At 72.6% G+C, this 56,763-nt stretch carries 49 protein-coding genes (1 of these 49 cut by a window edge); 32 read left to right on the top strand and 17 right to left on the bottom strand.

Translation table 11 applies throughout. From position 1 onward, the window contains the following. From ABZT74_RS18785 to sucD, 4 genes are all read left to right on the top strand, one after another. On the top strand, positions 1 to 895 hold the 3' portion of the coding sequence (locus tag ABZT74_RS18785) for a VWA domain-containing protein (RefSeq protein WP_356436234.1). Its footprint begins 269 nt before the window's first position; the window shows 895 of its 1,164 coding nt (coding positions 270-1,164); the start codon falls outside the window, past its left edge; it ends in the stop codon at positions 893 to 895. Between the two features lie 445 nt (positions 896 to 1,340). Next, positions 1,341 to 2,390 carry a hypothetical protein gene (locus ABZT74_RS18780; protein WP_356436231.1) on the top strand — a complete coding sequence of 350 codons (1,050 nt, stop codon included), beginning with the start codon at positions 1,341 to 1,343 and terminating at the stop codon, positions 2,388 to 2,390. A 583-nt stretch (positions 2,391 to 2,973) separates the two neighbouring features. Then, a complete protein-coding gene (gene sucC / locus ABZT74_RS18775) occupies positions 2,974 to 4,152 on the top strand; it encodes an ADP-forming succinate--CoA ligase subunit beta (RefSeq protein ID WP_355876873.1) in 1,179 nt (392 codons plus the stop codon). A 21-nt stretch (positions 4,153 to 4,173) separates the two neighbouring features. Further along, positions 4,174 to 5,058, top strand: coding sequence for a succinate--CoA ligase subunit alpha (sucD, locus tag ABZT74_RS18770; RefSeq protein ID WP_355876870.1), 885 nt, complete (start codon positions 4,174 to 4,176; stop codon positions 5,056 to 5,058). Positions 5,059 to 5,149: 91 nt separating this feature from the next. On the opposite strand, the gene ABZT74_RS18765 is transcribed toward sucD, so the two are convergent. Beyond that, a complete protein-coding gene (locus ABZT74_RS18765) occupies positions 5,150 to 6,376 on the bottom strand; it encodes a helix-turn-helix domain-containing protein (RefSeq protein ID WP_356436228.1) in 1,227 nt (408 codons plus the stop codon). Positions 6,377 to 6,493: 117 nt separating this feature from the next. Between ABZT74_RS18765 and ABZT74_RS18760 the strand changes: the two genes are divergently transcribed. After that, entirely contained in the window at positions 6,494 to 8,428 is a 1,935-nt protein-coding gene (locus ABZT74_RS18760; RefSeq protein ID WP_356436225.1) for a DUF6350 family protein, read from the top strand. 206 nt (positions 8,429 to 8,634) lie between these two features. Here ABZT74_RS18760 and ABZT74_RS18755 read toward each other — a convergent pair whose 3' ends face one another. After that, positions 8,635 to 9,564 (bottom strand): hypothetical protein, encoded by a 930-nt coding sequence (locus ABZT74_RS18755; protein WP_356436222.1) that lies wholly within the window; start codon positions 9,562 to 9,564, stop codon positions 8,635 to 8,637. A gap of 374 nt (positions 9,565 to 9,938) precedes the next feature. Between ABZT74_RS18755 and purN the strand changes: the two genes are divergently transcribed. Both purN and purH read left to right on the top strand, forming a co-directional pair. After that, positions 9,939 to 10,559 carry a phosphoribosylglycinamide formyltransferase gene (gene purN, locus ABZT74_RS18750; RefSeq protein ID WP_355876858.1) on the top strand — a complete coding sequence of 207 codons (621 nt, stop codon included), beginning with the start codon at positions 9,939 to 9,941 and terminating at the stop codon, positions 10,557 to 10,559. Further along, entirely contained in the window at positions 10,556 to 12,145 is a 1,590-nt protein-coding gene (purH, locus tag ABZT74_RS18745; RefSeq protein ID WP_356171098.1) for a bifunctional phosphoribosylaminoimidazolecarboxamide formyltransferase/IMP cyclohydrolase, read from the top strand. The genes purN and purH overlap by 4 nt, the downstream gene beginning before the upstream one ends. Positions 12,146 to 12,276: 131 nt before the next feature. Here the strand turns inward: purH and ABZT74_RS18740 are convergent, their stop codons facing one another. Further along, positions 12,277 to 13,020, bottom strand: a complete 744-nt coding sequence (locus ABZT74_RS18740) for an RDD family protein (RefSeq protein ID WP_356171096.1) — start codon at positions 13,018 to 13,020, stop codon at positions 12,277 to 12,279. Positions 13,021 to 13,285: 265 nt separating this feature from the next. Here ABZT74_RS18740 and ABZT74_RS18735 point away from each other — a divergent pair, with 265 nt between their 5' ends. Beyond that, entirely contained in the window at positions 13,286 to 14,140 is an 855-nt protein-coding gene (locus tag ABZT74_RS18735; protein ID WP_168531814.1) for a bifunctional methylenetetrahydrofolate dehydrogenase/methenyltetrahydrofolate cyclohydrolase, read from the top strand. 322 nt (positions 14,141 to 14,462) lie between these two features. Continuing rightward, the gene (locus tag ABZT74_RS18730) at positions 14,463 to 14,927 is read left to right on the top strand and encodes a DUF3017 domain-containing protein (protein WP_356171270.1); all 465 of its coding nucleotides are present in this window, start codon (positions 14,463 to 14,465) and stop codon (positions 14,925 to 14,927) included. A gap of 97 nt (positions 14,928 to 15,024) precedes the next feature. On the opposite strand, the gene ABZT74_RS18725 is transcribed toward ABZT74_RS18730, so the two are convergent. Beyond that, a complete protein-coding gene (locus ABZT74_RS18725) occupies positions 15,025 to 15,447 on the bottom strand; it encodes a hypothetical protein (RefSeq protein WP_356171093.1) in 423 nt (140 codons plus the stop codon). Positions 15,448 to 15,652: 205 nt separating this feature from the next. On the opposite strand from ABZT74_RS18725, the gene ABZT74_RS18720 reads away from it, so the two are divergent. The 4 genes from ABZT74_RS18720 to ABZT74_RS18705 all read left to right on the top strand — a co-directional run bounded on the left by ABZT74_RS18720 (position 15,653) and on the right by ABZT74_RS18705 (position 20,921). Further along, positions 15,653 to 16,825 (top strand): sensor histidine kinase, encoded by a 1,173-nt coding sequence (locus ABZT74_RS18720; RefSeq protein ID WP_356171091.1) that lies wholly within the window; start codon positions 15,653 to 15,655, stop codon positions 16,823 to 16,825. Then, positions 16,822 to 17,490: a response regulator transcription factor gene (locus ABZT74_RS18715; RefSeq protein WP_355876842.1), complete on the top strand. Its 669-nt coding sequence runs from the start codon at positions 16,822 to 16,824 to the stop codon at positions 17,488 to 17,490. Before ABZT74_RS18720 ends, ABZT74_RS18715 begins: the two co-directional genes overlap by 4 nt. Before the next feature lie 704 nt (positions 17,491 to 18,194). Continuing rightward, positions 18,195 to 19,448: a DUF2690 domain-containing protein gene (locus ABZT74_RS18710; RefSeq protein WP_356436219.1), complete on the top strand. Its 1,254-nt coding sequence runs from the start codon at positions 18,195 to 18,197 to the stop codon at positions 19,446 to 19,448. Positions 19,449 to 19,931: 483 nt separating this feature from the next. Continuing rightward, positions 19,932 to 20,921: a malate dehydrogenase gene (locus ABZT74_RS18705; protein WP_164369350.1), complete on the top strand. Its 990-nt coding sequence runs from the start codon at positions 19,932 to 19,934 to the stop codon at positions 20,919 to 20,921. A 114-nt stretch (positions 20,922 to 21,035) separates the two neighbouring features. Here the strand turns inward: ABZT74_RS18705 and ABZT74_RS18700 are convergent, their stop codons facing one another. Then, positions 21,036 to 21,725, bottom strand: a complete 690-nt coding sequence (locus tag ABZT74_RS18700) for a siderophore-interacting protein (RefSeq protein WP_356436216.1) — start codon at positions 21,723 to 21,725, stop codon at positions 21,036 to 21,038. A gap of 379 nt (positions 21,726 to 22,104) precedes the next feature. Here ABZT74_RS18700 and ABZT74_RS18695 point away from each other — a divergent pair, with 379 nt between their 5' ends. From ABZT74_RS18695 to ABZT74_RS18670, 6 genes are all read left to right on the top strand, one after another. After that, positions 22,105 to 23,142, top strand: coding sequence for a hypothetical protein (locus ABZT74_RS18695; protein WP_356436213.1), 1,038 nt, complete (start codon positions 22,105 to 22,107; stop codon positions 23,140 to 23,142). A gap of 219 nt (positions 23,143 to 23,361) precedes the next feature. Next, a complete protein-coding gene (locus tag ABZT74_RS18690; RefSeq protein WP_356171080.1) occupies positions 23,362 to 24,876 on the top strand; it encodes an aldehyde dehydrogenase family protein in 1,515 nt (504 codons plus the stop codon). Positions 24,877 to 25,063: 187 nt separating this feature from the next. Then, the gene (locus tag ABZT74_RS18685) at positions 25,064 to 26,593 is read left to right on the top strand and encodes a GMC oxidoreductase (RefSeq protein WP_356436211.1); all 1,530 of its coding nucleotides are present in this window, start codon (positions 25,064 to 25,066) and stop codon (positions 26,591 to 26,593) included. Between the two features lie 89 nt (positions 26,594 to 26,682). Continuing rightward, entirely contained in the window at positions 26,683 to 27,792 is a 1,110-nt protein-coding gene (locus ABZT74_RS18680; RefSeq protein ID WP_355877099.1) for a glycine betaine/L-proline ABC transporter ATP-binding protein, read from the top strand. Continuing rightward, positions 27,792 to 29,732, top strand: a complete 1,941-nt coding sequence (locus ABZT74_RS18675) for an ABC transporter permease subunit (RefSeq protein ID WP_356436209.1) — start codon at positions 27,792 to 27,794, stop codon at positions 29,730 to 29,732. Before ABZT74_RS18680 ends, ABZT74_RS18675 begins: the two co-directional genes overlap by 1 nt. Position 29,733: 1 nt before the next feature. Next, positions 29,734 to 30,696 carry an ABC transporter substrate-binding protein gene (locus tag ABZT74_RS18670; RefSeq protein ID WP_355876824.1) on the top strand — a complete coding sequence of 321 codons (963 nt, stop codon included), beginning with the start codon at positions 29,734 to 29,736 and terminating at the stop codon, positions 30,694 to 30,696. A gap of 74 nt (positions 30,697 to 30,770) precedes the next feature. Here the strand turns inward: ABZT74_RS18670 and ABZT74_RS18665 are convergent, their stop codons facing one another. Continuing rightward, a complete protein-coding gene (locus ABZT74_RS18665; protein WP_356436361.1) occupies positions 30,771 to 31,484 on the bottom strand; it encodes an isocitrate lyase/phosphoenolpyruvate mutase family protein in 714 nt (237 codons plus the stop codon). Positions 31,485 to 31,533: 49 nt separating this feature from the next. Beyond that, the gene (locus ABZT74_RS18660) at positions 31,534 to 32,061 is read right to left on the bottom strand and encodes a carboxymuconolactone decarboxylase family protein (RefSeq protein ID WP_355876821.1); all 528 of its coding nucleotides are present in this window, start codon (positions 32,059 to 32,061) and stop codon (positions 31,534 to 31,536) included. 90 nt (positions 32,062 to 32,151) lie between these two features. On the opposite strand from ABZT74_RS18660, the gene ABZT74_RS18655 reads away from it, so the two are divergent. Then, complete coding sequence (locus tag ABZT74_RS18655) at positions 32,152 to 33,543, top strand: PLP-dependent aminotransferase family protein (protein ID WP_356436206.1); 1,392 nt, start codon at positions 32,152 to 32,154, stop codon at positions 33,541 to 33,543. Positions 33,544 to 34,096: 553 nt separating this feature from the next. Here ABZT74_RS18655 and ABZT74_RS18650 read toward each other — a convergent pair. After that, positions 34,097 to 34,975 carry a hypothetical protein gene (locus tag ABZT74_RS18650; protein ID WP_356436358.1) on the bottom strand — a complete coding sequence of 293 codons (879 nt, stop codon included), beginning with the start codon at positions 34,973 to 34,975 and terminating at the stop codon, positions 34,097 to 34,099. A gap of 127 nt (positions 34,976 to 35,102) precedes the next feature. Here ABZT74_RS18650 and ABZT74_RS18645 point away from each other — a divergent pair, with 127 nt between their 5' ends. Both ABZT74_RS18645 and ABZT74_RS18640 read left to right on the top strand, forming a co-directional pair. After that, the gene (locus ABZT74_RS18645; RefSeq protein ID WP_356171066.1) at positions 35,103 to 35,456 is read left to right on the top strand and encodes a hypothetical protein; all 354 of its coding nucleotides are present in this window, start codon (positions 35,103 to 35,105) and stop codon (positions 35,454 to 35,456) included. A 50-nt stretch (positions 35,457 to 35,506) separates the two neighbouring features. Beyond that, positions 35,507 to 36,691, top strand: coding sequence for a glutathionylspermidine synthase family protein (locus ABZT74_RS18640; protein WP_356436204.1), 1,185 nt, complete (start codon positions 35,507 to 35,509; stop codon positions 36,689 to 36,691). 76 nt (positions 36,692 to 36,767) lie between these two features. Here the strand turns inward: ABZT74_RS18640 and rocD are convergent, their stop codons facing one another. Then, positions 36,768 to 37,973, bottom strand: coding sequence for an ornithine--oxo-acid transaminase (rocD, locus tag ABZT74_RS18635; RefSeq protein WP_356436355.1), 1,206 nt, complete (start codon positions 37,971 to 37,973; stop codon positions 36,768 to 36,770). 341 nt (positions 37,974 to 38,314) lie between these two features. Between rocD and ABZT74_RS18630 the strand changes: the two genes are divergently transcribed. Beyond that, positions 38,315 to 39,760 (top strand): glycine hydroxymethyltransferase, encoded by a 1,446-nt coding sequence (locus ABZT74_RS18630; RefSeq protein ID WP_164369362.1) that lies wholly within the window; start codon positions 38,315 to 38,317, stop codon positions 39,758 to 39,760. Between the two features lie 21 nt (positions 39,761 to 39,781). Here the strand turns inward: ABZT74_RS18630 and ABZT74_RS18625 are convergent, their stop codons facing one another. The 3 genes from ABZT74_RS18625 to ABZT74_RS18615 form a co-directional block, all read right to left on the bottom strand. Continuing rightward, entirely contained in the window at positions 39,782 to 40,447 is a 666-nt protein-coding gene (locus tag ABZT74_RS18625; RefSeq protein ID WP_356436202.1) for a hypothetical protein, read from the bottom strand. 275 nt (positions 40,448 to 40,722) lie between these two features. Further along, entirely contained in the window at positions 40,723 to 41,640 is a 918-nt protein-coding gene (locus tag ABZT74_RS18620) for a hypothetical protein (RefSeq protein ID WP_356436200.1), read from the bottom strand. Beyond that, entirely contained in the window at positions 41,633 to 42,247 is a 615-nt protein-coding gene (locus ABZT74_RS18615) for an RNA polymerase sigma factor (RefSeq protein WP_355876802.1), read from the bottom strand. Before ABZT74_RS18615 ends, ABZT74_RS18620 begins: the two co-directional genes overlap by 8 nt. A 100-nt stretch (positions 42,248 to 42,347) precedes the next feature. Here ABZT74_RS18615 and trpS point away from each other — a divergent pair, with 100 nt between their 5' ends. Together trpS and ABZT74_RS18605 are read left to right on the top strand one after the other, a co-directional pair. Continuing rightward, complete coding sequence (trpS, locus tag ABZT74_RS18610) at positions 42,348 to 43,361, top strand: tryptophan--tRNA ligase (RefSeq protein WP_355876799.1); 1,014 nt, start codon at positions 42,348 to 42,350, stop codon at positions 43,359 to 43,361. A 215-nt stretch (positions 43,362 to 43,576) separates the two neighbouring features. Continuing rightward, positions 43,577 to 44,164, top strand: coding sequence for a 2'-5' RNA ligase family protein (locus ABZT74_RS18605; protein WP_355876796.1), 588 nt, complete (start codon positions 43,577 to 43,579; stop codon positions 44,162 to 44,164). A 65-nt stretch (positions 44,165 to 44,229) separates the two neighbouring features. Here the strand turns inward: ABZT74_RS18605 and ABZT74_RS18600 are convergent, their stop codons facing one another. The 3 genes from ABZT74_RS18600 to ABZT74_RS18590 all read right to left on the bottom strand — a co-directional run bounded on the left by ABZT74_RS18600 (position 44,230) and on the right by ABZT74_RS18590 (position 46,739). Continuing rightward, a complete protein-coding gene (locus tag ABZT74_RS18600; protein ID WP_356171052.1) occupies positions 44,230 to 44,985 on the bottom strand; it encodes a decaprenylphospho-beta-D-erythro-pentofuranosid-2-ulose 2-reductase in 756 nt (251 codons plus the stop codon). A 66-nt stretch (positions 44,986 to 45,051) separates the two neighbouring features. Continuing rightward, complete coding sequence (locus ABZT74_RS18595; protein ID WP_356436197.1) at positions 45,052 to 46,401, bottom strand: FAD-binding oxidoreductase; 1,350 nt, start codon at positions 46,399 to 46,401, stop codon at positions 45,052 to 45,054. Between the two features lie 125 nt (positions 46,402 to 46,526). Continuing rightward, positions 46,527 to 46,739: a hypothetical protein gene (locus ABZT74_RS18590; RefSeq protein ID WP_355876787.1), complete on the bottom strand. Its 213-nt coding sequence runs from the start codon at positions 46,737 to 46,739 to the stop codon at positions 46,527 to 46,529. Between the two features lie 6 nt (positions 46,740 to 46,745). On the opposite strand from ABZT74_RS18590, the gene ABZT74_RS18585 reads away from it, so the two are divergent. From ABZT74_RS18585 to ABZT74_RS18570, 4 genes are read left to right on the top strand one after another with little or no spacing between them, the layout of a single operon-like run. Then, entirely contained in the window at positions 46,746 to 47,297 is a 552-nt protein-coding gene (locus ABZT74_RS18585; protein ID WP_356436194.1) for a phosphatase PAP2 family protein, read from the top strand. Next, positions 47,290 to 48,234, top strand: a complete 945-nt coding sequence (locus tag ABZT74_RS18580; protein ID WP_356436191.1) for a decaprenyl-phosphate phosphoribosyltransferase — start codon at positions 47,290 to 47,292, stop codon at positions 48,232 to 48,234. Before ABZT74_RS18585 ends, ABZT74_RS18580 begins: the two co-directional genes overlap by 8 nt. Next, entirely contained in the window at positions 48,231 to 48,755 is a 525-nt protein-coding gene (locus ABZT74_RS18575; RefSeq protein ID WP_356436188.1) for a GtrA family protein, read from the top strand. The genes ABZT74_RS18580 and ABZT74_RS18575 overlap by 4 nt, the downstream gene beginning before the upstream one ends. After that, positions 48,743 to 49,801, top strand: coding sequence for a YihY/virulence factor BrkB family protein (locus tag ABZT74_RS18570; protein WP_356436185.1), 1,059 nt, complete (start codon positions 48,743 to 48,745; stop codon positions 49,799 to 49,801). Before ABZT74_RS18575 ends, ABZT74_RS18570 begins: the two co-directional genes overlap by 13 nt. Before the next feature lie 103 nt (positions 49,802 to 49,904). Here ABZT74_RS18570 and ABZT74_RS18565 read toward each other — a convergent pair whose 3' ends face one another. Then, positions 49,905 to 51,137 (bottom strand): D-alanyl-D-alanine carboxypeptidase, encoded by a 1,233-nt coding sequence (locus ABZT74_RS18565; protein ID WP_356436182.1) that lies wholly within the window; start codon positions 51,135 to 51,137, stop codon positions 49,905 to 49,907. 148 nt (positions 51,138 to 51,285) lie between these two features. Between ABZT74_RS18565 and ABZT74_RS18560 the strand changes: the two genes are divergently transcribed. The 3 genes from ABZT74_RS18560 (at position 51,286) to ABZT74_RS18550 (ending at position 54,636) form a co-directional block, all read left to right on the top strand. Further along, positions 51,286 to 51,528 carry a hypothetical protein gene (locus tag ABZT74_RS18560; RefSeq protein ID WP_355880546.1) on the top strand — a complete coding sequence of 81 codons (243 nt, stop codon included), beginning with the start codon at positions 51,286 to 51,288 and terminating at the stop codon, positions 51,526 to 51,528. A gap of 14 nt (positions 51,529 to 51,542) precedes the next feature. Next, positions 51,543 to 52,934, top strand: coding sequence for a metallophosphoesterase (locus tag ABZT74_RS18555; protein WP_356436179.1), 1,392 nt, complete (start codon positions 51,543 to 51,545; stop codon positions 52,932 to 52,934). A gap of 145 nt (positions 52,935 to 53,079) precedes the next feature. Continuing rightward, positions 53,080 to 54,636 carry an ABC transporter substrate-binding protein gene (locus tag ABZT74_RS18550; RefSeq protein WP_356171031.1) on the top strand — a complete coding sequence of 519 codons (1,557 nt, stop codon included), beginning with the start codon at positions 53,080 to 53,082 and terminating at the stop codon, positions 54,634 to 54,636. A gap of 61 nt (positions 54,637 to 54,697) precedes the next feature. Here ABZT74_RS18550 and ABZT74_RS18545 read toward each other — a convergent pair whose 3' ends face one another. Next, positions 54,698 to 56,338 (bottom strand): sulfatase-like hydrolase/transferase, encoded by a 1,641-nt coding sequence (locus tag ABZT74_RS18545; RefSeq protein WP_356436351.1) that lies wholly within the window; start codon positions 56,336 to 56,338, stop codon positions 54,698 to 54,700. Between the last annotated feature and the right edge of the window lie 425 nt (positions 56,339 to 56,763).

The raw sequence follows: 56,763 nt of genomic DNA, 5'->3' as shown, positions 1-56,763 counted from the left end.
GCGGGACGCCATCGACCGGCTGGGGCTGTCCGCCCTGCTCCTGGAGCCCGAGATGCTGGAGGCGGTGGAGGTCGACGTGCACCTCGTGGGCACGCTCCTCTCACTGAACAAGGCCATGCCGGAGACGACCAAGGAGACCGCGCGGGCCGTCGTGCGCAAGGTCGTCGAGGACCTGGAGAAGCGGCTCGCGACCCGCACCCGGGCGACCCTGACCGGCGCCCTCGACCGCAGCGCCCGTATCAGCAGACCGCGCCACCACGACATCGACTGGAACCGCACGATCGCGGCGAACCTCAAGCACTACCTGCCCGAGTACCGCACGATCGTGCCCGAGCGGCTGATCGGTTACGGACGGGCCTCCCAGTCGGTGAAGAAGGAGGTCATCCTCTGCATCGACCAGTCGGGGTCGATGGCCGCGTCCGTCGTGTACGCCTCCGTGTTCGGCGCGGTGCTCGCCTCGATGCGGTCCATCGCCACCCGGCTGGTCGTCTTCGACACGGCGGTCGTCGACCTCACCGACCAGCTCGACGACCCGGTCGACGTCCTCTTCGGCACCCAGCTCGGCGGCGGCACCGACATCAACAGGGCGCTCGCGTACTGCCAGTCGCAGATCACCCGGCCCGCCGACACCGTCGTCGTCCTGATCAGCGACCTCTACGAAGGAGGCATCCGCAACGAGATGCTGAAGCGGGTGGCGGCGATGAAGGCGTCCGGGGTGCAGTTCGTGACGCTGCTCGCGCTGTCCGACGAAGGGGCGCCCGCCTACGACAGGGAGCACGCCGCCGCCCTCGCCGCGCTCGACGCCCCGGCGTTCGCCTGCACACCCGACCTGTTTCCCGAGGTCATGGCGGCGGCCATCGAGAAGCGGCCTCTTCCGATACCGGACACGAGGTGAGAAGGGCGTTAATCCGGACATGAATACCCATCGGTAACAGGGGGCTTGCGCGACCTCGGGCGTCCCATGGAGGATCGAAGCGGCCAAAGGGTGGTGTTCCGCCGCTCCTTGGCGGGCCGTGCCCGGCGTGGGCAATGCCAGGCCCTCGCGTTCGTTCGCGGCCCCTCGTATCCCTTCGCATGGGAGGACCCTCCCCGTCTTGACCCGGTCAGCGCCATCGTCGGGTGCTGTTCCGCGCCCGGCGCGCGGCGCGGCCGGTCGGCGTGCGCTCCAAGGGGTTCTGCTGGCCGGCGGGTTGTCCGCGCTCGGGTTCCTCCTCGGAGGACAGGCGCACGCCGCCGACGGGCCGGCGCACCCGATCCGGCTGACCCATCCGGCACCGGTCCGCGCCCTCACCGGGACGCGCACCTCGCATGCGACACCGGCCCCGGCCCCGACCGTCTCCGTGACCCGCACCGCGCCGGACCGTCTCCCGAACCCGGCCCACCGGACCGGGCAGGCCGCGAGCGTCCCCCGGCCCGCGACAGGTGCCGCCCCGCTCTCCCTCACCGACACCGCCCCGCTCTCTCTCACCGGCGTCGGCACCCACGTCGACGCCGACGACGAGCAGTTGACCGGCGCGACAGCGTCGCCGTCCGCCTCGCCCCGTACGCGCACAGGTAGGCAGGCCGACTCGGGTCGGGGCACGCCTCCCGGCAGCACGCACGCGGGCCGCGCCGTCGAGCCGCGGCCGGTGACCGAGGGTGCCGAGCGGGCGGTCCCCCGGGGTGTGGGGTCGGTCCGCGAACCGGCCTGGCCGGTACGGGCGGCCGTCGTGCGACCGGTCACCGAAGCCGTCGGGCGGCCCGCCGGTGCTCTCGCCGCTGTGCTGAATGGCGGACCGTCGACCCCGTCGGGCGCCTTTGCGTCCTTTGCGAGGCTGCCCGTGCTCTCCGCGCTCCCCGTTCTCCAGGACCTCCCGCCGACGCACCTTCCCGCCCTTCCGGCAGTTCCCGGGGCCGCCCTCCCGGCGGTTCCGGAGACTCCCGTACTCCCGACGCTCCCCGCGGTCGTCCCGCAGGATCCGCCGCAGGCCGGGACCCCGCGGGCCGGAGCCCCGCAGGTGGAGCGCGGCGCCCTGGACAGCCGGTCCGGCGGCCGGCCCGGCGTAGTGGCGGACGCCGCCTCCTCGACCGGTCCCGCCGTCGCGGCGACCCGGGAGCCGACGTATCTGCCGGGCCGGCTCGGTGCGCGGAACGGGGACGAGGGGGTTCGCCGTCGCCCGGACGGCGCAGGCGTCGGTCCGGTCTCCGGCCCGAAGGCGCCTCCCGGCGGAGCGAGCGGTGCGACGGGCAGCCAGTCCGCCCTCGACAACACGGCCCCCCGGCACGCGGAGGTCCCCGCCGTCACCCCGGGCCACCGGGCCCCCCAGCGCCTCGCGCGCGGCACCTCCACCGCGACCTCCGCGTCCGGCACCGGCGACCGGTACCGGGACATCCCCGTCTTCCCCGGCTAGCTCCGCACCCCGCAGCCGGGGACGCGCGGCCGGACAGCGTGCGCGGACACCCCGGCCCGCGGTTCCCCGGACGGCTCGTACGACCCGGAGGGCTCGTACAGCCCTTACGGCGTCCGGAGTATCGCGGCCGCGCGACATCCGTCCGGGCGTCGCACGCCTGTCGCACCGCACCGCGCCGCGCCGGCGGAACCGTCGGGCGACAGACCATCCGCTTCCGCGGGGCCATGCGCCGGAGGGCCGGAATCCACCGGATCCCTCGGGCCGTAACCCCGCGGAAGGGCCGGACGGTCCCCATTGGGGTGGGGGCCGTCCGCCCTGGGCCCTTCGGGGCCGTCAGAGGGGCCCCACCAGGCAAACCCCAGCTTGGTGGGGCCCCGTCCGGCCCGATCTGTGACAGGTATCACCGCTCAGGTGTGATCTGCGATTTAGGGACCCGCGTCCTGCGGCGATAACCTGCCGGACGGACATGCCGCGCGCTCGGACACCGTGTGCGCCACCCTTGTGACAGCGGACGTCACGTTGCCCTTCGCGGCACGCCCACGCAGACAACGAACCGCGAGATCACTGATAGGGACGGACGCGCGTGGACCTGTTCGAGTACCAGGCGAGGGACCTCTTCGCCAAGCACGGTGTACCGGTGCTGGCCGGTGAAGTCATCGACACGCCTGAGGCAGCCCGCGAGGCGACCGAGCGTCTTGGCGGCAAGTCCGTCATCAAGGCGCAGGTGAAGGTCGGTGGCCGTGGAAAGGCCGGCGGCGTCAAGCTCGCCGCCACCCCGGACGAGGCCGTCGCCCGCGCGACGGACATCCTCGGCATGGACATCAAGGGCCACACGGTCCACAAGGTGATGATCGCCGAGACCGCGCCCGAGATCGTCGAGGAGTACTACGTCTCGTACCTCCTCGACCGCACCAACCGCACCTTCCTCGCCATGGCGTCCGTTCAGGGCGGCGTGGAGATCGAGGTCGTCGCGGAGGAGAACCCCGAGGCCCTCGCGAAGGTCCCGGTCGACGCCAACGAAGGCGTTTCGATCGAGAAGGCCCGCGAGATCGTCGCCCAGGCGAAGTTCCCGGCCGAGGTGGCCGAGCAGGTCGCCGAGATCATGGTGACGCTGTGGGACACCTTCATCAAGGAGGACGCCCTCCTCGTCGAGGTCAACCCCCTCGCCAAGGTCGCCTCCGGCAAGGTCATCGCGCTCGACGGCAAGGTGTCCCTGGACGAGAACGCGGAGTTCCGCCAGCCGGACCACGCCGCGCTCGAGGACAAGGACTCGGCCAACCCGCTCGAGGCCGCCGCCAAGGCCAAGAACCTCAACTACGTCAAGCTCGACGGTGAGGTCGGCATCATCGGCAACGGCGCGGGTCTCGTCATGAGCACCCTCGACGTCGTCGCGTACGCCGGTGAGAACCACGGCGGCGTGAAGCCGGCCAACTTCCTCGACATCGGCGGCGGCGCCTCCGCCGCTGTCATGGCGAACGGCCTGGAGATCATCCTCGGAGACCCGGACGTCAAGTCCGTCTTCGTCAACGTCTTCGGTGGCATCACCGCCTGTGACGAGGTCGCCAACGGCATCGTCCAGGCGCTCCAGCTGCTCGCCGACAAGGGCGAGGCAGTCACCAAGCCGCTCGTCGTGCGTCTCGACGGCAACAACGCCGAACTGGGTCGCAAGATCCTTTCGGACGCGAACCACCCGCTGGTCCAGCGCGTGGACACCATGGACGGCGCGGCCGACAAGGCCGCCGAGCTCGCGGCTGCGAAGTAAGGGACGAGGGACTAAACAGCCATGGCTATCTTCCTGAACAAGGACAGCAAGGTCATCGTCCAGGGCATGACCGGTGCCACGGGTATGAAGCACACCAAGCTCATGCTCGCGGACGGCTCCAACATCGTCGGTGGTGTGAACCCGCGTAAGGCGGGCACGTCCGTCGACTTCGACGGCACCGAGATCCCGGTCTTCGGCACGGTCGCCGAGGCGATGGAGAAGACGGGCGCCAACGTGTCCGTCCTCTTCGTGCCGCCGGCCTTCGCCAAGGCCGCCGTGGTCGAGGCGATCGACGCGGAGATCCCCCTCGCGGTCGTCATCACCGAGGGCATCGCGGTCCACGACTCCGCCGCCTTCTGGGCGTACGCGAAGGCGAAGGGCAACAAGACCCGCATCATCGGCCCGAACTGCCCCGGTCTCATCACGCCGGGCCAGTCCAACGCCGGCATCATCCCGGGCGACATCACGAAGCCGGGCCGCATCGGCCTGGTCTCGAAGTCCGGCACGCTGACGTACCAGATGATGTACGAGCTCCGTGACATCGGCTTCTCGTCCGCCGTCGGCATCGGTGGCGACCCGGTCATCGGTACGACGCACATCGACGCGCTCGCCGCGTTCGAGGCCGACCCCGACACCGACCTGATCGTCATGATCGGCGAGATCGGTGGCGACGCCGAGGAGCGGGCCGCGGACTTCATCGCGAAGAACGTGACCAAGCCGGTCGTCGGCTACGTCGCGGGCTTCACCGCGCCCGAGGGCAAGACCATGGGCCACGCCGGCGCCATCGTCTCCGGCTCCTCCGGCACGGCCGCCGCGAAGAAGGAGGCCCTCGAGGCCGCCGGTGTCAAGGTCGGCAAGACGCCGACCGAGACGGCCAAGCTGGCCCGCGAGATCCTCGCCGGCTGAGCTGCCGTACTGGCACACACGCCGGTGGGCCCGCACCTCAGGGTGCGGGCCCACCGGCGTTTCCGGTCACCGCGGCTCAGGGGCCCGGACGTCAGCGGACATCGGGGACGATCCGCTCGGGGCCGCTCGACGTCTCGGACCTCAGCTTGGCGCGCAGGACCAGTTCCTCGTCGGACAGGGGGCCGGGCGCGGAGCGGGGCGGCAGACCGTGGATGGTCTCCGGCGGGGACAGCGGCGCCTCGTAGTGGTCCGGGGCGGTGCGCAGTGTCAGCGCCGTCACGGCCATGAGCAGGACGGTGAACGCGATGGCCGCGCGGGTCCACTGCCGGGCGCGGTGCTCGCCGTGATCGCGGACGGTACGGGGCTTCGCCGCGCGCAGCCGTTCCGTGCTCGCGAGTTCGGTGAGCCGCCGGTGCAGGTCCTCCGGGAGCGCCAGTTCGGGCAGCCGGGCCACGACGGCCTCGCGCGCGTGCAGCACCCGGTTGGCGGCAGCGGGCGTGCTCGCCTCCGTCTCCGCCGCGGTCTCCGGCAGCCCGAGACCGACACCGTCGTACAGGAGCAGCGTGCGTCGGTAGACGGGCGGCAGATGGAGCAGGACGTCGAGCAGGGCGCGGTCGGAGGCGCCGGCGGGCGGTGCCTCGGGGTGCCGGTAGCGCGGGCGCAGCCGGTGCCAGGGGGAGAGCGCCCACTCGTACGCCGTCGCCCTTACCCAGCCGGCCGGGTCCCGGTCCACGGCCACCTCGGGCCAGCGGTACCAGGCGAGTTGGAAGGCCCGCTCCACGGACTCGCGGGCCAGCTCGCGCCGTCCGGTCAGCAGATAGGTCTGCCGTACGAGGGCGGGGGCGGCGAACGCGTAGAGCGCGTCGAAGGCCTGAGCGGGCGTCAGTGACGGCTCGCGGACGCCGGAGTCCTCGTCGGCGCCGCCCCACTCACCCTCACGGACCCGCTGCACGTCCGCGTCCCCGTCCATGCCGGCCAGGTCCACGGGTTCGGCGGGCTCCGGGCCCTCGGCCGTCCGGTCCTCGGAGGCGTGTGCCTCCCGGGACGGTGGCGTCGCCGCCCCCACCAGGGCGGGTACGGAGCCTTCCTGACGGCTGTTCACCGCGTCGTCCGAAAGGGTCGTCGCTACGCCGAGCAGCCTCACGTACGCCTCCAGCTTGCGGCCGCGCGGTGTCGTGCGGCCGGTCTCCCACGAGCGCACCGTCGACCGGCTGACACCGATCAGGGCCGCCAGCTCCGCCTGCGTCAACGCCCGGGCCTCCCGCAGGCGGCGGCGCTCCTTCGGCGCGGGCAGCGGGGTGGCGGAGCCCTGTGTCATGTCGGATCCCACAGAGCGCCCTTTCGTACGAAAAAGTACATAACTGCATATTGAGCGACACATCGGGGGTTCGCCTGTTACGACGAGAAAGCGCGTGTCGTTGGGAGCATGACGTGCGTGACTCAAATCACCGACCGCAGGCTCTCGTTGTCGCCCCTGCTCACCCGGATGCGCGACAGATCACCCGGACTGGCCGCCAGCCTCCTGGGTGGCGCCCTCGCCGCGGGGCTCGGACTCGGCTCGTTCGCCGTCCTCGTCATGGTGCTGTGGATCAGCTCGCCCTACCCGGACAGCGGGCCGGACGGAGCGCTCCATGTCGCCGCCGCGCTCTGGCTCCTCGCGCACGGCGTCGAGCTGATCCGCACCGACACCCTGTCCGGTGCGGGGATGCCGGTGGGGGTGACCCCGCTCCTGCTGCTCGCCCTCCCGGCCTGGCTGCTGCACCGGGCCGCGCGCGAGGCGGCCGACGTCACGTCGGAGGCGTCGCCGCGCACGGCCTGGGCCGGCGTCGTGGCCGGCTATCTGTCCGTCGGCTGGGCCGCCGCGATCTACGCCTCGGGCGGCGCGTTGCGCCCCTCCTTGCTGTGGGCCGTGGTCTGCCTCCCCCTCCTCGCCGCGAGCGCCGCGGGGGCGGGGATCTGGACGGCGTACGGGCGTCCCTGGGGGCCGTTGCCGCTGTGGCTGAGGCGGGCCGTGGACGCCGCGCCGTTCACCCGGTCGGGTCCCTCCTCCGGCGTACGGCGTCTCGTCGCCGGGGACGACGACCGGGTGCTCGGCGGAGCAGCACGGGCCGCCGCGGCCGGGGCCGCCGTCCTCGTCGGAGGCGGGGCGCTGCTGGTGGCGGTGTCCCTGGTGTGGCACGGGGAAGCGGCCCGCGGCTCGTTCCTCCAGCTCACCGGCGTGTGGTCCGGACGGTTCGCCGTCCTGCTGCTCTGCCTCGCGCTGGTCCCGAACGCGGCCGTGTGGGGCGCGTCGTACGGGCTCGGGCCGGGCGTCGTCCTGACCGCGGGCCATGTGGCCGGTCCGCTCACCGGGGCGGCCTCGGGGACGCACGGCCCGACCGATCTCCTCCCCGCGTTCCCGCTGCTCGCGGCGGTGCCCGGGGCGGGCTCGGGGGAGCCACTGAACTGGGTGAGCGGTGTGGTGCCGGTGGCCGCCGGGGTGACGGTGGCGTGGTTCGCGGTGAAGGCGGGGGCCGCGCGCGGGACGGGCGGCCGGGACGAGCCCTGGTCACGCGGTCGGACGGTGTCCGTCGTGGCTCTCGCGGCCGGCCTGTGCGGTGTCGTGCTCGGCCTGCTCGCCGGGCTCGCCGGAGGCCCGCTCGGCGTGGCCGCCCTGGCGCACTTCGGGCCGGTGTGGTGGCAGGTGGGACCGGCGGCCGCGCTGTGGACGGCGACCGTCGGGATTCCCGTCGCGGTGGGCGTCCGCGCGTGGAAGGGCCGGGGCGCCCCGACGCCGGAGCGCACGGCCACTCCCCGGAGCACGGCACCCCGCCTCGCCGGACCCCGCTTCGCCCGGATTCCCCGGCTGCGGATGCCCGCGTGGACGCCGTGGCGCGCGAAGGACGCGTCCGCTCCGTCATCTGCGGCCGTCCCGACGCCTGTTCCGTCCCCGTCGCCGCCCGCCCGGACCGGATCCGCGCAGCGTGTGGAGCCGGCGGTGCTGGAGTCCGTCCTCGAGGACCTGGAGCCGTACGACTTCCTGCCCGGCGAGGCGATCCCTGAGGCGTGGCACGCGGACACCTCCCGGGAAGAGCGCTGGGCGGCCCTGCGAAAGGCGGCCGGGACCGAGACTCCGGCCGACGCCGACGTCTCGAATGACGCCGACGCCGACGCCGCCAGGAACGACGCCGCCGACGCCCTCCGGTCCGGCCGCGGCGACGCGCACCGGCCCGCCGGGGACGATCCGCACCGGCCCGCTCCGGACGACGCGCCCCCGTCCACCCGGGACGACGCGCAACCGTCCGGCGGGGGCGACGCGGACCACCTCGACCCGGACGGCCTCAGCCACACGGGGAGCGAGAACACCGGCGGCGCGGACCAGACCGGCTGAGACGCCTGCCGGATCGCCTGACACGCCCGATCGTCTGACCCAGCCGGATTGCCCGACCCGCCCGATTGCCCGACCCGGCTGACGACCCGACCGGCTGAGGGCCGGTCAGGAGAGATGGGGCGGGTGAACGGACAGGGCCGGCTCCCCTCGTCGAGAGGGGAGCCGGCCCGTCGCTTCGGTGCTCCGGGACGACCCGGCGCGCGGAACTAGTCGCTGGTGCCGAGCACGCCGCGCAGCTCCTTGGGGAGCAGGTCGTTGCAGGACTTCTTCGCCGCGTTCGTCAGGGCGTCGTTCGTGCAGGAGTAGTAGTCGCTGTAGACGAGCTGGGCGGTGAACGTCGCGCCGACCATCAGGATGGCCAGCGAGGCGGTGACCAGGCCGCTCACCGCGGCGGTCGTCTGCGGGCGGGCGGTCGAGGCGGCCGGCTGGGGGCGGGCCGGCTGATCGGGCGCCGGAGCGTCCGGGGCCGGGACACGGGCCTTGCCGCGGAGGGCGCTGACACCCCAGTACAGGGCGAGCGCGCCGAGCAGCAGCGCCACGTACGGCCAGCTGAAGAGCGCGAAGAAGAACGCCCACATGCCGGAGAGCAGCGCATAGCGGGCGCGGCGCTGGGAGGGGTCCGTCGGGTCCCAGCGCATGTTCGAGCCGGGGCCGCTCTGGCCCTCGGGGGTGTTCTGGCCCTGCGGTGCTCCGGGCCGGTCGCCGAAGCCGCCGCCGCTGGAGGGACCGGGCTGCCGGTCGCTCCAGTGACTCCACGGGGAGTGTCCGGACCCGTCCTGGCCGCCCTCGTCACCCTCGCCGTTCTGCTCGGAGCCCTGGCCGTGCCGGCGCGGCTGCCAGGGACGGTCGGGCGTCCCCTCGGGCGGCGGCGCGAACGGGTTGTCGGAGTCCGGGGAACCCGACGGCTTCGACGGCTTCGAGAGATCGGCCGGGCCCGACGGGGGAGTGTCCGGGGTGTCGGGGCCGTGCTCGTCCGGGGTGCCGCCCTCGCTTCCCCCTGCCGAGCCGCTGCCGTTCCCGCCCGCGGAGCCGGGGCCGCCGCCTGCGGAGCCGTCCCCTCCCGACCTGGGCGGGGTGGACGAAGGGCGCCGCTCGCGCAGCAGGAGCGGAGGGAGTCGGAGACTGCGGTCCGGCATCAGGTGAGCGTCTTCCCCTTGGTGGTTCTGGCGGGCGGCGTGTGCGCACGGCAGCGGGCTCCGGGCCCCCGGGCGCGCGCCCCGGGCGTTTCCGGTGCGGGTGCAACTGGTGGTACCGGGGCCGGCTGCCCCGTGCGTGGTGGTGCTCGTCCCAGGTCAACGTCCCGTGTGCGCAGGGCGTTCCCCGCGCCGGACGGTGTTCCCGGGTGGATCCTCCCCAGACGCTACCTTCCGGCCCCGCCCCCGTCCCGTGGGGGCCGCCCGGTGTGCCGGTATCGTTGCTGACGGTCGGCCGCTTCGTAGACTTCCCCGTATCCCGGGGCGCGAAGCATTCGTACGACCGTACAAACGCTCCCCCGAGAAAGGGCCCCGTCGTGGCCAAGGCCAAGCGCCTCGTCGTGCTGGTCTCCGGATCAGGCACCAATCTGCAGGCACTGCTCGACGCCGTCGCGGAGGCGGGCCCCGCGGCCTACGGTGCCGAGATCGTGGCCGTCGGAGCCGACCGGGACGGCATCGAGGGGCTCGCCCGCGCCGAGCGCGCCGGGCTCCCGACCTTCGTCCGCAAGGTCAGGGACCACGGCAGCCGGGACGACTGGGACCGCGCGCTCGCCGAGGCGACCGCCGCGTACGAGCCCGACCTCGTCGTCTCCGCCGGGTTCATGAAGATCGTGGGGAAGGAGTTCCTCGCCCGGTTCGGCGGACGGTTCGTCAACACCCACCCGGCACTGCTCCCCAGTTTCCCCGGCGCCCACGGCGTCCGCGACGCGCTCGCGTACGGAGCCCGGGTCACCGGCTGCACCGTCCACTTCGTCGACGACGGCGTCGACACCGGACCGATCATCGCCCAGGGCGTGGTCGAGATCCGCAACGAGGACGACGAGAGCGCTCTGCACGAGCGCATCAAGGAAGTCGAGCGAAGCCTGCTCGTCGATGTCGTGGGGCGGCTCGCCCGCAACGGCTATCGCATTGAGGGACGAAAGGTAGTTATCCAGTGACCGCCGACAGCACAGTCACGGCCGAGAGCACCGAGGGCACCAAGCGGGTCATCCGGCGCGCGCTCGTCAGCGTGTACGACAAGACGGGACTCGAGGAGCTGGCCCGCGGGCTGCACGCCGTCGGCGTCGAGCTCGTCTCCACCGGTTCCACCGCCGCGAAGATCGCCGCGGCCGGTGTGCCCGTCACCAAGGTGGAGGAGCTGACCGGCTTCCCCGAGTGCCTCGACGGCCGCGTCAAGACGCTGCACCCGAAGGTCCACGCCGGCATCCTCGCCGACCTGCGTCTCGACAGCCACCGGGAGCAGCTGGCCGAGCTGGGCGTCGAGCCGTTCGACCTGGTCGTGGTCAACCTGTACCCGTTCCGGGAGACGGTCGAGTCCGGGGCGACCCCCGACGAGTGCGTCGAGCAGATCGACATCGGCGGCCCCTCGATGGTGCGCGCCGCCGCCAAGAACCACCCCTCCGTCGCCGTCGTGACGAGCCCCGACCGGTACGGCGACGTCCTCGCCGCGGTCCAGAGCGGCGGCTTCGACCTGCGGACCCGCAAGCGCCTCGCCGCCGAGGCCTTCCAGCACACGGCCGCGTACGACGTCGCCGTCGCCTCCTGGTTCGCCTCCGACTACGCGCCGGTCGACGAGTCCCGCTTCCCCGACTTCCTCGGCGCCACCTGGGAGCGCGCGCACACGCTGCGCTACGGCGAGAACCCGCACCAGCCCGCCGCGCTCTACACCTCTGGCACCGGTGGCCTCGCCGAGGCGGAGCAACTGCACGGCAAGGAGATGTCGTACAACAACTACACGGACACGGACGCCGCGCGCCGTGCCGCGTACGACCACGAGGACCCCTGCGTCGCGATCATCAAGCACGCCAACCCGTGCGGCATCGCGGTCGCGTCGAACGTCGCCGAGGCGCACCGCAAGGCGCACGCCTGCGACCCGCTGTCCGCGTTCGGCGGTGTGATCGCGGTCAACCGCCCGGTCACCAAGGAGATGGCCGAGCAGGTCGCGGAGATCTTCACCGAGGTCATCGTCGCGCCCGAGTACGAGGACGGCGCGCTCGAAGCCCTCACCAAGAAGAAGAACATCCGCGTGCTGCGGGCCCACAACGCGCCGTCCGCTCCGGTCGAGATCAAGCCCGTCGACGGCGGCGCGCTGCTCCAGGTCACGGACCGGCTCCAGGCCGACGGCGACAACCCGGCGAGCTGGACCCTCGCGACCGGTGACGCGCTGAGTCAGGGTGAGCTGGACGAGCTGGCCTTCGCCTGGCGTGCCTGCCGTGCCGTGAAGTCCAACGCGATCCTGCTCGCCAAGGACGGTGCCTCGGTCGGCGTCGGTATGGGCCAGGTCAACCGCGTCGACTCCGCGAAGCTCGCGGTCGAGCGGGCCGGCGCCGAGCGCGCCCGTGGCGCCTACGCCGCCTCGGACGCGTTCTTCCCGTTCCCCGACGGCTTCGAGATCCTCGCCGACGCGGGCGTCAAGGCCGTGGTCCAGCCCGGCGGTTCGGTCCGCGACGAGCTGGTCGTGGAGGCGGCGAAGAAGGCCGGCGTGACGATGTACTTCACCGGGACGCGGCACTTCTTCCACTGAGCACCGTGCGCTGAGCAATGTGCGCTGGGCGTTGTGTGCTCAGCCGACGACCGAGGCCCCCGGCCCTCCTCAGGGAGGGCCGGGGGCCTCGGTCGTACCATCCGGTCCGTTCTCGACGGCCGTCGTGAGCGTCAGTGCTGGATGACCATCGTGCTCGCGGCCTTGTCGTGCCAGCCCTGCTGGCGGCCCGACTTGTCCCAGAACGGCGACAGGTAGACGACGAGCTGGCCGATGCCGCAGACGATGCCGCCGACGAGCGGGATGATCCAGCGGATGAACGAGGCGCCGAGGCCGGGCTTCTGGCCGGTGTCGGCCTTCACCACGCGTATGCCGACGGCGAGTTTGCCGAGGGTGCCGCCGACCAGACCGGTCATCAGCCACTCGTAGAGCAGCCCCACGACGGCGAGGATGCCGATCACGGCGCCGAACTTGGCGGCGATGTCGGAACCCGCGTTGTCCATGCAGGTCTGGTAGTCCACGGCGTTCGGGTCGCAGTCCCTCGCGGCACCGACGGATCCGGCCACGCCGGCGAAGGCGAGGACCACGTAGATGACGAAGAAGGCTGCTCCGTCGATCGCGCGGGCGCCGAACCGGCGTCCCATCGACGCGACCCGCGGGCCGGGTCCTGCCGGGTAGCCGTAGCCGGGCTGGCCCTGCGGGTAGCCGTAACCGGCCTGGTTCGGGTCGGGGTAGCCGTAACCGGGCTGGCCCTGCTGCGGGTAGCCGTAACCCTGCTGCGGAACGCCGCCCGGTGCCTGCGGGTAGGGGGGCTGGCCCTGCTGCGGGTAGGGCGGCTGTCCCTGCTGCGGATGGCCGTAGCCCGGCGGTGGGTTCTGCGGCTGTCCGTACGGGTTGTCCGGCGCGCCGAAAGACATGGCGAATTTCCTCCGTTGCAAAGGCGGGGACGAAGCGGATTGCGCGGAGGAACGTGACGTTACAAGCGGTTTGCCCCCCAACACTGACCGCGATACTGCGTCGTTCATCGTGATCGGAAGGGCGCATTTTGTCCAGCTCGTGAGATGAGCTGTTGTGCACTCGCAATCTGGTTGATCACGCTCTCGGGCCGCCCGTTCCGCCCCGCCGCGTCCAGGGGGTGCCCCGGATTGGAACCATGGCCCCGTCATCCGGGAAGATGGGGCCATGACCGCCCAGATTCTCGATGGCAAGGCCACCGCAGCCGCGATCAAGTCCGACCTGACCGTCCGCGTGGCGGCCCTGAAGGAGAAGGGCGTCACGCCCGGCCTCGGGACGGTCCTGGTCGGGGACGACCCCGGAAGCCAGAAGTACGTCGCGGGCAAGCACCGCGACTGCGCCCAGGTCGGCATCGCCTCCATCCAGCGCGAACTGCCCGCGACCGCCACCCAGGAGGAGATCGAGGCGGTGGTCCGCGAGCTGAACGAGGACCCCGCCTGCACCGGCTACATCGTCCAGCTGCCGCTCCCCAAGGGCATCGACGAGAACCGCATTCTGGAACTGATGGATCCGGACAAGGACGCGGACGGCCTGCACCCGATGAACCTCGGGCGCCTCGTCCTCAACGAGCCGGCCCCGCTGCCCTGCACCCCGAACGGCGTCCTCACGCTCCTGCGCCGCTACGGCGTGGAGATCAAGGGCGCCGAGGTCGTGGTCGTCGGCCGTGGCGTGACCATCGGGCGTCCGATGCCGCTGCTGCTGACGCGGCGCAGCGAGAACGCCACGGTCACCCAGTGCCACACCGGCACCCGTGACCTCTCCGCGCACCTCAAGCGCGCCGACATCATCGTCGCCGCGGCCGGTTCCGCGCACCTCGTCCGGGCCGAGGACGTGAAGCCGGGCGCCGCCGTCCTCGACGTCGGCGTCTCGCGCAGCGCCGAGGGCAAGATCGTCGGGGACGTCCACCCGGACGTCGCCGAGGTCGCCGCGTGGATCTCCCCGAACCCGGGCGGCGTCGGCCCGATGACCCGCGCCCAGCTGCTCGTCAACGTGGTGGAAGCGGCGGAGCGCAGTGTCGGCTGACGGCGGAACCCACCGGTCCGGCGAGGGCGCGGCCGCCAACGGCGCGCGCACGGCGGACGACGACGAGACCCGTACCGGCGAACGGTCCGCGGTGCGGACCGACGCGCGCGCCGAGGCCGCTGCGGGAGCGGAGAACGGGGCTCGCGCCGAGCGGGCCGCCGACGCCGGGGCGAAGGCCGTTGCTCCGGCCCCGGCTGAGGCAGGGGCGTCCGGCCCGGACGAGGCGGAGAGCGCGGCCGTCGACGGGTCCGACGCGGCCGTGGACGGGTCCGACGCGGCCGTGGACGGGTCCGACGCGGCCGTGGACGGGTCCGACGCGGCCGTGGACGGGTCCGACGCCGACGCCGAGCCCATGGTGCGGGACGCGGTCAGCGCTCCCGACGCCGAGGGCAGGCCGCGGCGGACCACGCGGCGCTTCCCGCTGTTCACCCGGGACACCGCGCGTCCCGAGGGCGGTGGCCGGGCAGCGTCCGGAGACGCCCCGGCTCCCGCGCGTCAGTGGCCGATCCTCACCGTCCTGTCGACGGTCGGACTCGGCCTGTTCCTCACCGCGCTCGACGTGTTCCGGGCCGGCACGATCCTGATCGGCGCCGCGCTCATCGCGGGTGCCGTCATGCGCTGGATCCTGCCGAGCGTGGGCATGCTCGCGGTCCGCTCCCGTTTCACGGACATGGTCACGTACGGCGTCCTCGGCATCGCCATCGTGCTGCTGGCGCTGATGGCCCAGCCGAACCCGGTGCTCGTGATCCCGTTCCTCGACGACACCCTGCACTTCACGGTCCGCTGAACCGCGGCCTCACGCGGGCGCACGTGCCGGTGGCCCGTCCTCTCCCCGGGGAGGACGGGCCACCGGTCTTTTCGGGTGGTCGGTGCGGTGCGGTCGGTCAGCAGACGATGTACGACATCGTCAGCGACGAGAACGACGTGCCGCTCGGCGCCTTCAGCGTGACGGGCGAGGAGTCGCCCTTCGGGCCGGCCCAGTTGCTGTCGACGTGGCCGCCGTTGGTGAGCTTTCCGCGGACGAACGGGCAGCGGCCGTCCGACTTGGTGTCGTGGACCGTTCCCGTGACCTTCGTGTCGTAGTTGCACCACCAGCCGTTGGCGTAGCCCTGGCCGCTGGACATGGACCAGCTCTGGGTGCAGGAGTCCGCCGCAGGCGCCTGCACCGCGGCGGTGGCCGCGGGGGCCAGGGCGAGGCCGCCGCCGAGAAGCGCGGCGGTGGCCAGGGCGACCGCCACGCGGCCCCGGAGGCCCGTGTTCGCGGCGGTGGTCGTGCTGGTCGTGCTGGTCGTGGTCCTTGTGTTCATGGATCCGATTCCCCTCTTCGGATGCGGTCCGGTGGTCGGCCGGTCCGTCGTGTCCCAGAACCTACGGGCCGCCGCCCACGGCCCGCGTCCCGCGCCGGTTGGAACTCCCCGCCCACCAGGGGCGGTAGCGGGCCGCATGCCTGCAACCACCGTGGTACCGCGCTGGGTTGACGCCCATCCCGTGTCGCGGCGTTACGCTGCGCCGATGCGCTTCCGGCCGCCCCGCCCGCTCGCCGTCGACACGCTGACCGCTCTCGCGATGGTGTGTGTGGCCGTACTCCTCGGCCAGGAGTCGGTGGCCCAGGGCTGGCCCGCACTCGACCGCACCGCCTACGTCCTGGTCGTCCTCGCGCATCTCCCGGTCGCGCTGCGCGGCAGGGCGCCGCTCGTCGTGCTCGCCGTCGTGGAGGCCGCGGGCGTCGTGTACATCTCGGCGGGCTACTGGCCGGTGGTGAGCACGTTCGGCCCGATGCTCGCCCTCTACACGGTCGCCTCGGTGCGGCAGGCCCGCACCACGGCCGTGTGCGCGGGCGTCTTCGTGGCCGTCTGGCTCTACGCCGGAGTGGTCAGCGACAGCGACGCCATGGCGTCCGTCGTGGCACAGGCGCTGGTCTTCTCCGCCGTCCTGTGGCGCTTCGGCTACCTGGCCCGGCGCTCCGCCGAACTCGCCCGCGAACTCCGCGCCGAACAGGCCGAACGGTCCCGCCGCGAGGTCGCCGAGGAACGCGGGCGCATGGCACGGGAGTTGCACGACGTCGTCGCCCACCACATGTCGGTGGTCTCCGTGCAGGCGGGACTCGCCCGCTTCGTCTTCGACTCCGACCCGGCCACCGCCCGCGCCGCCCTCCGCACGATCGGGGACGCCAGCGGTGACGCCCTGGAGGAACTGCGCCGCATGCTCCAGGTGTTGCGCGAGGAGGACCCGCGCGACCCGGACGGCGGTCCCGAGGCGCCCATGCCGGGACTCGCCCGGCTCGGCGACCTCGTCGAGCGGGTGCGCGCCGGGGGAGTCCCCGTCGAACTGCGTGTCGAGGGCACCCCGCGTCCGCTCGCCCCGGGCGTCGAACTCTGCGCGTTCCGCGTCGTGCAGGAGGCGCTCACCAACATCCTCAAGCACGCCGACCGGGCGGCCGCCGTCGTCGAACTTCGCTATGGGGAACACGAGATGACGGTCGTGGTCACGGATGACGGAGAGGGGGTGATTCCGGACAGACTCCCGGTCGGCGGTGGACACGGCTTGATTGGTATGCGCGAGCGGGCCAAGCTCTACGGCGGGACGATCAGCATCGGCCCGCGGAGCGAGGGGGGATTCGCCGTGCGGCTGACCCTGCCCGCCACCGCGCGGGCCGCACGGCGGGGGGACGAGACCACGGCATGACGACAGTGCTCGTCGTCGACGACCAGTACCTGATCCGGGCCGGTCTCGTCGGGCTGCTGAACGCCGCGCCCGGTGTGGAGGTCGTCGGGGAGGCCGAGGACGGCGACGAGGCCGTACGGCTCGCCGCCGCGACCCGGCCCGACGTGATCCTCATGGACATCCGGATGCCCGGCACGAACGGCGTCCTGGCCACCGAACGCATCCTCGCCGAGGCCGCCGACCCCGCTCCCCGCATCCTCGTCCTGACCACCTTCGACCTGGACGAGTACGTGTACGGGGCCCTGCGGGCCGGCGCGTCCGGGTTCCTGCTGAAGGACTCGGGGCCCGAGCGGCTGCTGGCCGCGGTGGCCGCGGTCGGCGGTGGCGACGCGCTCTTCGCCCCCAGCGTCACCCGCCGCCTCGTCGAGGCCTTCGCCCGGCAGGCCGGCCCCGCCCCGGGCGCCGGGGCGCCGCCCGACCTCGCCGCGCTGACCTCCCGAGAGGTCGAGGTCCTCAAGCTCATCGCCGGCGGCCTGTCCAACCTGGAGATCGCCGACCGCCTGTACATCAGCGAGGCCACGGTCAAGACCCATCTCAACCGGACGATGACCAAACTCGCCCTGGACAGCCGGGCGCAGGCCGTCGTCGTCGCCTACGAGACGGGACTCGTCACGCCGGGGCGATGAGTGAGGGCCCGGCAGGTAGGGGCGACGGGAGACGGAGTGCGGGGTGCGGACGGCGGGTCCGGGTACGACAGCGGCCCGTCCTCTCCCCCGAGTAAGGACGGGCCACGATCGGGCGGGTGGACCGCCTGGGGTCAACCTTTGTGCACCGGGCGCGGCCCGTTCAACAGTCGGCCTCTGCCTGTGGCACGGAAGTGACCGTTCCGGTACGGTGTCCGCGCCCCGCTACGGGAACCGCCCGACTTCAGCCGTGTGAAAGGCAGTTGGGACGGGTGGGGGAGTGTCCCGCCGGATCGTCCGCCGCGCGGGCGAGCGGGCACCCCGCGGACGCCGACCGCGTCCCGGAGCGGTCGCCCACCCTGCGGCTCCTGACCGCTTCTGTGGCCTCTGAGGTCCCCCATGTGTCCTCGTTGTGTCGATGTGTTGACAAGTTTGGTGATGTGCGCCGAACGGCCTGTTCGTACGGGCTGTCGATGGAACACTGGATCGTGGTCCGGGTGGCGCACGACGGTGCCCGCCCCGGCCTGAATGCACCCGTGCGCCCCTTTTCCGGGAACTGGAAACCGGACCGGGCGCATCCCTGTGGGTAGCCAGAACGGGGACCCGGCGGAGACGGTGTCGTCTCCGCCGGACACGGCGACCGGGAGCCGGGGGAGTCGCACGCGGGGGAAACGTCGTGCACGAAACGGGGGAAGAGGGGGGAAGGAATGCCTCGTTGGAAAGGCTTGCCGGATGAACTCGATCCGCAGGTCAAGGAGTTCGCCGGCCAACTGCGACGGCTCGTCGACCGGAGCGGGCTGAGTATCGCCGCCGTCGCCGACCGCACGGGCTACAGCAAGACGTCCTGGGAGCGTTATCTCAACGGGCGGCTGCTCGCGCCGAAGGGGGCGATCGTCGCGCTGTCCGAGGTGACCGGGGCGAGTCCCGTGCACCTCACGACCATGTGGGAGCTGGCCGAGCGCGCCTGGAGCCGTTCGGAGATGCGGCACGACATGACGATGGAGGCGATCCGGATATCCCAGGCGCGTGCCGCGCTCGGGGAGTTCGGACCGGCGGCCGGTGCCAAGGGGGGCGCCGCGAGCGGCGGTGGCGGCCAGCGGGCCGCGTCCGGCCGGGCCGGCAGCGCGACCGCGACGCCGGGGATCGCCGGGCCGGCGGGGGTCTCGCCCACGATTCCGCCGAGGGCGACACCGGCGACGACGCCCTCGGTGTCGCCGTCCGTGCCGCTCCAGCCGACCGGGCGGGACGGGGGCGAACCGTCGTACGGGGGGACGTCGTCGTCCCGGGCGGGCTCGGGAGCGGGCTCCGGCGGCGGTGGTGGCTGGGGGGTCGTCGGGCCGCCGCGTGGCGGCGCCGCGACAGGTACGTCCGGTGCGCCCGGTGCGAGTGATGCGCGCGGTGCGGGTGGTGCGGCCGGGGGGCCGTCGCCGCAGGACGCGCGGCCCGCCGGTGCGGGGGAGGACCGCGCACGGCGCAGGCGGCGGCTGACGATGTTCCTCGCGGGGGTCGTGGGGGCCCTGGTGGTCGTCGCGGTGGCCGTGTACCTCACCCAGGGCGGGGACAAGGAGGAGGCCGGCGGTACGCGCAAGGCCCCGGCGGTGTCCGCGAGCACCCGGCCCGATCTGCCGCCCGGCGTGAAGTGCGCCGGGGCCTCGTGCACCGGCAAGGACCCGGAGAACATGGGCTGCGGCGGTGAACTGGCCACGACCACCACCAGCGTGACGGTGGGCACGGCGCTGGTGGAGGTGCGCTACAGCAAGACCTGCGGGGCGGCCTGGGCGCGGATCACGCAGGCGGCGCGAGGCGACCGGGTCGACGTGTCGTCCGGGACCGCGGCGAAGCAGACGGGGGCGGTCGACGCGGACCCGGACGCGTACACGCCGATGGTCGCGGTGAAGGACGCCGGGGACGCGCGGGCCTGCGCGACGCTGAAGACCGGACAGAAGGGCTGCACGAAGTAGCCCCTTCCGTACCGGAATGACCGGCCCCTCCGGCGTGTTCGGAGCGCGGCCGGGGCGGCGCCCGAGGGGTGGGAAGGGCAGCGGCGGAGGGGGCGGAAGACGGTCTGTCAGGGGGCGTCGGAGAAATCCCGCGTGAAGGTGAATGAGTTCGCGGGAAGGGGGCAGGCGAAGCCGTACCCCCACGGGATCCGGTGCTGTCGGGAGAGGGAGAACAGCCTCCCCCGACCCCCGGCACCCACATGGCGGTCGCCGAGCTCACCCCCTCTCCCGGGCCCGGCGACCGCCTCCCCCCGGGATCTGTGGGCTGGGCCACACGGACCCGGACGTACGGGGTCCCGGATGCGCGATAGCCTGACGGCGGATCTCTCTTGACGCCGAGAGATCGATCATCGAACTCCTTGATCGATCATTGCGGCGGTTGCCGGGACGATCCTGCACCCGGGGCAGGGACGCCCCACCGCCTGCTGTCATACGGAGAACGCCATGACCCGCACTCCCGTGAACGTCACCGTCACCGGCGCGGCCGGCCAGATCGGTTACGCCCTGCTCTTCCGCATCGCCTCCGGCCAGCTGCTCGGCGCGGACGTGCCGGTCAAGCTGCGCCTCCTGGAGATCACGCCGGCGCTGAAGGCCGCCGAGGGCACCGCCATGGAGCTCGACGACTGCGCCTTCCCGCTCCTCCAGGGCATCGACATCACGGACGACCCGAACGTCGCCTTCGACGGCACGAACGTCGGCCTGCTCGTCGGCGCCCGCCCCCGCACCAAGGGCATGGAGCGCGGCGACCTGCTCTCCGCCAACGGCGGCATCTTCAAGCCGCAGGGCAAGGCGATCAACGACAACGCCGCGGACGACGTCAAGATCCTGGTCGTCGGCAACCCGGCGAACACGAACGCGCTCATCGCGCAGGCCGCCGCCCCGGACGTACCCGCCGAGCGCTTCACGGCGATGACGCGTCTGGACCACAACCGCGCGCTGACCCAGCTCGCGAAGAAGACCGGCAGCACGGTCGCCGACATCCAGCGTCTGACGATCTGGGGCAACCACTCGGCCACCCAGTACCCCGACATCTTCCACGCCACGGTCGGCGGCAAGAACGCGGCCGAGGTCGTCAACGACGAGAAGTGGCTCGCCGAGGACTTCATCCCGACCGTCGCCAAGCGGGGCGCCGCGATCATCGAGGCCCGTGGCGCGTCCTCGGCCGCCTCCGCGGCCAACGCCGCCATCGACCACGTGTACACCTGGGTCAACGGCACGGCGGACGGCGACTGGACCTCCATGGGTATCCCGTCGGACGGTTCGTACGGTGTCCCGGAGGGTCTCATCTCGTCCTTCCCCGTCACCACGAAGGACGGCCGCTACGAGATCGTCCAGGGCCTGGACATCAACGAGTTCTCCCGCGCCCGCATCGACGCCTCCGTCAAGGAGCTCGAGGAGGAGCGCGAGGCGGTCCGCGGCCTCGGCCTGATCTGACCCGCCCGGACCGCCTCCACCGAGGCCGGTCCCCAGCGGTGACCACGACGCCCGGACGGCGAAAGCCGTCCGGGCGTCGCTGTGCCGGGGTACAGGCGCCCTTTGTCGGGCGGCCTACTCCAACCCCCGCTTCCCCGGCGCCCAGAACGGCTTCGTCACCACCGCGCGGCGGTCCCAGCCGGCCTCCTGGACGAGGATCTGCTTCACGCGCTGCACGGTCCGGGCCTCACCCGCCACATACGCGGCGCCGCCCGGCGGAGGGTTCAGCCCGCGTATCGCGTCGGCGAGGGAACCGGTGCCGCGCACCGTCCAGTCGAGGCGTTCCGCGTGCTGGAGCGGAAGCCTGTCCTCGGGGGTCCGCGTCTCCAGGCAGCCCGAGACGGTCGCCGAGCCGGGCAGCGCCGCCAGCATCGCCCCGAACGCGACCGACGCCGTCTCGTCCCCGACGAACACGTGGTGCGTGGCGTCGGGACGCAGCACGAACGACCCCTCCGGCCTGCCGAACCGGACCGTGTCGCCGGTGCGCACGCTCCGTCCCCAGCGCGCCCCGGGCCCCGCGCCCTCGTGGTCCAGCACGCACAACTCGACGGCGCCCACCGGGTCGTAGCGCCAGACCGAGTACGTACGCCGGGTCAACGTGCCCTCCACCAGGACCCGCACCTGCTGTCCCGGACGCGGATCGAGGCCGGCCAGGGCGGGGCCCTCGACGCGCAGGCGCCGCACGCGCGCGGCCACCGGTTCGGCCTCGGTGGCCGTGCCCTGGAGCATCAGCCGGTCCAGGACACGTGTGAGCAGCGCGGGCATCGAATACTCCTCGGGGGAGGGGGTGTTGGGGCGCGTGGAGAGCGCGCTGTCACCGTACGGGCGTCGGCGGGCGTGTTCCCGTGCGGGTTCGGTACGGGACGCGTGCGTGCGGCTCAGCAGGCGTGGGGGAGGGCGAAGGGCTCGGCTGCCGTGCCGGGCACGGGAAGTGCTGTGCGGGCGGGCGGGGCTGGTGGGGCGTACGGAAAGTACGCATCGAACAGACGTGCTTTGTCGCCATAAAGAGGGGTGCGTTGGGCGCGAACGTCACTATCGTCGTCCGTACGGTCCGGCAGGGGACAGGGGTGCGGCAGGCGCCGGCGATCAGGCGCCGGGGTCCGGCCGCCGACGCGCGTGGCCGTGACGGAGCGGGGGTGACGGGATGGCGCAGCGATGGGACGCGGACCGTCGGCAGTGGGTCGACGACGGTGACGAGGGTGACGGCCGTGAGGGTGGCGGCCGTCCGGACCCGTCCGACGGTGGCCAGGGGGACGGGGAGCAGCGGAACGGCGATCAGTGGTGGGCCGCCGCCACGCAGGCCGGTGCGGTGCGGCCCGACCTGTACCCGCCGCAGCCGACCGGGACGCCCGGGACGCCCGGGACGCCCGGGACGCCCGGGGCGCCGGGCGGGCCGCCGCCGTCGCAGCAGCAGTCCTGGCCGCCCCAGCAGCAGTCCCCCGCATGGTCGCCGCCCGTCCAGCCGTGGCCCGGGGGTGGTGCGCCCGTGCCCGGCGGGGGTCAGGGGCAGGGGCCGGGGGACTCGCGCAAGCTGTTGCTGGTGATCGTCGCCGTGGCCGTTCTGGCGGGCGGTGTCGGGGGCGGACTCTGGGCCATCACCAGGGACGACGCCTCGGGCGGCCGGACGGAGGGCGGACCGGCGGTGACCGTCACCGCGACCACCGGGGTCCCCTCGGACGGCCCGTACAACACCGGCGACGAGGGCGCCTACGCCGACCCGGCGTCGCCCACCGCCCCGGCGCCGTCCCCCGGGTACAGCAGGGCGGTCGATCCGCTCGGCTACAGCGTGGACGTGCCCGCCGGCTGGGCGCGCGACCAGACGCAGGGGAAGCTGGCGCCCGTCGTCACGTACACGGCCCCCGGCGGCGACCGCAAGCTCATGGTGTTCGAGGTCAAGGAGGTCTCCGTGACGGACTCCTCGGCGCAGGCCCAGGACATCGCGGAGGGGTTCAAGGGCTACCGGTACCTGAACCGGCGGAGCGGCGCCGACTGGACGGAGTTCAGCTACCGCTACGACAGCAGACAGTTCGGGCCCACCGGGACCATCGACCACCGCTTCCAGGCCGCGGACGGCACGCCGTACGCCATCGTCGCCAGCGGCCCCGCGGGCACGGACATGAGCGATCAGCTCACGACGGCCCTGGACTCCTTCTGCCCGGCCGGGTCCGCCTGCGGCGGCTGATGACGTCCGGCCGGTCCGCTCGCAGCGGCTGATCGCCACCCACCGGCCTGTTTATTCGTCCCTTCTCATCCTGTTTTGGTGGGTTTTTCCGTGACCTGGCGCACTTTCGGTGTCCGGTTGTGCATGCATCCCGGGCCGAGGGGCATGTGCTCACGGCCCCCGGGGGTCACACCTGTGTGACTCAGGGGCGTCGAACAGGAACGGAAGGCAACACCGATCATGGCCGGACAGCAGCAGGCAGAACAGACCATCCACGTGGGCGGCGAGTGGCGCGCGGCGCTCTCCGGCGCGACGCGCGAGATCCTCGACCCCGCCGATGCCAAGCCGTTCGCCGTGGTCGCGGAGGGCGACGAGAAGGACACCGACCTCGCGGTCGCCGCCGCCCGCCGCGCCTTCGACGAGGGCCCCTGGCCGCACACCCCCGTCGCCGAGCGCGCCGCTCTGCTGCGCCGTGTCGCCGACCTCCTCGTCCGCGACCGCGAGGAACTCGGCCTGCTGGAGAGCCGGGACGCGGGCAAGACCGTGGAGGAGGGGCGCGTCGACATCGACTGTGTCGCCGACGCCTTCCGCTACTTCGCCGACCTCGTCGTGGGTGAGGGCGGCGGACGCGTGGTCGACGCGGGCTCGGCCGACATCCACAGCGTCGTCGTGCACGAACCCGTCGGGGTCTGCGCGCTGATCACCCCCTGGAACTACCCCCTCCTCCAGGCCAGTTGGAAGATCGCTCCGGCACTCGCCGCGGGCAACACCTTCGTGGTCAAGCCCAGCGAGATCACCCCGCTGACCACCGTCGCCCTGCTCGGACTGCTCGCCGAGGCGGGCCTGCCCGACGGGGTCGCGGGAATCGTCACCGGCCCCGGCCACACGGTCGGCGCCCGCCTCGCGGAGCACCCCGACGTCGACCTCGTCTCCTTCACCGGCGGCCTGGTCAGCGGTACGAAGGTGGCGCACGCCGCCGCCGACACGGTCAAGAAGGTCGCGCTCGAACTCGGCGGCAAGAACCCCAACGTCGTCTTCGCCGACGCCTGCGCCACCGAAGAGGGCTTCGACACCGCCGTCGACCAGGCGCTCAACGCCGCCTTCATCCACAGCGGCCAGGTCTGCTCGGCCGGCTCGCGGCTCATCGTCGAGGAGTCCGTGCGCGAGCGCTTCGTCGCCGAACTCGCCCGCAGGGCAGGTGCCATCCGGCTCGGCCGCGGCACCGAGGACGGCGTGGAGTGCGGCCCGCTCGTCTCCGAGGGCCAGCGCGAGAAGACCGAGGCGTACGTCGCCTCCGCGCTGGACGAGGGAGCGGTGCTGCGGTCCGGCGGCAAGCGGCCCGAGCCGTCCGGCGTCCGGCCCGCCACCGGCTACTTCTACGAGCCGACCGTCCTCGACCAGTGCCACCGCGAGATGCGCGTCGTCCGCGAGGAGGTCTTCGGACCCGTCCTGACCGTGGAGACCTTCTCCACCGAGGACGAGGCCGTCGCCCTCGCCAACGACACCGAGTACGGCCTCGCCGGCGCCGTCTGGACCGCCGACGCCGGCCGCGCCCGGCGCGTCGCCGGCCGGCTGCGGCACGGCACGGTCTGGATCAACGACTTCCACCCCTACCTCCCGCAGGCCGAGTGGGGCGGCTTCGGCAAGAGCGGCGTCGGACGCGAACTCGGCCCGGCCGGACTCGCCGAGTACCGCGAGACCAAGCACGTCTACCAGAACCTCGCGCCGCGGCCCGTGCGCTGGTTCGCCGGCTGAACCCCGCCGGGCCGGCACCGCTCGCCGGCCCGGAGACCGACGCACGGTGCCGGGCGCCGGTTCACCGCCCCCAGGGGCGACGACCCGATCCGCCGCCCGGTGCGCACCCGTACCCCGCCGTCCCCCGTCCCCACCTTCGTCCCCCTCCCCGACCCCCCACCGCACAAGGCACCTTGGAGCACATTCCATGTCCCAGCACGAGAACAGGTACGACTACGTCGTCATCGGCGGCGGCACGGCGGGCTCCGTGATCGCGTCCCGCCTCACCGAGAACCCCGACGTCACCGTCGCCGTCATCGAGGGCGGGCCCAGCGACGTGGGCCGCGACGACGTCCTGACCCTGCGCCGCTGGATGGGCCTGCTCGGCGGGGAACTCGACTACGACTACCCGACGACCGAGCAGCCACGCGGCAACTCCCACATCCGGCACAGCCGCGCCCGGGTGCTCGGCGGCTGCTCGTCGCACAACACGCTGATCGCGTTCAAGCCGCTGCCGTCCGACTGGGACGAGTGGGAGGCGGCCGGTGCCAAGGGCTGGGGCGCGGTGCCGATGGAGGCGTACTACGCGCGGCTCCTCAACAACATCGTGCCGGTCGACGAGAAGGACCGGAACGCCATCGCCCGCGACTTCGTGGACGCAGCGCAGACCGCGCTCGACGTGCCCCGCGTCGAGGGCTTCAACCAGAAGCCGTTCACCGAGGGCGTCGGCTTCTTCGACCTCGCGTACCACCCGGAGAACAACAAGCGCTCCAGCGCCTCCGTCGCGTACCTGCATCCCGTGATGGACGAACGCCCCAACCTGACCGTCCTGCTGGAGACCTGGGCGTACAAGCTGGAACTCGACGGGACCCGGGTCACCGGCGTGCACGTCCGCACGAAGGACGGCGAAGAGGTCCTCGTGAGCGCGAAGAACGAGGTCCTGCTCTGCGCGGGCGCCGTCGACTCCCCGCGCCTGCTGCTGCACTCCGGCATCGGCCCCGCCGGAGACCTGGAGGAGCTGGACATCCCCGTCGTGCACGACCTGCCCGGCGTCGGCGAGAACCTCCTCGACCACCCCGAGTCGGTGATCGTCTGGGAGACGAACGGACCGATCCCGGAGAACTCCGCGATGGACTCCGACGCGGGCCTGTTCGTCCGCCGCGACCCCGAACAGCAGGGCCCCGACCTGATGTTCCACTTCTACCAGATCCCGTTCACGGACAACCCGGAGCGCCTCGGCTACGAACGCCCCGAGCACGGCGTCTCGTTGACCCCCAACATCCCCAAGCCGCGCAGCCGCGGCCGCCTCTACCTGACGAGCGCCGACCCGGCCGTCAAGCCCGCCCTCGACTTCCGCTACTTCACGGACGAGGACGACTACGACGGCCGCACCCTCGTCGACGGCATCAAGATCGCCCGGGAGATAGCCAAGGCCGAGCCGCTCGCCGGCTGGCTCAAGCGCGAGGTCTGCCCCGGCCCCGCCGTCACGGACGACGAGGAACTCAGCGCGTACGCACGCCAGGTCGCGCACACCGTCTACCACCCGGCCGGCACCTGCCGGATGGGTGAGACGTCCGACGAACACGCGGTCGTCGACCCGGAGTTGAGGGTCCGCGGCCTCGAAGGCATCCGCATCGCCGACGCGTCCGTCTTCCCGACCATGCCCGCCGTGAACCCGATGATCGGGGTGCTCATGGTCGGCGAGAAGGCCGCCGAGCTGATCGGGGGCGGTGCGTGATGAGTACGACCACCGACGTGAACCCGTCCGCCGCGGACGACAGCACGGCAGCCGGAACCACCACCACCCTGCCCGGCGAAGGAGTCGAGATGAGCGGCAACGAGACCGAGCCCGTCTTCTCCGTACAGAACCTGTGGAAGGTCTTCGGACCGAAGGCCGACCGCGTCCCCGGCGACCCCGAACTCGCCTCGCTCGACGCCGCCGAACTGCGCGCCGCCACCGGCTGCACCGCCGCCGTCCGCGACGTCAGCTTCGACGTCCGCAAGGGCGAGGTCTTCGTCGTCATGGGCCTGTCCGGCTCGGGCAAGTCCACCCTCGTCCGCTGCCTCACCCGGCTGATCGAGCCGACCTCGGGCCGGCTCGCCATCGACGGCGAGGACGTCCTCGCCATGGACAAGGGCCGGCTGCGCGAACTGCGCCGGCACCGCGCCGCCATGGTCTTCCAGCACTTCGGCCTGCTGCCGCACCGCTCCGTCCTCGACAACGTCGCCTACGGCCTGGAGATCCAGGGCGTCCCGCGTGAGGAACGCCGCGCGAAGGCCGCCGAGGTCGTCGCCAAGGTCGGCCTGGAGGGCATGGAACAGCGCAGGCCCGGACAGCTCTCCGGCGGTCAGCAGCAGCGCGTCGGGCTGGCCCGCGCGCTCGCCGTCGACCCCGAGGTCCTGCTCTTCGACGAGCCGTTCAGCGCGCTCGACCCGATGATCCGGCGGGACATGCAGGAGGAGGTCGTCCGGCTGCACCACGAGGAGGGCCGCACCATGGTCTTCATCACCCACGACCTCTCCGAGGCCCTGCGCCTCGGCGACCGCATCGCCCTGATGCGCGACGGACGGATCGTCCAGCTCGGCACCCCCGAGGAGATCGTCGGCTCCCCGGCCGACGACTACGTCCGCGAGTTCGTCCGGGACGTACCCCGCGAACAGGTCATGACCGTGCGCACGGCCATGCGGCCCGGCGCCTGCGGCGCGACCGAGCACCCCGACGCGCTCGCCCCCGGCACCGTCGTACACGACGCCATCCGGACCGTCTCCGGCAGCGGACGCGCCGCCTGCGTCGTCCAGGACGGCCGCTGTCTCGGCGTCGTCGACCACGAACGGCTGCTCGCCGTCGTCGCCGGAGCGGACCTGAACGCCGGCGAGGACGCCCGGACCGGCGCGGACCCACGCGGCGGCGCGGACCTGCGGAAGGAGGCGGTGTGATGGCCACAGTCACCGCGTCCGCTCCCCGCACCGTCCTGCCCGCCCGCCTCCGGCACCCCGCCGTCGGCAAGCTCCTGCTGCTCGCCCTCGTCGCCGCGGTCCTCGTGCCGCTCGCCGACGCCCACTGGGCCAGCGGCAGCTGGCCGCACGCCCTCACCGTCGACCTGACCGAACCGCTCGGCAGGGCCAGCGACTGGATCATCGACAACCGCGACAGCCACCCGCTGTTCCTCTACTTCTTCGGCTACGTCAGCAACGCCGTCGTCCTCTCCGTGCACGGCGTCTACCTGCTGCTCCTCGCCGCCGGCTGGGCCGGAGTGACCGCCGTCGCCGCCGTCGTGGCCTGGCGCGCGGCCGGCGTCCGGCTGGCGCTCGGCACCGGTGCCGCGTTCCTCGCCTGCGGACTGCTCGGCATGTGGGTGCCCACCATGCAGACCCTCGCGGTCATGGTGGTCGCCGTTCTCGCCTCCGTCGTCCTCGGCGCTCTGCTCGGCCTCGCCGCCGGGCTCTCCGACCGCACCCACCGCGCGCTGCGCCCCGTCCTGGACACCATGCAGGTGCTCCCGGCCTTCGCGTACCTGCTGCCGGTCGTGCTGGTCTTCGGCATCGGCGTCCCCGCGGCCGTCCTCGCCACCGTCGTCTACGCCGCCCCGCCCATGGCCCGCCTCACCGCGCTCGGTCTGCGCGACGCGGACGAGGGCGTGATGGAGGCCGTCGCCTCGCTCGGCGCCACGGCCCGCCAGCGGCTGCTCACCGCACGCCTCCCGCTGGCCCGCAAGGAACTCCTCCTCGGCCTCAACCAGACGATCATGATGGCGCTGTCCATGGCCGTCATCGCCTCCGTCATCGGCGCCGGCGGTCTCGGTGACCGCGTCTACCAGGCACTCGCCTCCGTCGACGTGGGCGCCGCCCTCTCCGCGGGCATCCCGATCGTGCTCCTCGCCGTCGTCCTCGACCGCGTCACGGGCGCGGCCGGCGAACGCCTCGGCGAGGCCCGCGCGAGCACCCCCTGGCTGTACGGGGCGGCCGCCGCGGTGGTCGTCGCGGTCGCCGGACGACTCGCCGGCCGGTTGGACTGGCCCGACGCGTGGGTCGTCGACATCGCCGAGCCGGTGAACAACGCCGTCGACTGGATGACCGACCACCTGTACTCGGGCGTCCCCTACATCGGCGGCACCGCCGACTGGGCGGGCCACTTCACCACGTGGGTCCTCGACCCCGTCCGGGACGGCCTGCAATGGCTGCCCTGGTGGTCCGTGCTGCTCATCGTCGCCGCCCTGGCCTGGCTCATCGGCACCTGGCGCACCGCCCTCACCGCCGTCCTCGCCATGGCCGCGATCGGTGTGCTCGGCGTGTGGAAGCCGTCCCTCGACACGCTGTCCCAGGTACTCGCCGCCGTCGCCGTGACCCTCGTGATCGGCTTCGCCGTCGGCATCGCCGCCGCGCGCAGCGAACGCTTCGAGCGACTGCTCCGGCCGGTCCTCGACGTCTTCCAGACCATGCCGCAGTTCGTGTACCTCATCCCCGTGGTCGCCCTGTTCGGCGTCGGCCGCGCACCCGCCGTCGCCGCCGCCGTGGTCTACGCGCTGCCCGCCGTCGTCCGCATCACCACCCAGGGACTGCGCGCCGTCGACCCGGCCGCCATGGAGGCCGCCCGCTCCCTCGGCGCGACCCCCACGCAGCAACTGCGCCAGGTCCAGCTCCCGCTGGCCCGTCCGGCGCTGCAACTCGCGGTCAACCAGGGCGTCGTCCTGGTCCTCGCCGTCGTCATCATCGGCGGCCTCGTCGGCGGTGGCGCGCTCGGCTACGACGTCGTGTTCGGCCTCGCGCAGGGCGACCTGGCCACCGGCCTGGTGGCCGGCGCCGCGATCGTCTGCCTCGGCCTGATGCTCGACCGGGTGACCCAGCCCACCGAACGCCGCGTGAGGAAGGGAGCCTGACATGCGACTCCGTACGACATCCGCCGCCGTGGCCGGCGCATCGGCCCTGCTGCTGCTCACCGGCTGTGGCGCCGCCGACATGACCAAGCAGGCCTCGCCCTTCGCGAACGCCCAGGGCGCGAAGACGGTGACCCTGTCCGTGCAGTCCTGGGTCGGTGCCCAGGCCAACGTGGGCGTGGCGCAGTACCTGCTCGAACACGAGCTGGGCTACCGCGTCGACACCGTCCAGGTCGACGAGGTGCCCGCCTGGGACGCGCTCAGCCAGGGCCGTGTCGACGCGATCCTGGAGGACTGGGGCCACCCCGACCAGGAGAAGCGCTACGTCGACGACAAGAAGACGATCGCCCCCGGCGGCGAACTCGGCGTGACCGGGCACATCGGCTGGTACGTCCCGACGTACTTCGCCAAGCAGCACCCCGACGTCACGAACTGGAAGAACCTGAACAAGTACGCCGACCAGCTGCGCACCCCCGAGAGCGGCGGCAAGGGACAGCTCCTCGACGGCTCCCCGTCCTATGTCACCAACGACAAGGCGCTCGTGAACAACCTGAAGCTCAACTACCAGGTGGTGTTCTCCGGTTCGGAAGCCGCGCAGATCACGCAGATGAAGCAGTTCGCGAAGGAGAAGAAGCCCTTCCTCACGTACTGGTACTCCCCGCAGTGGCTCTTCGAAAAGGTCCCGATGACCGAGGTGAAGCTGCCCGCCTACAAGGAGGGCTGTGACGCGGACGCGGCGAAGGTCGCCTGCGCCTACCCGCACACCCCGCTGCAGAAGTACCTCAACGCCGACTTCGCGAAGACCGGCGGGAAGGCGGCGGCCTTCCTGAAGAAGTTCAAGTGGACCACCGAGGACCAGAACGAGGTCTCCCTGATGATCGCCAACGACAAGTTGACGCCGCAGGAGGCCGCGAAGAAGTGGGTCGACCAGCACCGGTCGACGTGGCGGGCCTGGCTGTCCTCGTAGCCGGAGCACACCTGGGGTGGGGCGGGGCCGACCGACGCGGCCCCGCCCCACCTTTCACGCCGGCCCGCCGCGGGCTACCTCAGCCCCGCCGCGACGTCCCCCAGCAACTCGGCCGCCCTGCGCTGCAGGCCAGGCCCGAACGTGACCCGGGTGGCGCCGAGTTCACCCAGTTCGGCCGTCGGTACGCCGTCGAGCTGGGCGAACACGTTCAGCGGCCCGCGGATGCCGGACCGCAGCAACGGCAGCACGCCGGTCGGCGCCCCGATCGGGTACACGCAGTCCGCCCCCGCGGACACGTACAGCGCGGCCCGCTCGATGACCCGCTCCGGGTCCCCGTCGCCGTACACGAACACATCGACGCGGGCGTTCACGAACAGCAGGTCCGCCGCCGCGCTCCGTACCTCCGCCAGCCACTCGGCGTGCCGGTCCGCGTCCTGGAGGACACCGCCCTCGGAGTCCTCCAGATTGCAGCCGACGGCGCCCGCCTCCAGGAGCCGCTCCACCAGTTCCTTCGGCGCGAGCCCGTAGCCGCCCTCCACGTCCGCCGACACCGGCACGTCGACGGCCCGGACGATCCGCGCGACCGCCGCGAACATCTCGGCGGCCGGCGTCCGGCCGTCCGCGTACCCGAGGGAGGCGGCGACGCCCGCGCTCGGTGTCGCCAGTGCCGAGAACCCGGCGTCGGCGAACACCCGCGCGCTCGCCGCGTCCCACGGCCCGGGCAGCACCAGCGGATCGTCCGGCAGGCGACCGTGGTGCAGCGCCCGGAACCGCTCCACCCCGCTCACCACGCGGCGGTCCCGGCCGCGAGCGCGGTGGCCCGGGCTCCGGCCGCGGTCACTTGTGCTGACCGGCCTGGTAGTGACCGGGCACCATGCGGCAGGTCACGCCGAACCGGTTCCAGGCGTTGATGACCGTGACGCAGGCGATCAGCTGGGCCAGCTCGGCCTCGTCGAAGTGCTCGGCCGCCCGCTCGTAGACCTCGTCCGGCACGAAACCGTCCGTCAGCACCGTGACGGCCTCGGTCAGCTCGACGGCCGCCAGCTCCCGCTCCGTGTAGAAGTGCCGCGACTCCTCCCACGCGCCGAGCTGCACGATCCGCTCCACGCTCTCGCCGGCCGCGAGGGCGTCCTTGGTGTGCATGTCGAGGCAGAACGCGCAGTGGTTCAGCTGCGAGGCGCGGATCTTCACCAGTTCCAGGAGCACGGGGTCCACCCCGCGCCGGGCCGCCGCGTCGAGCCGGACCATCGCCTTGTAGACGTCGGGCGCGAGCTGGGCCCAGTTCAGCCGCGGCGTGTGCTCGGGCGCGTACGGCGCGCTCTCGCCGGCCGTGGTGGTGGTCTCCGTCGTCGTCCCGCTGGTCATGGCGTTCCTCCTGGTGGTCCGCGGTCGTGTCCCGCGTCGTCGTGTCACCGACACTACGAGGGGAGTAGCCCAGGGGTATGGTCCATTTCCATGGCGAAAACATGGGCCACTCTGGGAGTCGACCTCCATGTGGAACCGACCGGATCCGGTGTCCGCAAGGGGCTGACCGACGCGCTGCGCGAGGCGGTGCGGGGCGGCAGGCTCGCCCCCGGAACCCGCCTCCCGTCCTCCCGCTCGCTCGCCACCGACCTCGGCATCGCCCGCAACACGGTCGCCGACGCCTACGCCGACCTCGTCGCCGAGGGCTGGCTCACCGCCCGCCAGGGATCCGGCACCCGGGTGGCCGAGCGGGCCGTCGTACCGCAGACGCCCGAACCCGCGCAGCGCCGCCGGGAGCAGGGCCAACCCGTCTACGACCTCGTCCCCGGCAGCCCCGACCTCGCCTCCTTCCCGCGCACCGCCTGGCTCAAGGCCGCCCGCCGCGCCCTGACCGACGCACCCCACGAGGCACTCGGCTACGGCGACCCGCGCGGCCGGCCCGAACTGCGCGCCGCCCTCGCGGGCTACCTGTCCCGCGCCAGGGGCGTCCGCGCCGACCCGGAGCGGATCGTCGTCTGCTCGGGCTTCGCGGACGCGCTGACCCTGCTCGGAAGCGTCCTGCGCCGGCGCGGACTGCGGTCGGTCGCGGTCGAGTCGTACGGCCTCGACGCGCACTGGAACCTCCTGCACCGCTCGGGTCTGCGCACGACCCCGCTCCCCTTCGACGAACTCGGCACGGACACACGGGACATGGCGGGTGCGCGAGCCGTCCTGCTCACCCCCGCCCACCAGTTCCCGATGGGCGTGCCCCTGCACCCGGACCGCCGGGCCGCCGTCGTCGACTGGGCCCGCGGCACCGGGGGACTGGTCCTGGAGGACGACTACGACGGCGAGTTCCGCTACGACCGGCAGCCCGTGGGCGCGCTTCAGGGTCTGGACCCCGACCACGTGATCCACATGGGCACCGCGAGCAAGTCCCTGGCGCCCGGGCTCCGCCTCGGCTGGCTGGTCCTGCCGCCGTCGCTGGTGGACGAGGTCGTCTCCCTGAAGGCGGAGGGCGGGTGGTCCACCGGTGTGCTGGACCAGCTGACCCTGGCGGAGTTCATCACCTCCGGCGCGTACGACCGTCATGTGCGCGCCGTCCGGCTGCGGTACCGGCGCCGGCGTGACGCCCTCGTCGCCGCGCTCGCCGCCCGCGCGCCCGCCGTCCGGGCCACCGGCATCGCGGCAGGACTGCACGCCGTGCTCCAACTCCCGCCGGGCACCGAGCGGTCGGTCGTCCAGGCCACCGCCTGGCAGGGGCTCGCCGTGCGCGGCCTCGCCCGCCACCGGCACCCCGACGCCTCCGTCCCCCCGCTGGACGCCCTGGTCGTCGGCTACGGCACCCCGCCGGACCACGCGTGGTCCGGCGCGCTGGACGCGTTGTGCCGGGCACTGCCGTGAGACCGGCGCCCGGACACCCCGCGTGCGGCAGCACGTAGACCCTTCTTCGCCACCCGCGGCCCCGGCCTCCTCCGGCGCGGACCGCGGGTCGGCGCGGACGGCGTGCCGGCGAGGACGGCCGGAGGCGTCGGGGGTGAAGGCGTCAGGGGTGGAGGCGCCAGGGGTGGAGGCGCCAGGGGTGGAGGCGCCAGGGGTGAAGGCGCCGGGGGTGGAGGCGCCGGGATTGGCGCTGCGGGGGGTGGCGGTGCCAGGGATCGCCGGCCCCCGTTCGGCAGGCCGGCCAGGGAGGGGGCGCCAGGGATGTGGGTGCCGGGATGGTCGGCACCCCTTCAGCAGGCCGGGCCAGGGATGGGGGCGCCGGAGATGGCCGGCCCCCGTTCGGCAGGCCGTGCGACTCTCCGCGTCACCTCCGTGGACGTGACGCGGAGGGCGCTGTCCGGGCCACCCGGCCGCGCGGGTCCTCACCGAGCCGCGGGAGACGGGCACGGGGAGCACGGGGGCACCCGGTGCGCGGTGACCGGTGTCGTCCTCGCCCCCGGCGCCACAAGGTTCCTCACCCCTGAGGCGGCCCGGCGGATGCGGAGCCGGAGTCGGACTCCGTCTCCGTGCCCGGCGCCTCACCGAACCGGGCCAGCGCCAGCGCGCCCGCCACGGCCACCGCGAACCCGAGGACCGCCAGCCAGGTCAGCCCCTCCCGCGTACGGTCGCCCAGCCAGATCACCCCCACCAGCGCGGGCCCGATCGTCTCCCCGATGACGAGCCCGGCGGTGGCCGTCGTCACCGAACCCCGCTGCAGAGCCGTGGTCAGCAGCAGGAAGGCGGCTCCGCCCCCGACGAGCAGCGCGTACGTCGCCGGGTTGCTCAGCAGGCTCCCCGGGTCGAGGTCCTCGATCAGCCGCACCGCCACCTCGACGACACCGAACCCGAACCCCGCTCCCAGACCCAGCGCGAGAGCCCGTCCCCGGTCGGGCAGCCGGCCGCCGACGAGCCCCAGCAGCAGGACGACCACGGAGATCCCCAGCATCGCGTACTTCAGCCCGAGAGAACCCGTCCGGTCGCCCTCCGTCCCGGACGCCAGGCCCAGCATCGCGAGCCCCACGCACACCACCGCCACCGCGCCCCACTCGACACGGCTCAGCCGCACATGGATCAGCCACGAAGCCACCACCGCGGTCACGGCGAGGCTCGCGGCGAGGGCCGCCCCCACCGCGTAGATCGGAAGGGACCGCAGCGCGGCGATCTGCAGCAGGAACCCGACACCGTCCAGGGCGAGTCCGGCGAGATAGCGCCACTGCCGCAACGCCCGCAGCAGCAGCGTCGCCGCACCCGCGGCCCCGCTGTCGGTCCCACTCTCACCGGCGGCGCGGGCGGCCATCGCCTGGAGGACCGTCGCCGTACCGAAACAGACCGAGGCACCAAGGGCGCACAACATTCCAAAGAGCACGAAGCGACTGTAGGGGACAGTGCGGCGCGGGGGGCCGACGCGGGCTCGGCGTGCGCGATCTCTAATCTGGACTCCGGCCACAACATGATCTGCACAGAACAAACGGGGGAACGGAATGGCAGACGTACAGCGCCGGCTGCGATCGGGCACGGTCGTCCTCGGCGGAATGGGCCTCCTCGCGGCGGCCCTCACCGCCTGCTCCTCGGACGCCCCCGACAAGCGGTGCGTCGACCGCGACAGCTACCGGCTCGGCAAGGGCTACGAGGTCGTCGCCGACAAGAACTGCACCTCCGCCAAGTCCTCGGCCCACGGCACCTGGTACTACGGCGGCACGAACAAGAGCGGCCGGACCGACGGCGGCTCCTTCACCAAGCCCAGCAAGGGATCGGGGAGTTCGAGCGGCGGCAGCCACGGCGGCGGCGTGGACCGCGGCGGCTTCGGCGGCGGCAAGGGCGGCTCGGGCGGCTGACCCGGGAGAACCGCCCGCGTCCCCTCCCGCCGAACAGAGACCCCGCACCCATGGAACGCCGCACCATCGCCCCCCGCCCCGGCTGGCAGCAGACCGTCGAGGAACAGGGGCTCATCTACCCGCTCACCCGCCACCCCGACGACTCGCTGCGCCCCTATTGGGACGAGAGCGCTCACTACGTCTTCTCGCTGCCCGAGGTCGAGGCGCTGGAGGGGGTCGTCGAGGAACTGCACGGCATGTGCCTGGCGGCCGCCGCCCACATCGTCGAGCACGACCGCTTCGCCGACCTCGGCATCGACGACCCGCGGGTCGCGGCGGCCGTCGCCGAGGCCTGGCACCGGCGCGGCGAACTCCCCTCCGTCTACGGCCGGTTCGACCTCCGGTACGACGGCACCGGCCCGGCGAAGCTCCTGGAGTACAACGCCGACACCCCGACCTCACTCGTGGAGGCCGCGAGCCCCCAGTGGTTCTGGATGGAGGACCGCTTTCCCGGCGCCGACCAGTGGAACTCGCTGCACGAACGCCTCGTCGCCGCCTGGAGGAAGCAGGGAGCCCTCCTGCCGCCGGGCAGCCCGCTCCACTTCGCGCACTCCGCCGCCGACGAACTCGGCGAGGACCTGATGACGGTCGCCTACCTGAAGGAGACCGCCGAACAGGCCGGCCTCGCCACCGACTGGATCTCCATGGAGGAGATCGGCTGGGACCCCCTCTCCGGGCGCTTCGTCGACAACCAACTCCGCTTCATCCGCAGCTGCTTCAAGCTCTACCCCTGGGAATGGCTCACCGCCGACCGGTTCGCCGACCACGTCCTGGACACCCTCGACAACGGTGGAGGCACCGGGAGCACGCTCTGGATCGAGCCCGCCTGGAAGATGCTCCTCTCCAACAAGGCGCTCCTCGCGATCCTCTGGGAGCTGTACCCCGGCCACCCGAACCTTCTTCCCGCCTACCTCGACGGCCCCCGCGAACTCGCCCGCACGAACGGGTACGTCGCCAAGCCCCTCCTCGGCCGCGAGGGTGACGGCGTGACGATCCACGAACCCGGCGAAGCACCCGTCATCCGCGAAGAGGCCTGCTGCTACCAGGAACTGGCGCCGCTCCCGTCCTTCGACGGCAACCGGGTCGTCCTCGGCGCCTGGGTCGTCGAGGACGCGTCGGCGGGCCTCGGCATCCGCGAGTCCTCCGGCCCGATCACCGACGAGTACGCCCGCTTCCTGCCTCACGTGATCCTCTAGATCCCGACAGGATCGGACCCGGCCGACAGGATCGGACCGAGCCGGACCCGACAGGCCGGGAACCCGGGGACTCTTGCTACGCCCCCAGCACATCCCGCAGTTGCCCCAGGCCCCAGTCCAGGTCCTCCTTGCTGATGACCAGGGGCGGGGCGACCCGGACGGTGACACCGTGGGTGTCCTTGACCAGCACACCCCGGTCCATCAGCTTCTCGGAGATCTCCCGCCCCGAGCCGAACTGCGGGGCGACATCGACGCCCGCCCACAGCCCCCGCCCGCGCACCGCGGTCACATGACCGGAACCGGTGAGCAGCGCCAGCTCGCGGTGCAGATGCGCGCCGAGCTCGGCGGCCCGCTGCTGGTACTCGCCCGTCCGCAGCATCGCGATCACCTCCAGCGCCACCGCGCACGCCAGCGGGTTCCCCCCGAACGTCGACCCGTGCTCCCCGGGCCGGAACACCCCCAGCACCTCCGCGCTCGACACCACGGCCGACACGGGTACCACCCCGCCGCCGAGCGCCTTCCCGAGGACGTACATGTCCGGCACGACACCCTCGTGCTCGCACGCGAACGTCCGTCCCGTGCGCCCGAGCCCCGACTGGATCTCGTCCGCGACGAACAGCACCCCCCGCTCCCGCCTCAGCTCCCGCACCGCCGGCAGATAGCCGGGCGGCGGCACCAGCACCCCGGCCTCTCCCTGGATCGGTTCGAGCAGGACCGCCACGGTGTTCTCCGACACCGCCGCCCGCATCGCCGTCAGATCCCCGTACGGCACGATCTCGAATCCCGGCGTGTACGGGCCGAAGTCCGCCCGCGCCTCCTGGTCCGTCGAGAAGCTGATGACCGTCGTCGTACGCCCGTGGAAGTTGTTGCCCGCGACGACGATCTTCGCTCGCCCCTCGGGCACGCCCTTGACCCGGTACCCCCACTTCCGGGCCGTCTTCACCGCGGTCTCCACCGCCTCAGCGCCCGTGTTCATCGGCAGCACCATCTCCATGCCGCACAACGACGCCAGCTCCCGGCAGAAGTCCGCGAACCGGTCGTGGTGGAACGCCCGCGACGTCAGCGTCACCCGGTCCAGCTGCGCCTTCGCCGCCTCGATCAGCCGCCGGTTGCCGTGGCCGAAGTTGAGCGCGGAGTAGCCGGCCAGCAGATCGAGGAAGCGACGCCCCTCGACATCCGTCATCCACGCTCCGTCCGCCGTCGTCACGACGACGGGCAGCGGGTGGTAGTTGTGCGCGCTGTGCGCGTCGGCCGAGGCGATGAACGCCTCCGTCGTCTCCAGGGCATCCATGGCGGTCACCGGAACTCCGTTCTCCGACCCGCGAAGGGTGGGCTTGTGGCCCCCTTCCTATCGTCGCTCGCATGGTGGACGGGGGAACCCGGTGATCCGGCGCGCCCGGTAGGCTGACCGGCGGGGCCGTGACTGGCGCGCTGGGATGGGACCGACCATCGGGGAGCGGCACCCGCGCTGTGACTTCTCCGGGAACCGTCCCGGACCCCCGGCCGCTGCATCCGGCCGTACGAGGGGGCCCGGCGGTGGTGTCCGGGCGGGAAGCCGCGGCAACCGAGTGCCGTGCGCCTGGGCCGACCCGTGAACGCTGAACGCCACGTCCGGAGGCCGTCATGCCAGAGCCCCTTTCCACCGAGTCCACCGCCTTCCGCAGCGCCCTCGACGTGATCAGGGCCGTCGAGCCCCGCGTCGCCGACGCCATCGGCCAGGAAGTCGCCGACCAGCGCGACATGCTCAAGCTCATCGCGTCCGAGAACTACGCCTCCCCGGCCACCCTGCTGGCCATGGGCAACTGGTTCAGCGACAAGTACGCCGAGGGCACCGTCGGCCGCCGCTTCTACGCCGGCTGCCGCAACGTCGACACCGTCGAGGCCCTCGCCGCCGAGCACGCCCGTGAACTCTTCGGCGCCGAGCACGCCTACGCCCAGCCGCACTCCGGCATCGACGCCAACCTCGTCGCCTTCTGGGCCGTCCTCGCCGCCCGCGTCGAGGCCCCCGCCCTCGCCAAGGCAGGCGTCCGCAACGTCAACGACCTCACCGAGGCCGACTGGGCCGAACTCCGCCAGGCCTTCGGCAACCAGCGCATGCTCGGCATGTCCCTCGACGCGGGCGGCCACCTCACCCACGGCTTCCGCCCGAACATCTCCGGCAAGATGTTCGACCAGCGCTCGTACGGCACCGACCCCGCCACCGGCCTCATCGACTACGAGGCCCTGCGCACCTCCGCCCGCGAGTTCAAGCCGCTGATCATCGTCGCCGGTTACTCCGCCTACCCCCGCCTGGTGAACTTCCGCATCATGCGGGAGATCGCCGACGAGGTCGGTGCCACCCTCATGGTCGACATGGCCCACTTCGCCGGCCTCGTCGCGGGCAAGGTCCTCACCGGCGACTTCGACCCGGTGCCGCACGCCCAGATCGTCACGACGACCACGCACAAGTCGCTGCGCGGCCCGCGCGGCGGCATGGTCCTGTGCGACGAGACGCTCGCCGAGCAGGTCGACCGCGGCTGCCCGATGGTGCTCGGCGGCCCGCTCCCGCACGTCATGGCCGCCAAGGCCGTCGCGCTCGCGGAGGCCCGCCGCCCCGAGTTCCGCGACTACGCGCAGGCCGTCGTCGACAACGCCCGCGCCCTCGCCGAGGGTCTGATGCGCCGCGGCGCCACGCTGGTCACCGGCGGCACCGACAACCACCTCAACCTCATCGACGTCGCCTCCTCCTACGGCCTCACCGGCCGTCAGGCCGAGTCGGCCCTGCTCGACTCGGGCATCGTCACCAACCGCAACTCCATTCCCGCCGACCCGAACGGCGCCTGGTACACCTCCGGTATCCGCATCGGCACGCCCGCCCTGACCACCCGTGGTCTCGGTGCGGCCGAGATGGACGAGATCGCCGGTCTGATCGACCGCGTCCTCACCGCCGCCGAGGCCGGCACCACCGCCAAGGGCGCCCCGTCCAAGGCTCAGCACGTCCTCGACGCGAAGATCTCCGACGAGATCGCCCACCGCGCCACCGACCTGCTGGCGCCGTTCCCGCTCTACCCGGAGATCGACCTCGGCTGACAGCCGCCGACCGGCCGGTTCCTACAGGTCGATCAGCTCCTGGCGTGGCTCCCGCGGCGATCCGGCGTTCACTCGCCGGGTCGCCGCGCGGCGTATGCACCACGGGATCCCGGCGCCCAGCAGCAGACCCGCCGCGAGTCCTGCCGACGCCCACTCCGCCCGCGCCGGCGCCGGTCCTTCCGCAGCCACCGGCGCAGCCCGCTCCGGGCCGAACAACTTCCCCTCCCGGGCCAGCTGCCCGAACACCGAGCGGGGCGCCCGGTGCCAGCGGATGTCGTCGTCCACCACGTCGGGTGAGACGTCCGTGCGGACCCACGGTGTGCCGTCCTGCGCGAGGAACACCTGGTCCTGCCGCTCGACGGCGACGTCCCCGCCGGGCGCCCGACCGGTCTGCGGCCAGCCCCCGACACCGGTCAGCCCCCAGACGACGGTGGCCCGCACCTGCGGATAGTCCCCCCTCGCCCACGCGTCGGGCACCCGCTCCGTCCCCGTGAACCGCGGCGCCAACAGCCGCCACAGCCGTCCGAAGTCCCGCTCCCCGGAGCGCAGCGTCGTCGTCCGCCCGGTGTCGCCGGCGATCACCAGCGCCAGGTCCGGGGTGTCACCTCTGCGGGAGCCCCCGGCATCTTCCGCGGCCCGGGCCGCGGCGGCACCGACCGTGAGCGACGCCGACAAGGCCACCGCCACGGACGCGAGGACGAGCCCCCACGTCCTCGCCCTGCAACCCTCGCCCCTGCTCCCCTCACCCCGGTCCCCCTTATTCCTGTACGTCATCCGTTCCCCCATGTCGCCCGTCCCGCCCCTCGTCCGCCTGCCACCACACCCGCCGGGCCGCCGCCGCGCTCACCCCCTCGCCGCCGGGGTGCGCACGGGACGTCTCACTTCTGGTACACCGCTCGCCCCTTCGGGGTTCCCACCCGGAGCCCTCGACCTGCGAGCGCTGCCGCGGGCGGCGGGCCGCGCTACTTCAGCGAACGCGCGATGTCCAGCGCCCGTGCCTTCGACGACACGCCCTCCAGCCGGAGCGTCACCTCGCCGTGGTGCGTCCACAGCAGCGTCGGGCCGGCGGTCCGCTCGGCGTGGTTGAAGCTGTCGCCGTCCGCGTCGAGGAGCCGGAAGCTCAGAAGGTGCGGGCGGGCGAACCACAGCGCGGGACTGCCGGGCGTCTCCCCGTCGTCGAGGCTCAGCCACTCGGGGGGCTCCCGCACCGTCTTGGTGAAGCCGATGTCCAGCGACGCCGGAAACGCGTCGATCCGGACCGTGCGTCCGTGCTCGCGCCAGCACAGGCTCATCAGCAGGCGTCCCTTCGGCTCCGGCGTCACCGTGATCGTGTCCGGCGCGCCGAGCGCGCCGGGTACGGGAGGGGTGAACCCGGCCCGGCGCGCGGCCTGAGTCGACGTCAGGGAGGGACCGGGGCAGCCCGGCACCCGGGCACCGGCCGACGGCGCGGCCGACGGGTCGTACCGCACCTCGACGCCGCCGAAGTCGAACCAGTCGAGGACCGCCGCGCGCACCGGAGGGGTGAGCACGAGCACCGTCACCGCACCGCACAGGCCCGCCGTCAGGACGCGCCGGCGCGCCCGCACCCAGCGCCGCACCGACCGCAGCGGCCCGCCGGGCTCCGGCCGGTCGGCCACCGTGGCCGGGGTCTCCTCGCGCAGCCGCGCGGAGGAGGGGGACGCCTCCATCGCGAGCAGCTGCGCCAGCACCCGCTCGGCCATCGACTCGCCCGGATCGGCGCCGTCCGTGCCCGGTCCGTCCAGAGTTCTTCCGAGCGCCAGCAGCTCGTCCCGCAGCCGGGCGGCGTCGGCATCTCGCCTCCCGCGGCCGGGGCCCGGTCCCGCACCGGTGCGCACGTCGTCCTCGTACGGCTCACGCATGATCGTCACCCCCCTGTCGGGGCTCGCGGGGTTCGAGGGCGGGCAGGAGCCGGCCCAGCTTGCGCAGGGCGCGGTTGAGGCGGGACTTCACCGTGCCGCGGGGCCAGCCCAGCGCCTGGGCCGTCTCCGGCTCGTCCATCTCCAGCAGATAGCGGTAGGTGACGACGAGGCGGTGCTCCTCGCTCAGCTGCTCCAGACCCGCCAGCAGCGCCGCCCGGCGCTCCGCCTCCAGAGCCGCGAGCGCCGGGTCCGTCGCTTCCGGTATCAGTGGTTCCGCCTCGGTCAGCGCGGCCTCCCGGCCGGCCAGGGTGCGTTGACGCACCGCCGTGCGCACGGTGTTCCTCGCTTCGTTGGCGACGATCGACAGCAGCCAGGGCTTGAACGCCGAGCCGTCCCGAAAGCGCTCCAGCGAGCAGTACGCCTTGATGAAGGCCTGCTGCACCACGTCCTCCGCGTCCGCACCCGCGCCGAGTGCCCTGGCCGCCCTGATCGCGATGGCCGTGTGGGCGCGGACCAGCTCCGCGTACGCCTCCGGCTCTCCGGTGCGTACGCGGGCGATGACCTCGGCCTCGTCGACGACGATGCGGCCCCCCTCCCGCGTCCTCACACTCTTGGTACACCGCTCGGGGCCCATCGGTTCCCTCTCGTGTCCCCGCTGTTTCCAGCCAGTTCCGGAGCGGGTCCCGGTACCTGAGAGAATGGTGAGCATGGCCTCTGACAGTCCTCGCGTGCTCTCCGGAATCCAGCCCACGGCAGGCTCGTTCCACCTCGGCAACTACCTCGGCGCGGTCCGCCAGTGGGTGGCCCTGCAGGAGTCCCACGACGCGTTCTACATGGTCGTCGACCTGCACGCGATCACGATTCCGCAGGACCCCGCGGACCTGCGGGCCAACACCAGGCTCGCCGCGGCCCAGCTCCTCGCCGCCGGCCTCGACCCGGAGCGCTGCACGCTCTTCGTGCAGAGCCACGTGCCCGAGCACGCGCAGCTCGCGTGGATCATGAACTGCCTGACCGGCTTCGGTGAGGCCTCCCGCATGACGCAGTTCAAGGACAAGTCCGCCAAGCAGGGCGCGGACCGGGCGAGCGTCGGCCTGTTCACGTACCCGATCCTCCAGGTCGCGGACATCCTGCTGTACCAGGCCAACGAGGTACCGGTCGGTGAGGACCAGCGGCAGCACATCGAGCTGACCCGCGACCTCGCCGAGCGCTTCAACGGCCGCTTCGGCGAGACGTTCACGATCCCGAAGCCGTACATCCTCAAGGAGACGGCGAAGATCTTCGATCTCCAGGACCCGGCGATCAAGATGAGCAAGTCGGCGTCGACGCCCAAGGGCCTCATCAACCTCCTCGACGACCCGAAGGCGACCGCCAAGAAGGTCAAGAGCGCGGTCACCGACACCGACACGGTCGTCAGGTATGACGCGGCGGAGAAACCGGGTATCAGCAACCTGCTGACCATCTACTCGACCCTCACCGGGACCGGTATCGCCGAACTGGAGCAGAAGTACACGGGCAAGGGCTACGGTGCGCTGAAAACGGACCTCGCCGAGGTCATGGTCGACTTCGTGACGCCGTTCCGTGAGCGCACCCAGCAGTACCTGGACGACCCGGAGACCCTCGACTCGATCCTCGCCAAGGGCGCGGAGAAGGCGCGCGCCGTCGCCGCGGAGACACTCTCCCAGGCGTACGACAAGGTCGGCTTCCTGCCCGCCAAGCACTGACGGACGGGGGCCGCCGCGGCGGCGGACGCCCCCGCCCGTACGGCGGCCCCTACCACAGCGTCTTCGGCAGTCAGTACGAGACGAGCGCGACACTCGTACGGCCGCCGATCGGGGGCCTCCCCGCCGTACAGTCGATAGCCGGACAGGCCGTACAACCGTCCCTGTCCGCCCCGCACCACCACCGACCGGACCATGGAACGACGACAGGAGACGACGTGGGGACCGTAACGATCGGCGTGTCGATCGCGGTCCCGGAGCCTCACGGCAGCCTGCTCCAGGAGCGGCGCGCGGGCTTCGGCGACCCCGCGGCTTGCGGCATCCCCACGCACGTCACCCTGCTGCCGCCGACCGAGGTCGAGGAGTCGGCGCTGCCCGCGATCGAGGCGCACCTCCTCGACGTCGCGGCGGCCGGGCGCCCGTTCCCCATGCGGCTGTCCGGCACGGGCACCTTCCGCCCCCTGTCGCCGGTCGTCTACGTCCGGGTGGCCGAAGGCACCGAGGCCTGCACCTGGCTCCAGAAGCAGGTCCGGGACGCCTCCGGCCCCTGCGCCCGCGAGCTCCAGTTCCCGTACCACCCGCACGTCACCGTGGCCCACGGCATCGACGAAGAGGCCATGGACCACGCCTTCGAGGCCCTCTCCGGCTATGAGGCCCAGTGGCCCTGTACCGGGTTCGCGCTCTACGAGCAGGGCCCCGACGCCGTGTGGCGCAAGCTCCGCGAGTACGTCTTCGGCGGCGCCGTGGTGCCCCCGCAGGCATGCCCCTCGGAGCGCGGCACCAATACGACCCTGCCGGCGCTCTAGCGCCTTCCGCACGCGCGCGTGCCCCCGGGCTCAGGGCTCCGGGGGCGTGGCGGGCCCGGAGTTCCTCAGAGCGGCAGCCGGCGGAACAGCCCGCGCGGCGCGTGCCGCAGCGCGGACATCACCATCCGCAGCGCCCCCGGCACCCACACCGTCTCGGACCGGCGCCGCAGCCCCAGTTCGATCGCGGCGGCCACCGCCTCCGGAGTGGTCGCCAGCGGCGCCTCCGGCAGACCTGCCGTCATCCGGGTGCGGACGAACCCCGGGCGGACGACCATCACGTGCACGCCCGTGCCGTGGAGGGCGTCGCCGAGGCCCTGCGCGAAGGCGTCCAGGCCGGCCTTGCTGGAGCCGTAGATGAAGTTCGAGCGGCGGGCGCGCTCGCCCGCGACCGAGGACAGCACCACCAGGGAGCCGTGCCCCTGCGTCTGGAGGGCCCGCGCGCACACCAGGCCCGAGGAGACGGCCCCCGTGTAGTTGGTCATCGCGACCCGCGCCGCGGCGACCGGCTCCCGCTCGTCCAGCGCCTGGTCGCCGAGCACCCCGACCGCCATCAGGACCATGTCGATGTCGCCCTCGGCGAAGACCTTGCCGAGCGCCCCCTCGTGGGACTCGGGATCCATGGCGTCGAAGGCGACCGTACGGGCGTCCGCGCCGAGCGCGCGCAGCTGCTCGGCCGCCTCCTCCAGGGCAGGCGTCGGCCGTCCGGCAAGCCACACGGTGCGGGTGCGCCGGACGATCATCCGGCGCGCGGTGGCGAGGGCGATCTCGGACGTGCCACCGAGGATCAGCAGGGACTGGGGGATACCGAATGCGTCCTTCATGACAGCTCCTTGAGACGGGGGAACGAATCGACGAGGGGGCGGGGGCGGGGCGGCCGGGAACGCGCCCTACAGGCCCAGGCGGCGGGACAGGTCCGAGGTGAAGACGCCCCGCGGGTCCAGTTCGCGCCGCAGCGAGCGGAACGCGTCCAGCCGCGGGTACATCGTGGCCAGCAGTTCGGGCCGCAGCCGCGCGTCCTTGGCGAGGTAGACGCGCCCGCCGGCGCCCGCCACCTCCTCGTCGAGTCCGTCCAGGAAGGCGCCGAGGCCCGGCAGGTTCGCCGGGATGTCGAGGGCGAGGGTCCAGCCGGGCATCGGAAAGGACAGCCAGCCCGGATCGCCCTCCCCGAAGCGCTTCAGGACGGCGAGGAAGGACGGGCAGCGGTGGTGGGAGATCCGTCCCACGATGCGCCGCAGGGTCTCCTCCTGGCCGTGCCCGACGACGAACTGGTACTGCACGAACCCGCCGCGCCCGTAGACGCGGTTCCAGTGCGGCACCCCGTCGAGGGGGTGGAAGAAGGTCGGGATGCGCTGGAGTTCGCCGGTACGCGCGCGGGGCGCCTTGCGGTACCAGAGCTCGTTGAAGAGGCCCACCGTCGTCCGGCCGAGGAGCCCCTCCGGTACGAAGGCGGGCGGGGCGGGCAGCCGCGAGGTGCGGAACGCCAGCGGGTGCCGGCGCGCCCGCGGGGGCAGCGCGTTCAGCGGGGCGTGGTCGCCGCGGGTCAGGACCGAGCGGCCCATCGTCGCCCCGCGCGCGAGGAGGTCGATCCAGGCGACCGAGTAGCGGTGGAGGTGGTCGGTGGCGGTCAGCCGGGCCATGAGGTCGTCCAGGTCGACCGCGCGCTCGGTGTCGACGGACATCAGCGCGGTCTCCACCGGCTGGAGGCGGACGGTCGCCGTGAGGATCACGCCGGTCAGGCCCATGCCGCCCGCCGTGGCGTCGAAGAGGGGCTCGCCCTGGACGACCGTCCGGATCTCCCCGTCCGCGGTCAGCAGCTCGAAGGAGAGCACGTGCCGGGAGAACGAGCCGGACCCGTGGTGGTTCTTGCCGTGGATGTCCGCGCCGATCGCCCCGCCCACCGTCACGTAGCGGGTCCCGGGGGTGACCGGCACGAACCACCCGAGGGGGAGCAGCACCTCCATCAGCCGGTGCAGGGACACCCCGGCGTCGCACAGGACCGTGCCGCCGCCCACGTCGATGGCGTGGATCCGGTCGAGGCCCGTCATGTCGAGCACGGCCCCGCCCGCGTTCTGCGCGGCGTCGCCGTACGCCCGCCCGAGCCCCCGGGGGATCCCTCCCCTGGTCCCGCACTCCCGGACGGCGGTCGCCGCCTCCTCGTAGCTGCGCGGGCGGACCAGACGGGCGGCGGTCGGGGCGGTGCGGCCCCAACCCGTGACGGAGACGGTGTCGGCAGGCATGCCCGTGACCGTAGCGCCGCCAACGGTGCACACCGGGGCAATCTCCCCAGCCCCTCACGGCTCCTCACCGAAATGGGTGATTAATGGGATGTCGTCCTAGATTGCCGTAATTCCGCGGCTCCTCACTAGAAGAGTGAGATCACATGGACGAACTTGACGACCGTGACGAGATGGATCGGCGGCTTGACGGCCATGGCCACCGTGGTGGCGAGAGAGACCGACCACGCGACGACCATGACGAGCCCGACCGCATGGACCGACAGCGTGACGCCGTCGATCGACGACTTGACGACATTGACCACCTTGATCGTCGTCGCCGAGACGTTGACCCGTGCCATGACGGCATGGACCACGGCATCGACAGCGTGGACCGGTGCGATGACAGCACGGCCCTGGGGCTCGACGGCATGGACCGGCGGCTGCTGTCCATGGTCCACGCCTACGGCGACGACCCGCGCGTCGCGGCCGCCGCGCGCGCCCTGTCCTGGAGCGGCGAACACGGCGCGCTCTGGCTCGCCGCCGGACTGGCGGGGGCGGCCGTCGACCGGGAACGCCGGGGCGCCTGGCTGCGCGCGAGCGCCCTCACCGCCACCGCGCACCTCGCGAGCATGGCGGTGAAGCGGATCGTGCGCCGCCCGCGCCCCACCCATGTGACACCCCTGGTCCGCACGGCGGGACGGCACTCCTTCCCCAGTTCGCACGCGGCTTCCGCGGTGGCCGCCGCCGTCGCCTTCGGAGCGCCCTTCGCGCCCGTCGCCGCGCCGCTCGCCGCCGCGATGTGCCTCTCGCGTCTCGTCGTCGGTGTCCACTACCCGACGGATGTCGCCGCGGGCGCCGCCCTGGGAGCCGCGGCGGCCGGACTGGGCGCCCGGTGGATCGGGGTGCGCCATGGCTGAGCGCACGGCGCTCCTGGAGCGCGTCCCTGGCCTCACACCGCCCCCGAGAAGCCTGACCGGACTCGTCCGTGGCCTCGTCCGAACCGCGCGCCCCCGCCAGTGGGTGAAGAACGTGCTCGTCGTCGCCGCCCCGGCCGCCGCGGGCCGGCTGTTCTCCCTCCACGCGCTCGGCCGACTCGCGATCGTCTTCGCCTTGTTCACGGCCTGCGCCGCCGCCGTGTACCTGATCAACGACGCCCGGGACGCGGCCGCCGACCGTGCCCACCCCGTGAAGCGCCACCGCCCGGTCGCCGCGGGCCAGGTCCCCGTCCCCGTCGCCTACGCCGTCGGGGGCACCCTCGCGGCCCTCGCCCCCGCTTTGGCCGCCCTGCTCTGCCCGCCGGCCGTCTGCGCGCTGCTGACCGCGTACATCGGCATGCAGCTGGCGTACTGCGTCAGCCTCAAGCACGTGCTCGTCGTGGACCTCGTCGTCGTCACCACCGGGTTCCTGATGCGGGCGATGGTCGGCGGCCTGGCCCTCGGCATCCCCCTCTCGCGCTGGTTCCTGATCACCACGGGCTTCGGGGCGCTGTTCATGGTGTCGGCGAAGCGATACTCCGAGGCCGTGCAGATGACCGGGAACGCGGGCGCCACGCGCGCGTTGCTCACCGAGTACACGACCGGCTACCTGCGCTTCGTGTGGCAGCTGGCCGCGGGGGTGTCCGTCCTCGGCTACTGCCTGTGGGCCCTGGAGCAGGGAAGCGTGCCCAGCACCGGTGCGCTGCCCTGGCGCCAGCTGTCCATGGTCGCGTTCATCTTCGCCGTCCTGCGCTACGCCGTTTTCGCCGACCGGGGAACGGCGGGTGAGCCGGAGGAGGTGGTCCTGCACGACCGCACGCTCGCCGTCATCGGCCTCGTGTGGCTCGCGATGTACGGGCTCGCGGTGGCGAACTGGTGAGCGTCGCCGAGCACCCCGCCGGCTCCGGGCCCGCCGCACTCGGGGAGGCCGCCGCACAACCGGACGTCCGAACGGTCGCCCCGGCCGGACCGGGTCCCCGCGCGCGCTTCCTCCGCGAGGTCGCCGGGTTCGCCACCGCCGGCCTCCTCGCGTACGCGGCCGACCTCGGCCTCTTCCTCTGGCTGCGCGGTCCCGTGGGTCTGGATCCGCTGACGGCCAAGGCGCTCTCGTTCCTGGCGGGCTGCTCGGTCGCGTACGCCGGGAACGCGTTCGGGGCCTACCGGCACGCGGCCCGGGGCCCGCGCCGGTTCGCGGTCTTCCTCGCCGTGAACATCGCGGGCGCGCTGGTGCAGCTGCTGTGCATCGCGGTCGGTCATTACGGGCTCGGGTTCACCTCGCGGCGCGCCGACACCGTCTCCGGAGCGGGAATCGGCATGGCGATCGCCACGGTCCTGCGTTTTTGGGGTACCCGCACATTGGTTTTCCGAGGCGAGGGCAGAGTCGGATCATGGACTGGCTGAAAAAACTTCCCGGCGTGGGGCCTGTGGTCGTGCGTCTGATGACCACGCACGCGTGGCGCTCGTACGAACGGCTGGACCGGGTGAAGTGGACGCGGCTCGCCGCGGCGATGACCTTCATCAGCTTCGTGGCGCTCTTCCCGCTGCTGACCGTCGCCGCCGCGATCGGTGCCGCGACGCTGAGCACCCAGCAGCAGAAGGACCTTCAGGACAAGCTCGCCGAGCAGGTGCCGGGCATCTCCGACCAACTCGACATCAACAGCCTCGTCCAGAACGCGGGCACCATCGGACTCATCGCGGGTGCGCTGCTGCTCGTCACCGGTATCGGCTGGGTCGGCTCGATGCGGGAGTGCCTGCGCGCGGTCTGGGAACTGCCGGACCCCGAGGAGAACCCCTTGCTGCGCAAGGGCAAGGACGGCGGTGTGCTCGTCGGCCTGGGCGGCGCCGTGCTCCTCACCGTCGCCGTCTCCACGCTCGCGTCCACGGCGGTGGGCTGGTCCTCGCGGCAGATCGGCATCGACGAGAACGGCTGGGGGAGCGTGCTGCTCCAGGCCATCGCCTTCGCGGTGGCCGTCCTCGCCGACTTCCTCGTCCTGCTGTACGTCCTCACGCTGCTGCCCGGTGTGCAGCCGCCCCGGCGCCGGCTGATCGTCGCCTCGCTGATCGGCTCGATCGGCTTCGAACTGCTCAAGCTGCTGCTCAGCGGCTATATGCGGGGCGTGGCCTCGAAGAGCATGTACGGCGCCTTCGGGGTGCCGATCGCACTGCTCCTGTGGATCAACTTCACCTCGAAACTCCTCCTCTTCTGCGCCGCGTGGACGGCGACGCGGAGCAAGGAGGAGGAGCTGGGGCAGGACGGGGAGCCCGCGGATTCCGACACGCCGACGACGTCGGGACAGGACGCGCGGGAGACACGGGCCGACGCGGAGACCGCCGGAAGCGACGCCGACGCCGAAGCCGCGAGGGGAGCCCGCACCGCGGATTCACCGGACGCACCGGACGCACCGGTGGGCCCGGACGAACCGGCGGCCGGACGCCGTACGGCGTGATCCGCGGGGAAGCGGACGCGTGACGCCCCGGGTACGAGGAAGTCCCGGCGCCTGTCAGGCGCCGGGACTTCCTCGTACCCGACGGGGCGGCGTCGGCGGCCCGTCAGCTCTTGGAGCGGCCGGGCCAGCGACGGTTAACGAGGTAGACGCCCGCGGCGATCAGGACGAGGACACCGCCCGTGATGGCGAGCGCGATGCCGACACCGCTCGAACCGCCCTTCGCCGAGGCGGAGGAGGCCGTCACGGGCTTCTTCGAGGCGTCGGGGGTGGCTCCGCCCGAGGCCGTCGCGCCCGGCTGTGCGGAGGTGTCGACGCCCTTGGGCGGCACGAGTTCACCCACCGGCTGGGCCTTGCCCGAGGCCTCGAAGCCCCAGTCCAGGAGCCGCGCCGCCTCCTTGTAGACCTCGTTGTGCTCGCTCTTCTCCGGGTTCATGACCGTGACGAGCAGCACCTTGCCGTCCCGCTCCGCGACACCGGTGAACGTGGCGCCCGCGTTGGTGGTGTTGCCGTTCTTCACCCCGGCGATGCCCTGGTACGTGGTGACATCGCTGTCACCCGTCAGCAGCCGGTTGGTGTTCTGGATCTCGAAGGACTCGCGGGTCGTCCGGCCCTTCGCGTTCTTGGCCGTCCCGCCGGGGAACTTCGCGCGCACCGTCGAGCAGTACTCCCGGAAGTCCTTCTTCTGCAGACCCGAACGGGCGAACAGCGTCAGGTCGTAGGCCGACGACACCTGGCGGCTCGCGTCGTAGCCGTCCGGGCTCACCACGTTCGTGTCGAGCGCCTGGAGGTCCTCGGCGTGCTCCTGCATGTCCCGGACCGTCTGGTCGACGCCCCCGTTCATCGCGGAGAGCACGTGCACGGCGTCGTTGCCGGACCGCAGGAAGACACCGAGCCACAGGTCGTGGACCGAGTAGGTCTCGTTCTCCTTTATCCCCACCATGCTGGAGCCCGAGCCGATGCCCGCCAGGTCGGAGGAGACCACCTTGTGCGAGGTGCTCTTCGGGAACTTGGGCAGCAGCGTGTCGGCGAACAGCATCTTCAGCGTGCTCGCCGGGGGCAGCCGCCAATGCGCGTTGTGCGAGGCGAGGACGTCACCGGACTCCGCGTCGGCGACGATCCAGGAGCGGGCGGTGACGTCCTTGGGCAGCACCGGCACACCGCTGCCGAGGTTCGCCTGGCTTCCGGGGAGGCCGAGCTGCTCGCCGCCGACGGTCGACATGTTCGCCGGGGGAGTGGCGGACGGCGAGGCCGACGGGGACGCCTTGGGGCTCGTGTCGGCGTCCGCGAACGCGGGCGCGGTGAGGGACAGGGTCAACAAGGTGGCTGAAGTGACCAACAGGGATCGCTTGATGGTCTTTTTCGAGGCGGGCACGGTCGAGAAATTACATGGCCGAGGGTGGGAAGTCCCGCCGCCGTACGGAGAGGTGTCCATGCCCTCCGCACCCCGGCGCCGGGTCACGGCCGACGACGGCGATACTGAACCCATGAAGCTCAGCCGCCCCATCTCTTGGTTCCTGCTCGCCTTCGGGGTGTGGAGTTGGGTCATTTGGGTCACTTTCATCAAGAACCTGTACAAGGACGGCAGCGGGCTCGCGTTCGACGACGCGGGTGATCCGACGGCCTACTTCTGGGTGCATCTGACGTTGGCCGTCGTCTCCTTTGCCTTGGGGACGGTCGTCGGGGTCATCGGGTTGCGCGGCGTGCGCGCTTCGCGCCGGATCTCTTAGCGGGGGCGGGCGCCATGGTCGTCGTGTTCGTGCTGGTGGGTGTGGCCGCGCTGGCCGTACTCGGTGGGTTCCACTGGTATGCCTGGCGCCGCCTGGTGCGGGACACCACGGCCGGCCCCGGAACGGCCCGCCGTGTGGGTTCCGCCGTCTTCGTCGCCGGGCCGCTGCTGATGCTCGGCGCCGTGGTGAGCGAGCGGGCGGGAGCCCCCTTCTGGTTGCAGCGGACCCTGGGCTGGCCCGGGTTCCTGTGGATGGCCCTGGCGCTCTACCTTCTGCTCGCGCTGCTGGTCGGCGAGCTCGTACGGCCTCTCCTGCGACGGGCCCTCGACCGCCGCACCGCGACACGCCGGGCCACCGGAACGGAAGCCGGTACCGGTACCGACTCCGAAGCCGTGGCGCACGCCGCGACTCCCGGATCGTCACGTACCCCGGGCGCGTCGGCCCCGACGGAACCGGCCCCGACGGAACCGGCCCCGGCCGAACCGGCCTCCACGAAGGCCGCCGAGCCCGCTGAGCCCGCCGCCGGCGGGCCGGTGGCAGCGGGGGACACGGCGGCCCCCGTCGGCGGCCCCCTCACGGCCCCGTCGCGCCGCCTGTTCGTCTCGCGCGTCGTCGGCGGTGCCGTCGCCGCTGCCGCCGTGGGCACCGTCGGATACGGCACGTACGGGGTGCTGCGCGGGCCCGCGGTGAAGCGGGTCACCGTGCCGCTCGCCAAACTGCCGCGGTCCGCCCACGGGTTCCGTATCGCCGTCGTGAGCGACATCCACCTCGGGCCGGTGCTCGGGCGCGGCTTCGCGCAGAAGGTCGTCGACACCATCAACTCCACGCAGCCGGACCTCATCGCCGTCGTCGGTGACCTGGTCGACGGCAGCGTCAAGAACCTCGGCCCCGCGGCCGCCCCGCTCGCCGGGCTGCGGGCCCGGCACGGCGCCTACTTCGTCACCGGGAACCACGAGTACTTCTCCGGGGCCGAGCAGTGGCTCCGGGAGGTACGGGAGCTGGGCATCCACCCCCTGGAGAACGCCCGCACCGAGCTGGCCGGATTCGACCTCGCCGGCGTCAACGACGTCCAGGGCGAGAGCGAGGGGCACGGTCCCGACTTCGGCAGGGCGCTCGGCGACCGGGACACCGCGCGGGCCTGCGTCCTGCTCGCCCACCAGCCTGTCCAGATCCACGACGCGGTACGACACGGCGTCGACCTCCAGCTGTCCGGACACACCCACGGCGGACAGCTGTGGCCCGGGAACTTCATCGCGGCCGCCGCCAACCCGACCGTCGCGGGGCTGGAGCGCTACGGCGACACCCAGCTCTACGTCTCCCGGGGCGCGGGCGCCTGGGGGCCGCCGACCAGGGTGGGCGCGCCCTCGGACATCACGGTCGTGGAGCTGGCCTCGCGAGAAGCCTGAGAGCCTGCTGTGAGGCGTCCGGCGAGGACCGCCCAGATCGTTGTCGAACACTCTCCCGAAACCGCCTCCCCTCCTGAAACTCCTGTGATTAGGTGATCCGCGTCACCAGGGGAGTGGCCTGCGGTGGGCCTTGGGGAGGGCACCGATGAGATCGGTTCGCTTAAGAGTCATGGCCGTACTACTCGTCCTGGCGGGCGTGGGTGTGGCGGGCTGGCAGCTGCTGCCGAAGAAGGAGAACACCGACCGCACCATCACGGTCGGCACGACGGACGCCGTCACCTCGCTCGACCCGGCCGGTGCCTACGACGCCGGGTCCTGGGCCCTGTTCAGCAACCTGTTCCAGTCGCTGCTGACGTTCGAGCCCGGCGGCGCCGAACCCGTACCGGACGCCGCGAAGAGGTGCGCGTTCGCGGATTCCGGGCTGCGGACCTATCGCTGCGCGCTCCGCGACGACGTGACGTTCCCGAGCGGACGCCGGATGACCGCAGAGGACGTGAAGTTCTCCTTCGAACGGGTCAAGCGCATCGACTCCGAGGTGGGGCCCGCCTCGCTGCTGTCGACGCTGGGCAGCGTGGACGCGAGCGGGCAGACCGTCACCTTCCATCTGTCCACACCCGACGCCACCTTCCCGTTCAAGGTGGCGACCGGCGCGGGGTCGATCGTCGACCACACCCGCTACCCCAAGCGCGCTCTGCGCACCGGCACCGACGCGGACGGCACCGGCCCGTACACGCTGAAGAAGTACGCGAAGAACCAGCAGGCCGTGCTCACGCCCAACTCCCGCTACGAAGGCGCCGTCAAGGAGGGCGGCAAGCCCGTCGTCCTGCGCTACTACCCCGACTCGCAGGCCCTGGAGGCCGCCTGGAAGGCGAAGAAGTTCGACGTCGCCGCCCGCCAGCTGCCACCCGCCATGCTCGCCGGTCTCTCGCCGAGCGACCCGAAGCGCCGGGTCACGGAGGCCGAGAGCGCCGAGACCCGCAACCTCGTCCTGAACGTCCGCGCGTCCTCGCCGCTGCACGATCCGCTGGTCCGGCAGGCCGTCGCCTCGCTGATCGACCGCGAGCAGCTCGTCGGGCGGACGTACAAGGGGACCGCCGAGGCGCTGTACGGGCTGATACCGGCGGGGATCACGGGTCACTCGACGTCCTTCTTCGACGCCTACCCGAAACCGGACGCCAAGAAGGCACGCGCCCTGCTGACCGAGGCCGGAGTCACGCTGCCCGTGCGGTTCACCTACGGATTCGCCGAGGGCCGGGGCGCGGCGGGCGAGGAGGCCACGGAGCTCAAGCAGCAGCTGGAGGCGGGCGGCCTGTTCAAGGTGACGACCAAGGGCTACGAGTGGACGGAATTCCAGAAGCGCTACGCCGAGGGCTCCCTGGACGCCTGGGCGGTCGGCTGGGTCGCCGACTACCCCGACCCCGACACCTTCGGCGCGCCCCTCGTCGGCACCGGCAACTCCATGAAGAACGGCTACAGCAGCAAAAACGTCGACCGGCTGATCCGGGAGACCCAGCAGGAGAAGGACCGCAGCAGGACGACCGACGCCTTCCGCCGCCTCCAGGAGTCCGTCGCGCAGGACGTTCCGCTGATCCCTCTGTGGCAGCGCAAGGACTACGTCCTCAGCAGCGAGGACGTCGGCGGCGGCCAGTACCTGTCCGACGGCACCGGCGTCTTCCGGCTGTGGAGGCTGGTCTGGATCTGACGGTCCCGCCGGTACCCGTGGCGTCGCGGGGAGCGCCACGGGTGCCGCCGCGGGAGGGCCGTCAGGAGTGCGGAGTCGATCCGTACGCCGTCAGGAAGCGGTCGCGGAACGCGCTCATCTTCCAGACCGGCGCGCCGTGTTCGGGCTGGAGGCCGTCCGTCCAGCCCCAGTCGGCGATCCTGTCGAGCACCTTCGGGTCCTTGGCGACGATGGAGACGGGTACGTCACGGCTGGCGTGGTTGCCGCTGACCCGGGCGATCGGCTGGTGGTCGCCGAGGAAGATCAGGACCGTGTTCTTGTTGCCGTACTTCACCAGGTAGTCGATGAGGCTCGTCACCGAGTACTGGATGGACTTGCCGTACTCCTCCTTGGACTTCTGCGAGCTGGTGATGATGTCCCCGGGCCTCTTGCCGGCCTTCTCGATGGCGTCGTAGACCGATCCGTCGCCGACCTGGTCCTGGGGGACCGTCTTGGGGATCGGGGCCCACGGCTGGTGGCTCGACGTCAGGATGACCGTCGACATCAGCGGCTTGTCGTGCTTCTTGCCGTGCACCAGGCGCTCGAACGCGGTCAGCGCGTACTGGTCGGGCATCGTGGACCAGCTGAACTTCGGGCCCCGGTAGCCGAGGTCGCGGGAGTCGTAGAGCTTGTCGATGCCGTAGAACTTCTGCTCGGGCCAGGCCTTCTGGACGCCCGGCATCACGCCGACGGTGTCCCAGGCGCCGGTCTTCTTGAAGGCGCCGGGGAGCGTCAGGTGATCGCCCGCGGTGACGGTGCGGTAGCGCTGCTGGTTGTTGATCCACAGGCCCGACAGGAACGTCGAGTGGCCGAGCCAGCTGCTGCCGCCGTACGTCGCCGACGTGAGCCAGCCGCTCTTCGCCGCGAACCCGGCCCCGGTGAGCTTCTTGTTCTCCGCGGTCAGGGTCGCGTCGACACCCGGCGCCATCACCGGGTCCTCGATGGCGCTGCGGCCGTAGCTCTCGATGAAGGTGATCATCATGTCCTTGCCGCGCAGATCCGTGAGGAGCTGGTCCGGCGGCGTGTTCGCGAAGGTGTCCTTCTTGGCGATCTTCGCGAACTCGGCCTCGTCCCGGATCGTGTCGCGGACCCGGTGCGCCCGGTCCTGGACGGCCAGCGCGACATGCTCGGAGGCGATGGGCACGCCGGTGAACTGCGCGCCGAGCGCCGCGCACGTCACCCAGACGATGGCCGCCACCAGCGTGGTGCGCGTCGCCACCTCGTGGTTCCGGGCCACCAGGTTGCCCAGCCGGACCACCGACAGCGTGATGAGGGCCAGGACGGCGATCACGAGCACCACGGCCAGCACCGCGATGCCGAGCGCTCCGCCGCTGCCGAAGGTGTCCTGGAGGTAGGCCTGCGCGTCGCTGAAGAGCGCCCAGTCGAGGACGACGTTGAAGCCCCGGCCCAGGTATTCGTTGAAGCCGACGTCGAGGAGGTTCAGGACGGTCAGGACGCCGAGGGCGAGCCCGGCGACCACCGCTACGGCGATCCGCGGCCTGCGCGGCAGAACGAGCACCAGGGCCGCGCCGAACACGGCCTCCACCGGAACGCGCAGGAACTGTGCCGGGTGGAACTGGTCCGCCCGGCTCGGCATGAGCAGTGCGAACAGCACGAGCACGGCGGCCAGTCCGGTCACCGTCCACCCGAGGACGCGAGCGGCGACCGGATACCGCCTCCGCAGCCATCCGCCCGCGGCGGCCGCCTCTCCGGCGCTCCCGTCGTCGCCACCGTCCTCGCTCCCGGCGTCACCCCCGGCGGCGTCCGTCGCGGCGCCCGCACCCGTCTCCACGTCCGCGCCCCCGGTCCCGCCTCCGTCGGAGGGGCTCGCGGGGTGAGCATCCTGGCGACCGTCGTCGCCGTCCCCCTCGTCTGCGGCTTCTGCGCCGCCGGACGCTTCGGCGTGCTCCTCGGGCACCGGCGAGGACGCGTCCTGCCCGCCCTCCGGTACGGCGGCGTCCGGCTCCGGCTCCGGCTCCGTGAGGGTCGCGCCGTCCGCCGGCTCCTCGGTGGCGGGCGTCTGCCCGCCGTCGGGGGCAGACGCGGTCTGCTCGGGCCCCGGGGAGGGTGCGCCCGGTTCGGGCGTCTCCCGTTCCGGCGTCTCGTCCG

The organism is Streptomyces sp. NPDC005302, assembly GCF_040607345.1.
GTDB lineage: Bacteria > Actinomycetota > Actinomycetes > Streptomycetales > Streptomycetaceae > Streptomyces.
This window is presented reverse-complemented; position numbering and strand designations above follow the sequence as displayed.

Coding starts and splice junctions, on each gene's coding strand:
- ABZT74_RS18755 (WP_356436222.1), bottom strand. CDS start 9,564: ATGCCGGACCGCAGTCTCCGACTCCCTCCGCTCCTGCTGCGCGAGCGG.
- ABZT74_RS18660 (WP_355876821.1), bottom strand. CDS start 32,061: ATGACCAGCGGGACGACGACGGAGACCACCACCACGGCCGGCGAGAGC.
- ABZT74_RS18640 (WP_356436204.1), top strand. CDS start 35,507: ATGGAACGCCGCACCATCGCCCCCCGCCCCGGCTGGCAGCAGACCGTC.
- ABZT74_RS18705 (WP_164369350.1), top strand. CDS start 19,932: ATGACCCGCACTCCCGTGAACGTCACCGTCACCGGCGCGGCCGGCCAG.
- ABZT74_RS18570 (WP_356436185.1), top strand. CDS start 48,743: ATGGACTGGCTGAAAAAACTTCCCGGCGTGGGGCCTGTGGTCGTGCGT.
- ABZT74_RS18595 (WP_356436197.1), bottom strand. CDS start 46,401: ATGCCTGCCGACACCGTCTCCGTCACGGGTTGGGGCCGCACCGCCCCG.
- ABZT74_RS18670 (WP_355876824.1), top strand. CDS start 29,734: ATGCGACTCCGTACGACATCCGCCGCCGTGGCCGGCGCATCGGCCCTG.
- ABZT74_RS18700 (WP_356436216.1), bottom strand. CDS start 21,725: ATGCCCGCGCTGCTCACACGTGTCCTGGACCGGCTGATGCTCCAGGGC.
- ABZT74_RS18680 (WP_355877099.1), top strand. CDS start 26,683: ATGAGCGGCAACGAGACCGAGCCCGTCTTCTCCGTACAGAACCTGTGG.
- ABZT74_RS18600 (WP_356171052.1), bottom strand. CDS start 44,985: ATGAAGGACGCATTCGGTATCCCCCAGTCCCTGCTGATCCTCGGTGGC.
- ABZT74_RS18650 (WP_356436358.1), bottom strand. CDS start 34,975: ATGTTGTGCGCCCTTGGTGCCTCGGTCTGTTTCGGTACGGCGACGGTC.
- ABZT74_RS18620 (WP_356436200.1), bottom strand. CDS start 41,640: ATGCGTGAGCCGTACGAGGACGACGTGCGCACCGGTGCGGGACCGGGC.
- trpS (WP_355876799.1), top strand. CDS start 42,348: ATGGCCTCTGACAGTCCTCGCGTGCTCTCCGGAATCCAGCCCACGGCA.
- ABZT74_RS18630 (WP_164369362.1), top strand. CDS start 38,315: ATGCCAGAGCCCCTTTCCACCGAGTCCACCGCCTTCCGCAGCGCCCTC.
- ABZT74_RS18675 (WP_356436209.1), top strand. CDS start 27,792: ATGGCCACAGTCACCGCGTCCGCTCCCCGCACCGTCCTGCCCGCCCGC.
- ABZT74_RS18590 (WP_355876787.1), bottom strand. CDS start 46,739: ATGGCACGGGTCAACGTCTCGGCGACGACGATCAAGGTGGTCAATGTC.
- sucD (WP_355876870.1), top strand. CDS start 4,174: ATGGCTATCTTCCTGAACAAGGACAGCAAGGTCATCGTCCAGGGCATG.
- ABZT74_RS18645 (WP_356171066.1), top strand. CDS start 35,103: ATGGCAGACGTACAGCGCCGGCTGCGATCGGGCACGGTCGTCCTCGGC.
- ABZT74_RS18585 (WP_356436194.1), top strand. CDS start 46,746: ATGGACCACGGCATCGACAGCGTGGACCGGTGCGATGACAGCACGGCC.
- ABZT74_RS18550 (WP_356171031.1), top strand. CDS start 53,080: ATGAGATCGGTTCGCTTAAGAGTCATGGCCGTACTACTCGTCCTGGCG.
- ABZT74_RS18685 (WP_356436211.1), top strand. CDS start 25,064: ATGTCCCAGCACGAGAACAGGTACGACTACGTCGTCATCGGCGGCGGC.
- ABZT74_RS18690 (WP_356171080.1), top strand. CDS start 23,362: ATGGCCGGACAGCAGCAGGCAGAACAGACCATCCACGTGGGCGGCGAG.
- ABZT74_RS18740 (WP_356171096.1), bottom strand. CDS start 13,020: ATGTCTTTCGGCGCGCCGGACAACCCGTACGGACAGCCGCAGAACCCA.
- ABZT74_RS18580 (WP_356436191.1), top strand. CDS start 47,290: ATGGCTGAGCGCACGGCGCTCCTGGAGCGCGTCCCTGGCCTCACACCG.
- ABZT74_RS18695 (WP_356436213.1), top strand. CDS start 22,105: ATGGCGCAGCGATGGGACGCGGACCGTCGGCAGTGGGTCGACGACGGT.
- ABZT74_RS18560 (WP_355880546.1), top strand. CDS start 51,286: ATGAAGCTCAGCCGCCCCATCTCTTGGTTCCTGCTCGCCTTCGGGGTG.
- ABZT74_RS18555 (WP_356436179.1), top strand. CDS start 51,543: ATGGTCGTCGTGTTCGTGCTGGTGGGTGTGGCCGCGCTGGCCGTACTC.
- ABZT74_RS18655 (WP_356436206.1), top strand. CDS start 32,152: ATGGCGAAAACATGGGCCACTCTGGGAGTCGACCTCCATGTGGAACCG.
- ABZT74_RS18725 (WP_356171093.1), bottom strand. CDS start 15,447: ATGAACACAAGGACCACGACCAGCACGACCAGCACGACCACCGCCGCG.
- ABZT74_RS18710 (WP_356436219.1), top strand. CDS start 18,195: ATGCCTCGTTGGAAAGGCTTGCCGGATGAACTCGATCCGCAGGTCAAG.
- ABZT74_RS18715 (WP_355876842.1), top strand. CDS start 16,822: ATGACGACAGTGCTCGTCGTCGACGACCAGTACCTGATCCGGGCCGGT.
- ABZT74_RS18765 (WP_356436228.1), bottom strand. CDS start 6,376: ATGACACAGGGCTCCGCCACCCCGCTGCCCGCGCCGAAGGAGCGCCGC.
- ABZT74_RS18735 (WP_168531814.1), top strand. CDS start 13,286: ATGACCGCCCAGATTCTCGATGGCAAGGCCACCGCAGCCGCGATCAAG.
- ABZT74_RS18720 (WP_356171091.1), top strand. CDS start 15,653: ATGCGCTTCCGGCCGCCCCGCCCGCTCGCCGTCGACACGCTGACCGCT.